The organism is Actinomadura napierensis (assembly GCF_039529375.1).
Classification (GTDB): domain Bacteria; phylum Actinomycetota; class Actinomycetes; order Streptosporangiales; family Streptosporangiaceae; genus Spirillospora; species Spirillospora napierensis.
The window spans coordinates 1-57083 of the sequence record NZ_BAAAMR010000058.1 but is presented as its reverse complement, the minus strand read 5'-3'; the positions used below and the strand labels follow the sequence as shown (position 1 = coordinate 57083).

The window sequence follows — 57083 nt, the reverse complement described above, 5'->3', positions numbered from 1 at the left end:
CGTCGGCCCCTCCCCACGATGGATGCTCCCAGCACCCTAGGCCGCACCTCCGACAGCGCCTCGGCGCCGTGGGTGGGTGGGGAGGGCTTCCGTTCGGTGGAAGGCGGGGTGTCGGGGGTGCGGGCGAACGGCGAGTGTCGGGACGACGCCGAACGCAAGGGGGGCACGTGACCGAGCAGAGCGCCGTCGAGACGGAGGTCGTCGTCCAGGACAGGGCGGACCTCGCGGAGGGCGTCGTGGGGTTGACCCTGCGCGCCGCGGACGGTGGCGCGCTGCCGTCCTGGCGGCCCGGGGCGCACGTCGACCTGCTGTTGCCGGACGGTCTCGAGCGGCAGTACTCGCTGTGCGGCGACCCGGCCGACGAGCGGACGTGGCGGCTCGGCGTGCTCAAGGAGGGGCCGGGCTCGACGTTCGTCCATGAGCGGGTGCACCTCGGCGACCGGCTGGTGGCACGCGGCCCCCGCAACCACTTCGCCTTGGAGGACGCGCCCGGCTACCTGTTCCTGGCCGGGGGCATCGGCATCACGCCGATCCTGCCGATGGTGGCCGCCGCGCACGCGGCGGGCGCGGACTGGCGGCTCCTGTACGGCGGGCGGCGGCGGACGGCGATGGCCTTCCTGGGCGATCTGTCCCTTTACGGGGACCGGGTCGACGTGCGGCCGCAGGACGAGTTCGGGCTGCTCGACCTCGACGCCGCACTTCCGGGGCTCGCGCCGGGGACCCTCGTCTACTGCTGCGGGCCCGAGCCGATGCTCGCCGCTGTCGAGGAGCGGTGTGCCCCGGGAGCGCTGCGCACCGAGCGGTTCGCGGCCAAGCCCGTCACCGGGCCGGACGAGGCGTTCGAGGTCGAGTTGACGCTCAGCGGCCGGACGCTGAAGGTCGGATCCGGGCGATCGATCCTGGAGACGGTCGAGGAGGCGGGCGTCGCCGTCCTGTCCTCGTGCCGCGAGGGCACCTGCGGCACCTGCGAGACCGCCGTCCTCGGCGGCGAGCCCGACCACCGCGACTCGGTCCTCACCGAGGCCGAGCGCGCGGACGGCGGATTCATGATGATCTGCGTCTCCCGTGCCCGCGGCCCCCGCCTGACCCTGGAGCTGTGAGCCGGTCGGCCGGCGCCGGGCTTTCCGGCGCCGGCCGGGCGCTCGCCGGTTCAAGGGGAGGCTGGGGAGGGAGGCTCCAGCCGGAGTAGGTCGCGGAGCGCGGCGGTGGACAGCGTGAGCTGTCGCCTTCGGCTTCCGGCGCTGACGGACAGGGGCGCGGGTCAGGCGGGTTGTTTCGTGGTGTCGAAGGCGCGGCGGAGGGCGTCCAGGCGGTCGGCGGCCATGCGGCGGGAGACGGCGGCGTCGTGGATCAGGGCCGAGCCGTGGAAGGTGCCCGGGTAGTGGTGCACCTCGGTGCCGACGCCCGACTGGACGAGCCGGAGCGCGTAGGCGAGGCCCTCGTCGCGGAGCGGGTCGAACTCGCAGGTGGTGACGTAGGCGGGCGGCAGGCCGGTGAGGTCCTCGGCGCGGGCGGGCGCCGCGTAGGGGGAGACCCCGGCGGTGCCGCGGACGCCTTCGCCGAGGTAGTAGTCCCAGCTCAGCTCGGCGTTCGGGCGGTTCCAGATGGGGGTGTCGGTGTAGGCGCGCATCGAGGGGGTGTCGAGCCGGTCGTCGAGTTCGGGGATGCCGAGGAGCTGGAAGCACAGCGCGGGGCCGCCCCGGTCGCGGGCCAGCAGCGCGGTCGCGGCGGACAGGCCGCCGCCGGCGCTCTCCCCGCCGACCGCCAGCCGGTCGGGGTCGATGCCGAGGTCCGCGGCGTTGGCGGCGGCCCAGGTCAGCGCGGTGTAGCAGTCCTCCAGGCCGGCCGGGAACGGGTGCTCGGGCGCGAGCCGGTACTCCACGGACAGCACCACCGCGCCGACCTCGGCGGCGACGGACAGGGCGTCGTCGTGGAAGGCGTCGACGCTGCCGAGGACGAACCCGCCGCCGTGGATGTAGACCAGGCCGGGCAGCGGGCCGGAGGCGGCGGACGGGGTGAAGATCCGCACCGGGACGGCCGTGCCGTCGCCGGGGACGGAGACGTCGCGGACCTCGACCGGGACGCGCGGCTCGTAGCGGGGCCCCGCGGCGAGGAGCTGCTCGTCGGCCTCGCGCATCCGCACGGGGTCGGTCAGCGTGATCTCGGGGATCATCGAGACCCAGGGGGCGAGCTCGGGGTCGAAGGCGTACGTCACTTTCCGGCTCCTCTCGGCGGCTGGCCTCCAGTTTCGCCGCCGCCGGGGGGCTTGCCCAGCCGCCATCCGCCGGGGAACGCGTCCCGGAACCCGCCGTTCGTCGGGTGTCGTACGATCCGTCCATGAAGGGGCTGCTCCTGCGGTTGTCGGGGCTGGACGCCGACGCGGAGAACGCCGTCCGGGTGATCGGTTTCTTCGACCGGCTGATCGCCGGACGCGCGAGCCCGCGCGCGCTGGTGCACGCCACCGCGACGCTCGCCGAATGCCCCGCCGGCCTCGCCGACCCGGCTCGCGGGATGTCGCTGCGCTCGGAGCCCGGCGCGGGCGCACAGAAGCGGGCCGTCCGGGAGTTCTCCGCGACCGGACGCGTGTGGCTGGAGCGGGCCGGTGCGCCGCTCCCGCTGGACGACATCGTGCTCGAACGGTTCGCGATCGCCGCCGCGGTCCTGCTGGAGCACGCGCGGGACGAGCCGGACGACGCCGCGCTGGTGGAGCTGGTGCTGTCGGCGGACGCCGCGGAGGTCGACCGGTCCCGCGCCCTGCGGACGCTGCGGTTCGAGCCGGCCGCCCCGCTGCACGTGCTGGCCATCGCCGGCACCGACGTGCCGGCGGTGCTCGCCGTCCTCGGCCCGGACGCTCGGGCCGCCTCGCCCGGACGCGTGCACGCCGTCCTGACCCGCGAGGCGCCGGACGAGCTGGAGCGGCGGCCGCCGCACGGGGCGCGGATCGGGGTGGGGCCCGCACTGCCCGGCATCGAGGCGCCGGAGGCGTGGCGGCGGGCGCGGGCCGCGCTGCGCTTCACCGCGCTCGGCGACGGGCTGCCGGCGGTAGTACGCCACGACCGGCTCGGCGGGCTCGCCGCGGTCGCCGCGCGGCTGCGTCCCGCGGACATCGCCGAGGTCGCGGACGTAACGGCGCTGGACCGGCTCGCCGCCGAACCGCACGGCGACGACGTCCTGGAGGTGCTGGGCGCGTTCTGCGCGACGGGATCGACCCGGAAGGCCGCCGCCCGCGTGCACCGGCACCACAGCACGATCGCCGCGCGGCTGGCACAGGCGGAGCGCCGCCTCGGGTTCTCCTTCCAGGCGCCCGGTGGCCGGTTGCGGCTGGAGCTGGCGCTGCTGCTGCGCCACCTGCGGGACGAACCCGCCTGAGTCCCGGTTAACCGATCTGTGTCCTGACTTTTCTTGCCATATTGATCACCCGTAGGCAGCCTCTGCTGGTATGAGAGACGCCCGCCTGACCGTCCTCGCCCCGGTTCGCCTGTCCCCGCCGCCGAGAGACGGGGGGTGTGCATGAGCTTCTCCGACTACCTGGCCGACCGGTGGCCGACGATCGCCCGGCAGATGGCCGAGCACGCCGAGGTGGTGCTGATCGCGGTCGGCATCGCGGCGGTGATCGGGATCGGTCTCGGCATCGCCGTGGAGGGCCGGCCGCGGGTGAGCCGGCTCGCGCTCGGCGTCACCGGCACGATGCTGACCGTCCCGTCGCTGGCGCTGTTCGGGCTGCTGATCCCGCTGTTCGGGCTGGGCCTCGCGCCGACGATCACCGCGCTGGTGCTGTACGCGGTGTTCCCGATCCTGCGCAACACGATCACCGGGCTGGAGTCGGTGCCGGGCGCGGTCGAGGAGGCCGCCCGCGGGATGGGGATGGGCCGGGCGAGCCGGATGCTGCGGATCCGGCTCCCGCTGGCCTGGCCGGTCGTGCTCACCGGCGTCCGGGTCGCCACGATCATGACGGTCGCGATCGCGGCGATCGCCGCCGCCGTCGCCGGTCCCGGCCTCGGTGAGCTGATCTTCGGCGGGCTGTCGCGGATCGGCGGCGCGAACGCGCTGAACGACACGCTCGCGGGCACGCTCGGCGTCGCGCTGCTGGCGCTCGCCCTGGACCTGATGTTCGCCGTCGTCGCGCGGCTGACCACACCGAGGGGCGTGCGATGAAGGAGATGATCAGGCTCGACGGGGTCACCAAGCGCTACCCGGGCCAGGCCGCGCCGGCCGTGGACGGCCTGACGCTGAGCGTCCGCGAAGGCGAGATCGTGGTGCTGCTCGGGCCGTCGGGCTGCGGCAAGACGACCACGCTGCGGCTCATCAACCGGCTGATCGAGCCGACCGAGGGGCGGATCCTCCTCGACGGCGAAGACGTCACCCGCGCCGACCCCGACCGCCTCCGCCGCCGCATCGGCTACGTCATCCAGCAGGTCGGGCTGTTCCCGCACATGACGATCGCCGCGAACATCGGGCTCATCCCGCGCACGCTCGGCTGGGACAAGAAGCGCGTCCGGGCCCGCGTCGACGAGCTGCTCGACATGGTCGGCCTCGACCCGGGGACGTTCCGGGGCCGCTACCCCAAGGAGCTGTCGGGCGGGCAGCAGCAGCGCGTCGGGGTGGCCCGCGCGCTCGCCGCCGACCCGCCCGCGATGCTCATGGACGAGCCGTTCGGCGCGATCGACCCCATCACCCGGGAGCGGCTGCAGGACGCCTTCCTGGAGCTGCAGGCGCGGATCGGCAAGACGATCGTGCTGGTCACGCACGACCTGACCGAGGCGCTCAAGCTCGGCGACCGGATCGCGCTGCTGGGCGAGCACGGCCGCCTGGTGCAGTACGACACGCCCGCGGCGATCCTCGGCGAGCCCGCCGACGAGTTCGTGGCGTCGTTCGTCGGGTCGGGCGCCGCGATGCGGCGGCTCCGGCTGGTCGAGGTCGGGTCCATCGAGCTGGTGCCGGTCGAGGCGGTCGGCGCCGTCTCCACGAGCGTGCGGGCGGACCAGAGCCTGTACGAGGCGCTCGACGCGATGCTGCGGCACGGGGACGAGGGCGCGGTCGTCCTGGACGAGGACGGCCGCCCCGCCGGGGCGGTCTCCTGGTCCACGATCGTCCGCGAAACCCCGCGAACAGGCGAAACCCCCCAAGCCGCCGCGATACCGGGAGCCGATGAGCCCCGGCGATCCGGCGAGGCATCAGGAACTGGCGGGGCCTCGGGCACCGACGCGCCCGCGGGAGCCGGCGAGGCATCGGCGGCTGGGGCGTCGCTGACGGAGGCGCCTAACGGGGAGGGCGGGCGGCGGTGAGCGTCACGACGATGCTCGACGAGCGGGCGGACGAGCCCGGCGGGCGCGGCGCGGCCCGCGCGGCGGGACGCTCGGCCGCCGGTGTGATCGCGACGCCGGTCGTCCTCGTCCTCGCGGTCGTCGCGCTCTTCGCCTACCTGCACGGGCGGCATCTGGACGCGATTGAGCGGCGGTCGGTCAACCGGGACGTGATCGTCCAGCGGTTCGTCGAGCACATCGAGCTGGTGGCGGTGTCGACGGCCCTCGTCCTCGCGATCGCGATCCCGCTCGGCGTGCTGCTGACCCGGCCGGGGATGCGCGTGTTGGCCGCGCCGTTCCTCGCGCTGGCGAACATCGGGCAGGCCGTCCCGTCCATCGGGGTGCTGGTGCTGCTCGCCGTCACGGTCGGCATCGGCTTCCAGAAGGCCGTGATCGCGCTCATCCTGGTGTCCGCGCTGCCCGTGCTGCGCAACACCATGGTCGGCCTGCAGGGCGTGGACCGCGCGCTGATCGACGCCGGGCGCGGCATCGGGCTGTCCCGGACGGCCGTGCTGCTGCGCGTGGAGCTGCCGCTGGCCGTGCCGGTGATCCTCGCCAGCGTCCGGGTCGCGGTCATCCTCAACGTGGGGAGCGCGACGCTGGCCGCGTTCACCAACGCCGGCGGCCTCGGCGACCTCATCAACACCGGCATCGCGCTGAACCGGACCCCGATCCTGCTCACCGGCAGCGTCCTGACCGCCGTCCTCGCGATGGCGGCGGACTGGCTCATCGGCATTGTCGAGCACTACCTGCGCCCGCACGGCATCTGAATCCCTCGAGGAGAGTCACCATGCGCCTGCTCCCCATCGTCGCCTCCGTCGCCGCCGTCGGCCTGACCGCCGGGTGCTTCAGCTCGTCCGGCACCGACGCCGACGCGGGCAGCCTCGCGAAGGGCAACTCGCTGAAGGGGGCCACCCTCACCGTCGGCGGCAAGGAGTTCACCGAGCAACTCGTCCTCTGCCAGATCACCGCACTGGCGCTGCGGTCGGCGGGCGCGACCGTCAAGGAGAAGTGCGGACTGCAGGGCAGCAACACCACGCGCGCCGCGCTGACGTCCGGCAGCATCGACATGTACTGGGAGTACACCGGCACCGCCTGGATCAACTATCTGAAGAACACCAAGCCGCTCAACAATGCCGGCGAGCAGTACCAGGCCGTCGCGCAGCAGGACCTCGGCAAGAACCACGTGAAGTGGCTGGCCGCCGCGCCCGCCAACAACACCTACGCCATCGCCGTCAAGACGACGACGATGCAGCAGCTCGGCATCAAGAGCCTCTCCGACTACGCCAAGCTCGCGCACACCGACCCTGCCAAGGCGTCCACGTGCGTTGCGAGCGAGTTCGCCGGGCGCAGCGACGGATGGCCCGGCCTGCAGAAGGCGTACGGGTTCACGGTGCCGAAGTCGTCGGTCGCGACCCTCGCCGAAGGCGCCATCTACGACGCCATCGGGAAGGGGAAGCCGTGCAACTTCGGTGAGGTCGCCACCACCGACGGCCGTATCAAGGCGCTCGGCCTCACCTCGATCCCCGACGACAAGAAGTTCTTCCCCGTATACAACCCCGCGCTGACGCTGCGCGATTCGGTCTACAAGGACCACCCGGCCATCGAGAAGATCCTGAATCCGGTCGCCGCGGTGCTCAGCGACTCCGTCCTGCAGACGCTCAACGGCGAGGTCGACATCAAGGGCAAGGAGCCCACGGACGTCGCCCAGACCTGGCTCCAGTCGAAGGGCTTCATCGGCAAGTAGGCCGCCGGGAGACTCTGCCAAGCGAAGGCCGGCCGGGCTGTCGGGGTTCGCCGTTCCGCGCGGGCGTCCCCCGGGCAGGACTCCAGGGTGGCCGAGTCAGCGGGACCGCAAGGGAGGCGCCTGGGATGAAACCGTTCGCGTCGTCGGCCGATCTGACGGACAAGGAGCGGAGCCTGGAGGTGCTCGCGGACGGGGTGTACGCGCTGACGGCGGAGGGGGATCCGAACGTCGGCGCGGTCGAGGGCGAGGATTTCGTCGTGTGCTTCGAGGCGCTGGCGACGCCGGTCGCGGCGCGCGAGTGGCTGTCGATCCTGCGCGAGCACACCGACAAGCCCGTCCGCTATCTGGTGTTGTCGCATTACCACGCGGTGCGGGTGCTGGGCGCGAGCGCGTTCGGCGCGGACGTGATCGTGGCGCACGAGAAGACGCGCGAGCTGGTCGCCGAGCGCGGGAGGCAGGACTGGGAGTCGGAGTTGGGGCGGATGCCGCGGCTGTTCAGGGAGCCGGAGTCGATCCCGGGCCTGACGTGGCCGACCGCGACGTTCAGCGACCGGTTCACCATCCAGCTGGGCGGCGACCGGGGCGAGCTGGTGCTGCGGTACTGCGGGCGCGGGCACACCGAGGGCGACATCGTGGCGTGGCTGCCGAGGCAGAAGGTGCTGTTCGCCGGTGATCTGGTGGAGGCGCAGGCGGCGCTGTACACCGGGGACGCCTTCCACCGCGAGTGGGCGTCGGGGACGCTGGACCGGGTGGCGGCGCTGCGCGCTGAGGCGCTGGTGGGCGGACGCGGCGGGGTGGCGGCCGGCCGGGAGGCGGTGGACGCGGCGATCGGGCAGACCCGGCACTTCCTGCGGGTGATGATCCGTGAGGTGACGGCCGTGCAGGGGCGCGTCGGGACGCTGAAGGAGGCGTTCGAGGCGGTCCACGCGGAGCTGGAGCCGGAGTACGGGCGGTGGCCGATCTTCGAGCACTGCCTGCCGTTCGACGTGTCCCGGCTGTGGGACGAGCTGTCCGGCATCGGGCGTCCCGCCATCTGGACCGCCGAGCGCGACCGGGCCGTCTGGGATGAGCTCCAGGGCTGACGCCGGACCCGCCGAGCCGGTCGTCGTGGCCGGCGCCGGGCCGGTGGGGCTGGTCGCCGCGCTGCTGCTGGCGCGGTCGGGCGTGCCCGCGACCGTCCTGGAGGCCGCGGACCGCTGCGAACCGATCGGGTCCAAGGCGATCTGCTTCCAGCGCGACGTCCTGGACGTGCTGGACCGTGCCGGCTGCGCGGAGCGGATGATCGCGCGCGGGGTCACCTGGACGACGGGCCGGACCTACTACCGCGGCACCGAACTGTTCGCGGTGACGTTCCCGGACTCGGGGCGCAGCGACGTCCCGCCGTGGATCAACATCTCGCAGGCCGAGGTCGAGCGGTACCTGCGCGAGCTGGCGGACGCCGAACCGCTGGTGGACGTCCGGTACGGGCACCGCGTCACCGGCCTCCACCAGGACGCCGACGGCGTCCAGGTCCGCGCGAACGGCCCGGACGGCGAGATCACCGTCGCCGGAAGCCACCTGGTCGGGGCGGACGGGCCGCACAGCGCGGTCCGCCGGCTGCTCGGCGTCCGGTTCCCCGGCCGCTCGTTCGACGACCGGTTCCTGATCTGCGACATCCGCGCCGACCTGCCGTTCCCGAACGAGCGCCGGTTCTACTTCGACCCCGAATGGAACCCCGGACGGCAGGTCCTGGTGCACCAGTGCCCCGACCGGACCTGGCGGATCGACTGGCAGATGCCCGCGGGCTACGACTTCGAGGCCGAGCGCGCCTCCGGGGCGCTGGACGACCGCATCCGGAAGATCACCGGGGACGCCCCCTACGAGATCGTGTGGGCGTCGGTGTACCGGTTCCACCAGCGGTGCGCCGAGACGTTCCACCGCGACCGGGTGCTCCTGGCGGGGGATGCGGCCCACCTGTACGCGCCGTTCGGGGCGCGCGGGCTGAACTCCGGCGTGCAGGACGCCGAGAACCTCGCCTGGAAGATCGCGTTCGTCCGCCGCGGCCACGGCTCCGAGCGCCTGCTCGCGAGCTACGACGCCGAACGGCGCGCGGCGGCGCACGAGAACCCGGCGGTGACGACCCGCACCATGGAGTTCCTCGTCCCGCAGACCCCCGAGGAGAGGGGCCAGCGGCTGACCACGCTGGAGGCCGCGCTCACCGATCCGGCCGCCCGCACCCTGATCGACTCGGGGAGGCTCGCCGAACCGTACTGGTACCTGGACTCGCCGCTGACCACCCCGTCCGGGCCGGTCGACGGGTTCCCGCGTGCCGCCGGGGCCGTCCGGCCGCCGCTGCCCGGCGTCCTCTGCCCCGACGGCCCCTGCGTCGTCGACGGACGCGAGACCCGGCTGCGCCGCCTGTTCGGCACCGGGTTCGTCGCCTTGGCCGCTGGCGGGGAGCGGTGCGCCCGGATCCGGGAGCCGGCGGCCGGCGTCCCCGTCGCGGTCCACGCCCTGGACGTGATCGACACCACCGGGGTCCTGCGCACGGCGCTGGACGCCGGTCCCGACACCGTCCACCTCGTCCGGCCGGACGGCCATCTCGCCGCCGTGCTGCCGTCCTTCGACCCGGGCGCGTTCGCCGCCGCGCTGCGCCGGGCCTGCGGCCGCGCCTGACCGCGCCCGCCCCACCACCTGGGACTGAACGGGAAAAAGGGATGGGAGTTTCACAGGCGCCGGGTCCATTCGGTAACCTCGGAACCGGGCCGAGAGGCGCTGCAACGGACGCGCGCGTCCGCCACGCTCGGCTCGCAGACCGGTACACGCAAGGGCGCCTCCCAACGACACGGGAGGTGGCTGGTGGGCAGGACCGAAGAGCTGCGCGGGCTTCTGGGCGAGCGGGTCGTGGTGCTCGACGGGGCGTGGGGCACGATGCTCCAGGGCGCCGGGCTCACCCCCGACGACTACCGCGGCGACCGCATCGGCGGCGACCACGAGAAGGACGTCACCGGCGACCCCGACCTGCTGAACCTCACCCGCCCGGACGTGATCCTGGACGTCCACCGGCAGTACCTGGACGCCGGCGCCGACATCACCACGACCAACACCTTCACCGCGACCAGCATCGGCCAGGCCGACTACGGGCTGGAGGGCCTGGTCCGCGAGATGAACGTGCAGGGCGCCCGCCTCGCCCGGCAGGCCGCCGACGCGTACGGGAACCGGTTCGTCGCCGGGTCCGTCGGCCCCCTCAACGTGACCCTGTCGCTGTCGCCCCGGGTCGAGGACCCGGCCTACCGCGCGGTCACGTTCGACCAGGTCAAGGCCTCCTACGCGGAGCAGATCGCGGGCCTGGCCGAGGGTGGCGTCGACCTGCTGCTGATCGAGACGATCTTCGACACCCTCAACGCGAAGGCCGCGATCGCCGCGGCCCGCGAGGTCGCCCCCGAACTGCCGCTGTGGATCTCCGTCACGATCGTCGACCTGTCCGGCCGGACGCTGTCCGGGCAGACCGTCGAGGCGTTCTGGCGGTCGATCGAGCACGCCGAGCCGCTGGTCGTCGGCGTGAACTGCTCGCTGGGCGCCGAGGAGATGCGCCCGCACGTGGAGGAGCTCGCGCGCATCGCCGGCACCTACACCGCCTGCCACCCCAACGCGGGGCTCCCGAACGCGTTCGGCGGCTACGACCAGACGCCGGACGAGATGGGCGTGAAGCTCGGCGACTTCGCCGCGTCCGGCATGGTCAACGCCGTCGGCGGCTGCTGCGGGACGGGCCCGGCGCACATCGCCCGCATCGCCGAGTCGGTCCGCGGCACGGCGCCGCGCGAGGTCGCCGCGCCCGGCAAGGCGACCCGCTACAGCGGCCTGGAGCCGTTCCAGATCGGCCGCGACACCGGCTTCGTCATGATCGGCGAGCGGACGAACGTCACCGGCTCCAAGCGGTTCCGCAAGCTGATCGAGGCGGGCGACCACCAGGCGGCCGTGGACGTGGCGCTGGAGCAGGTGCGCGGCGGCGCGAACCTCCTCGACGTCAACATGGACGCCGACCTGCTCGACAGCGAGCGGGAGATGACGACGTTCCTCAACCTGATCGCGACCGAGCCCGAGGTGGCCCGCATCCCGATCATGGTCGACAGCTCGCGGTGGAGCGTGCTGGAGGCCGGGCTGAAGACCGTCCAGGGCAAGGGCGTCGTCAACTCGATCAGCCTCAAGGAGGGCGAGGAGCCCTTCCTGGAGCAGGCCCGCCGGATCCGCGACTTCGGCGCCGGCGTCGTCGTCATGGCGTTCGACGAGCGGGGCCAGGCCGACACCGCCGACCGCAAGGTGGCGATCTGCGGCCGCGCCTACGACCTGCTCACGCAGAAGGCCGGGTTCGCGGCCGAGGACATCATCTTCGACCCGAACGTGCTCGCCGTCGCGACCGGCATCGCCGAGCACAACGGGTACGCCAGGGCGTTCATCGACGCGCTCCCGCGGATCAAGGAGCGCTGCCCCGGCGCGCGCACCAGCGGCGGCATCTCCAACCTGTCGTTCTCCTTCCGCGGCAACGACATCGTCCGCGAGGCGATGCACTCGGCGTTCCTGTTCCACGCGGTGAAGGCCGGGCTGGACATGGGCATCGTCAACGCTGGCCAGCTCGCCGTCTACGAGGACATCCCCGCCGAGCTGCTCGAACTCGTCGAGGACGTGCTGTTCGACCGGCGCCCGGACGCGACGGACCGGCTCGTGTCGTTCGCCGAGAACGTCAAGGGCAAGGGCACGCAGCGCGAGGTCGACCTGTCCTGGCGGGACGCGCCGGTGGAGCAGCGGCTGTCGCATGCCCTGGTCCACGGGATCGTCGACTTCATCGAGGAGGACACCGAGGAGGCCCGGCAGCAGCTCCCGCGTCCGCTGGACGTGATCGAGGGCCCGCTGATGGACGGGATGAAGATCGTCGGCGACCTGTTCGGCTCCGGCAAGATGTTCCTGCCGCAGGTGGTCAAGAGCGCCCGCGCGATGAAGCGCTCGGTCGCCTACCTGGAGCCGTTCATGGAGGCCGAGAAGGAGAAGGCGCTGGCCGAGGGCCGCGTCGAGGCCGAGCGCGGCCAGGGCAAGATCGTCCTGGCGACGGTCAAGGGCGACGTGCACGACATCGGCAAGAACATCGTCGGCGTCGTCCTCGGCTGCAACAACTACGACGTCATCGACCTCGGCGTGATGGTGCCCGCCGCGAAGATCCTCGACACCGCGATCGCGGAGGGCGCCGACGCCGTCGGGCTGTCCGGGCTGATCACCCCCTCGCTGGACGAGATGGTGTCGGTCGCGACCGAGATGCAGCGCCGCGGGATGAAGCTGCCGCTGCTGATCGGCGGCGCCACCACGTCCCGCCAGCACACCGCGGTGCGGATCGCGCCCGTCTACGACCAGACCACCGTGCATGTGCTGGACGCGTCCCGCGTCGTCGGCGTGGTGTCGAACCTGCTCGACCCCGAGCGCGCGAGCGCGCTGGCGATCTCCAACGCCGAGGAGCAGCAGCGGCTGCGCGAGCAGCACGAGCGCAAGCAGCGCGCCCCGATGCTGACGATCGGGAAGGCCCGCGCGAACCGGGAGGCGGTGTCCTTCGACGACCTCCCCGTCCCCGCCTTCACCGGGGTGCGCACCGTCGAGCCGGACCTGGACGAGCTGCGCGCGATGATCGACTGGCAGTTCTTCTTCCTCGCCTGGGAGCTGAAGGGCAAGTACCCGGCGATCCTCGACCAGCCGGTCGCGCGGGAGCTGTTCGACGACGGCAACGGCCTCCTCGACAAGATCATCGCGGACGGGCTGCTGCGCGCCCGCGGCGCCTACGCGTTCTGGCCCGCGCACTCCGAGGGCGACGACATCGTCCTCGACTCGGGCGAAACCCGCTTCCCGATGCTGCGGCAGCAGACCGCCAAGCCGGAGGGCCGGCCGAACCGGTCCCTGGCCGACTACATCGCCCCGGCCGGCGACCACCTCGGCGGGTTCGCGGTGACCGTGCTCGGCGCTGAGGACCTGGCCGCGCAGTTCGAGGCCGACAACGACGACTACCGGTCGATCATGGTGAAGGCGCTGGCGGACCGGCTCGCCGAGGCGTTCGCCGAGTACGTCCACCTGCAGGCGCGGCGCGACTGGTTCGAGCCGGACGCCGACCCGAAGCTGGAGGACCTGCACGCCGAGCGGTTCCGCGGCATCCGCCCCGCGCTCGGCTACCCGGCGAGCCCCGACCACAGCGAGAAGAAGGACCTGTTCGACCTGCTCGGCGCGGACCGGCTCGGCATGGGGCTGACCGAGTCGTACGCGATGACCCCCGCCGCCAGCGTCAGCGGGCTGATCTTCGCCCACCCGTCCGCGCGGTACTTCACCGTCGGGCGGATCGGCCGCGACCAGACCGAGGACTACGCGGCGCGGCGCGGGCTCGCCCTTCCCGAAATCGAGCGCTGGCTGCGCCCGAATCTCGCCTACGAAACGGAATGAGCTGCGCCGACGGCCGCGGCACTGTCCTGAACCGGCCACTTTTCCGGCCTGCGGGAGCGGCTTTTCTCCCGTAATTGAAAGGAATCCGGAAAGGCCCGCCGATTACCATGGCCGGCGTGTCGGTAGCGCTGGCCGCCCGGGCGGTCCCGAGGCGGTGGAGCACGCCGCGCTGGCTGTGGACGGTGCTCGCCGCGGCCGTCGGGCTGGCGGTGCTGTCCTGGCTCGCGGCGACGGCGGTGCTGGTGGGGAGCCGGTCGGCGGTGTCGTCGGTGCAGGACGGCGGCGCCCCCGCCTACGTCAGCGCCCGCACCGCGCACGCCGCGCTGTCGGACGCCGACCGGGCCGCGTGGCAGAGCTTCCGCTCCGGCGCGGCGCAGCTCATCGGGCCCGGTCAGCAGTTCCGGGACGATCTGACGACGGCCAGCGACAATCTGGCGCATCTCGCCGAACTCGATTTCGGTGGCAACGCCGGGCGCGATCTGCTGCGCGCCGTGAACGCGCAGGTCGTCACCTACCAGGGGCTGGTCGAACAGGCCGACGCCACCTATCGGGAAGGGCTCGAAAAGCTCGGATACGCCTATCTCAGCTACGCCTCCGACATGCTGCACGGCGACGGCGGGCTGCTGTCGCGGATCGACGAGATCGCCCAGCGGGACCTGAACGGCATCTCCGGCGAGCGCCATTCCGTCTGGACCGGCGGCGGCCTCGTGGCCGGTGCCGCCGCGATCGGCGTGGCCCTGCTCGCCGTGCTCGGCTACGCGCAGGTGTCGATGGCGCGGCGGTTCCGGCGGCTGGTCAACCCGCCGCTGGCCGCCGCGTGCGTCGTGCTGGCGGGGCTGATCGTCTGGACGTCCGCGACGTTCCTGCACGTCGACCACGCCTTCGCCGGCGCGTCCGACTCGGGGCTGCCCGCCTTCGACCGGACGATGCGGGCGCAGATCCACAGCGCCGACGCCGGGGCCGGGGCGCTCCGCGCGGGGCGTGCCGCCCCGCAGGACGGCGGCCTGGACATCGTCGCGTCCGACAAGGCGCAGCGCCCCCTGGAGGCGAAACTGTCCGACGCCACCGACACGCGGGGCCTGGACGCCGGGCTGCCGCTGCTCTCCCTGGCGGTGGCGGTCCTCGCCGCGCTCGGCGTGTGGCTCCGCCTCCGCGAGTACAGGAGTTGACCGTGCGACTGCTGGCAGCGCTCCTCCTGCTCTGCGCGTTCACCACCGTGTCCTGCGGCGGAGCCGGGTCCGGCGACAGCGTCACGGTGCTCGGCTCGTGGACGGGCGCCGAGGGCGAGGCGTTCCGGGCGATGCTGTCCGGCTTCGAGAAGAGCAGCGGCATCCACGTCGACTACACCGGGACCCGCGACGCGCGCGCCGTCCTCGCCAGCGAGCTGCACGACGGCACGCCGCCCGACACCGCCGTCCTCGCCAACCCCGGCGACCTGCGCACCTACGCCGCCGCTGGCGAGCTGAAGCCGGTCGCCGGCACCGCGGAGGGCATCGGCGGCGACCTGACGAGCGCCACCGGCCCGGGCGGTGCCCGCCGCCCCTACGGCATCGTCGTCAAGGCGGCCGTGAAGGGCCTGATCTGGTACGACCCGCGCACCCTGCCCGCGCAGACGCGCGGGCGGCTGGCGCAGCCGATCGGGTCGTTCGACGACCTGGCGAAGATCGCGTCCGGTGCCGCGTCCAAGCCCTGGTGCCTCGGGCTCGCCGACACCTCCAACTCCGGCTGGCCGGGCACCGACTGGATCGAGGACGTCCTGCTGCACGAGTCCGGCCCGGCCGTCTACGACCAGTGGGTGGCGGGAACGCTCGCGTGGACCTCCGACCCGGTCCGCAAGGCCTGGCAGAAGTTCGGCTCGATCGTCGCCGGCACCCGCTCCGGCACGGACGCCGTCCTGCTCACCGGATACGGCAAGGCCGGCGCGCCGATGTTCACCAGCCCGCCCGGCTGCCTGTTCGACCACGCGGGATCGTTCATCACCTCCTTCTACGGCCAGAACCCCGGCCGGCCGCAGGCGGGACGCGACTACGACTTCCTGCCGTTCCCGGGCGGGCAGGCGGTGGAGATCGGCGGCGACCTGCTCGGCATGTTCCGCGACACCCCGGCCGCCCGCAAGCTCGTCGCGTACCTGACCACGGCCAAGGCGCAGGAGACGTGGATCGAGCGGCCGGGAAGCGGCGCGTTCTCGCTCAACCGGTCGGTCCCGCCGAAGGACTACCCCGATCCGCTGTCCCGGCGGATCGCGCAGACGCTGGCGAGCGCGACGACGGTGCGCTTCGACGGCTCGGACTCGATGCCGACGGTGATGGCCGCGGCGTTCGACCACGCCGTCCTGGAGTACGTCGCCGACCCGACCCCGCGGCGCCTCGACACGATCCTCGCCTCGCTCGACAAGGTCCGCCGCACGACCCGCTTCGCGAGCTGACGGGCGGGATCACCCGCTGGCGTCGGCCTCCACCAGGGCCAGGGCGAGGCGGCCGAAGCGGTCGGCGACCTCGGCGGCGGCGAGCGGGCCGTCCTCGCGGAACCACACCGACACGCCCGTCGCCATCGTGAGGATGCCGCGCACGGCCTCGGCGGGATAGGGCGTGCCGAACGCGCCGGACGCCACGCCGTCGTCGACGACCCGGTGGAACAACCGCTCGTGCCGGTCGCGCTTGGCGATGAGCAGCGCCCGCTCGCGCTCCTCGATGCTGTGCATCTCGCCGACGCCGAGCACGGCCTCGCGGCGCAGCTCGGTGTGCACGAGGACGTGCTCGCGGACGAGCCGGCGCAGCCGCCGGGCGGGGCCCGGCGGGCCGTCGTCCAGGACGGCCGCGCACCGCTCGATGAGGTGGTCGATGGTCCGGTGCATGATCGCCACGAGCAGGTCGTGCTTGGAGCCGAAGTAGTGGTAGAGCACGGCCGGGCTCATCCCGGCGCGGTCGGCGATGTCGCGGACCGACGTGCCGTTGTAGCCCTTCTCCGACATCGTCTCGACGGCGGCCGCGATGAGGATGCGGGTCCCCGGGGTGTCGGTCGGCAGCGACAGCGCGTCGCTCGACGTGGGCGTGACGTCGGCGGTCGTGCGGTGGGCCGGGGTCCCGCGCCCCCGGGACGCGCGCTGCGGCGCGGCGCCTGCGTCGTCGGCCACGAAGATCCTCCTCTGGATTCCGCCTGCATTCCAACGTACATTCGTTCAATGCCATCCCAGCCGGCTACCGGGAGTGTGACACCGTGACCGCACCCGTCCCCGATCCGCTGGCGGCGCTGACCGCCGCGCACCCGTCCAAGACCGCGCTCATCGAGGGGGACCGGCGGCTGAGCTACGCCGCGTTCAACGCGCTGGTCAACCGCTACGCCAACGTGCTGGTGAGCCTCGGTGTCCGGGCCGGCACCAAGGTCACCTGGTGCGGGCGCAACAGTACCGAGGTCGTCGCGCTGATCGCCGCGCTGCGCAAGGCCGGCGCGGTCGGCGTCCCGCTGAACTACCGGCTGAGCCCGGAGGAGGCGTCCTACGTCGTCGCGAACGCCGACAGCGCGGTGGTGCTGTTCGACGTCGAGCAGGCGCCGCAGCTGGAGCTCGCGGCACGCGAGGTCGAGGGCGTCGGGAGCTGGCTGGCGTTCCGGCGCGGGACCGGGCAGGTGCCGGACTGGGCGTCCGACCTGGACGCGGGCGCCGCGGCGAGCCCGGACACCGAACCGCCGGCCGCCGGCGACGACCCGGCCGCCGGCACCGCGATGTTCTACACGTCCGGGACGACCGGCAAGCCGAAGGGCGTGGTGCGCGGGCAACCCGACCCGGAGATCGTCATCGGCCTGGTCACCGAGATCGGCTACCAGCCCGGCGACGTCTACCTGACGACCGGGCCGCTGTACCACTCCGGCCCGATGAGCTTCATGCTGATCGTCCAGCAGATGGGCGGGACCGTCGTGGTGATGCGCGACTTCGACCCCGAGCGCTGGCTGGAGCTGGTCGAGGAGCACAAGGTGACCGCCACGTTCTCCGCGCCGACCCCGATCCGGCGCGTGCTGGACCTGCCGGACGAGGTGATCGCCGCCCGCGACCTGTCGTCGCTGCGGCGGTTCATCGCCAACGCGGCGCCGTGGCCCTTCGAGCTGAAGCGCCGTTATGTCGAGAAGATCGGTGACGGGTCGCTCTTCGAGGTGTACGGGTCGACGGAGCTGGGCGTGGACACGATCCTGCGGCCCGAGGACCAGATGCGGAAGCCGGGGAGCTGCGGCCGTCCCGCCCCCGGCATCGACATCGCGCTGTTCGACGACAAGGGCGAGCGCGTCGAGGAGCCGCACGTGCCCGGCGACCTGTACGTGCGCAGCAAGGCGACGTTCGACGCCTACTACAAGGCGGACCGCAAGTTCGAGGACGCCAGGCTCGGCGAGTGGCTGACGGTCGGCGACATCGCCTACCGCGACGAGGAGGGCTTCTACTACATCTGCGACCGCCGCACCGACATGATCATCTCGGGCGGGGTGAACATCTACCCGGCCGAGATCGAGGCCGTGCTGACCGCGCACCCCGCGATCGCGGACGCCGCCGTCTTCGGTGTCCCGTCGCAGGAGTGGGGCGAGTCCGTGCACGCCGCGATCGTGCCGCACCCGGGCTCCGAGGCCTCCGACGCGGACCTGGACGTGTTCTGCCGCGAGCACCTCGCGTCCTACAAGGTGCCGCGCGGGTACGACCGGATCGCCGAGGTGCCGCGCAACCCGTCGGGCAAGGCGCTCAAGCGGCAGCTGCGCGACCCGTACTGGGCGTCGCAGGAAACCAAGATCGGCTGAGCGGCGGCGGCTTCCCCGGAAGCCGCCCCCGGTGCCAAGCTGGCCTGAGCAAGCGTTAGGGAGGGTGAGTGGACTTCGAGCTGCCTGCGGAGCTGACCCGGCTCCTGGCCGATCTCGACGCGTTCATCGACCGGGAGATCGCGCCGCTGCAGGCGCAGGACGACAACGAGCGGTTCTTCGACCACCGCCGCGAGTACGCGCGCACCGACTTCGAGAACGGCGGGGTGCCGCGGCCCGAGTGGGAGGAGCTGCTCGGCGAGATGTTCCGGCGCGCCGACGCGGCCGGCTGGCTCCGCTACGGCCTGCCGGAGTCGCTCGGCGGCTCGGACGGCACGAACCTGGACATGGCGGTGATCCGCGAGCACCTCGCGCACCGGGGCCTCGGCCTGCACAACGACCTGCAGAACGAGTCGTCGGTCGTGGGGAACTTCCCGTTCGCGCACATGCTCCTGGAGTTCGGGACGGACGAGCAGAAGGAGGAGTTCATGCAGCCGATGCTCGCCCGCGAGAAGCGCATCGGCTTCGGGCTCACCGAACCGGACCACGGCAGCGACGCGACGTGGATGGAGACCACCGCCGTGCGCGACGGCGGCGACTGGGTCCTCAACGGCGCCAAGCGCTTCAACTCCGGCATGCACTCGGCGACCCACGACGTGGTGTTCGCCCGCACCTCCGGCAAGCCGGGCGACGCGCGGGGCATCACCGCGTTCTTCGTCCCCACCGACGCCCCCGGGTTCTCGGTCGACTTCCACTGGTGGACGCTGAACATGCCCACCGACCACGCCGAGGTGACCATCCGCGACGTGCGGGTCCCGGATTCGGCGGTGTTCGGCGCCGAGGGGGAGGGGCTCGCGGTCGCGCAGACGTTCGTGCACGAGAACCGGATCCGGCAGGCGGCGTCCGGGGTCGGCGCGGGGCAGTACTGCATCGACCGCAGCGTCGCGTACGCGCGGGAGCGGGTGACGTTCGGGCAGCCGCTGGCCACCCGGCAGGCGATCCAGTGGCCGCTGGTGGAGCTGCAGACCGAGGCGGAGATGCTGCGCGGGCTCGTCCGCAAGACGGCCTGGGAGCTGGACCGGCTCCCGCACCTGGAGATCAGCGACAAGGTGTCGATGTGCAACTACCGCGCGAACCGGTTCGTGTGCGAGGCGGCGGACCGGGCGATGCAGGTGCACGGCGGCCTCGGCTACACCCGGCACACCCCGTTCGAGCACATCTACCGGCACCACCGCCGCTACCGGATCACCGAGGGCGCCGAGGAGGTCCAGATGCGCAAGGTCGCCGGCTACCTGTTCGGCTTCGCCGGCCCGAACCGGATCCGTACCGGCGAGGGGAAGGGCTGAGGCCGATGCGGGACGGGCGCGCGGCCGTCCCCGGCCCGCCGGGGATCGACGCCGACCGGGTCGGGGAGTGGCTGGCCTCCCACGTCGAGCGGCTGACCGGGCCGGTCGCGTTCGGACTCGTGTCGGGCGGGCGGTCGAACCTCACCTACCGGGTCACCGACGCCGCCGGCGCCGGCTACGCGCTGCGCCGGCCGCCGATGGGAGGCGTCCTCGAGACCGCGCACGACATGGGCCGGGAATGGCGGTTCATCTCGGCGATGGCCGGGACGGACGTCCCCGTCGCGCAGCCACTGGCCTTCTGTGACGACGCCGCCGTCACCGGCGCGCCCTTCTACGTGATGGGGTTCGTGGACGGGATCGTCCTCGCCGACCGCGACGCCGCCGAAAGGCTGAGCCCCGAGGCGAAGAAGAACGCGTGCGAGAGCCTCGTCCGGGTCCTCGTCGCGTTGCACGCCATCGACCCGCACGAGGCCGGCCTAGGTGACATGGTGCGCCGCACCGGGTTCGCCGAGCGGCAGCTGCGGCGCTGGCGGCACCAGGCGCACGAGTCGGGCGCCGCGTACCTGCCGCTGCTGGACGAGGTGCACGACCTGCTCGCCGCGCGCATCCCGCCGCAGGGCACCGGGATCGTGCACGGCGACTACCGGGCGGGGAACCTCGCGTTCGGCCCGGACGGGACGGTCCTGGCGGTGTTCGACTGGGAGCTGGCGACGTCCGGCGACGCCCTTGCCGACCTCGGCTACCTGCTGTCGACGTGGCAGGAGCCGGACGACCCGGCCGGCGCCGCGCCGCGCGGCCCGACGACCGTGCCGGGCTTCGCCTCCCGCGAGGCGCTCGCCGAGCGGTACGCGCGATTGTCCGGACGCGACGTGTCCGACCTGCCGTACTGGGTGGCGTTCGCGCAGTGGCGGTCGTCGTGCATCGGCGCCGGCGTCCAGGCCCGCTACCTGGCCGGGCACATGGCCGACGACGGCTACCTGGCGGAGGCCCGCGAGCGGGCGTCCCTGGGCGTCGAGCTGGCCGAGAAGGCCCGCGCGGGCCTGCGCGCGCAGGAGATTCGATGAGCGGAGGCAGCGAGATGACAGAGGACTACCGCGCGCGGGTGCGCGCATGGCTGGCCGGCAACGCCCCCGGCCCGGTCGCCGGCCTGCCGCCCGCCGAGCAGCTGAGCGAGGCCAAGCGGTTCCAGGCGGCGCTGTACGCGGCGGGGTTCGCCGGCATCGCCTGGCCGGAGGAGGCGGGCGGGCAGGGCCTCGGCACGGCCGAGCAGCAGGTCTTCGCCGAGGAGGCCGCCGCGTACGAGCTGCCCACCTACCCCTTCATCGTCAACATGGGCATGTGCGGGCCGACCCTGGTCGACCTCGGCACGCCCGAGCAGAAGCGCCGCCACCTGCCGAAGCTGCTGAGCGGCGAGGAGATCTGGTGCCAGCTGTTCTCCGAGCCGGGCGCCGGCTCGGACGTGGCGAGCCTGCAGGCGAGGGCCGTCCGCGACGAGGACGGCTGGGTGGTGAACGGGCAGAAGGTGTGGACGACCAACGCCCAGTGGGCCGACTTCGGCGCCCTGCTCGCCCGCACCGACCCCGACGTGCCGAAGCACGCGGGCCTCACGATGTTCATCGTGGACATGCACGCGCCGGGCGTGACCGTCCGGCCGCTGAAGGACATGTCCGGCAAGGCGCCGTTCAACGAGGTCTACCTCGACGACGTGCGGATCCCCGCGGACGCCGTCATCGGGGAGGTCGGCCGGGGCTGGCAGGCGGCGATCACCATGCTCGGGCACGAGCGGGTGTCGATCGGCTCGGCCCGCCCATCCCGGGGCAGCGCGCTGGGCTTCGAGGCGGTGCTCGGCCTGGCCCGCCGGCAGGGCGTCACCGACGTCCCGGCGCACCGCGAGCGGCTCGCCGGGCTGTACGCGCACGAGCGCGCCCTGGAGCTGTTCAACGCGCGGATGCGGCAGGAGATCCAGGCGGGTCATCCGCCGGGCGCGCGGGGCTCGGTCGCCAAGCTCGCCGGCGCCCTCCAGCTGCGCCGTGCGATCGAGGCCGCCGGGGAGCTGGCCGGCGCCGGCGCGATCGCGTGGGAGCCCGGCGACCGGCACGGCGACGACCTCGCGCTCGGCATCAACTCCGCGCCCGCGTCGAGCATCGCGGGCGGCACCAACGAGGTGCAGCGCAGCATCATCGGCGAGCGGATCCTCGGGCTGCCGAAGGAGCCGCAGGTGGACCGGGACGTCCCGTTCCGCGAACTGAAGGTCGGCACGCAGCGGACGGAGGACGCCCGATGAGGCTCGTACTGGACCCCGAGCAGGAGGAGCTGCGGGCGACCGTCCGCAAGGTCCTCGCCGACCGGGCGCCGGGCGCGGCGGTCCGCGACGCGATGGACTCCGCGGACGGGTTCGACCGCGCGCTGTGGCGCACCCTCGGCGACCTCGGCGTCCTCGGCCTGGTCGTGCCGGAGGCGTTCGGCGGCGCGGGCGCGGGCAACGTGGAGCGCGCCGTGGTCCTGGAGGAGCTCGGCGCCGCCCTGACACCGTCGCCGTTCCTGGCCTCGGCGGTGCTCGCCACCGACGTGCTGCTCGCCCTCGACGACGTCGGCGCCGGCGGCGACCGCCTGCCGAGGCTGGCCGCCGGCGACCTGATCGGGACGGTCGCCGCCGCGGAGGACGGCATCTGGGACCTCGCGGGCGGCGCCACCACGGCGGCCGAGCGCGACGGCCGCTGGGAGCTGACCGGCACCAAGGGCCCGGTCCTCGCGGGCGACTCCGCCGACCTGGTCCTGGTCTACGCGCGGACCTCCGGCGGGCCCGGCTGGTTCGCGGTGGAGGGCGGCGCGTCCGGTGTCACCCGGACGACCCTGACCGGCCTCGACCCGACCCGGCGGCTCGCCAGGATCACCTTCGCCGGCACTTCCGCCCACCGGCTGGTCTGCGCCGACCCCGGCGCCGCGCTGGAGACCGTCACCGGGCGCGCCGCCGTCGCGCTCGCCGCCGAGCAGGTCGGCGGGATGCGGCGGGCGATGGAGCTGACCGTCGACTACGCGAAGGCGCGGGTGCAGTTCGGCCGCCCCATCGGCTCCTACCAGGCCGTCAAGCATGGCTGCGCCGACATGTACAGCGCCTGGGAGCTCGCCCAGTCCGTCCTGCGCTACGCCGCCTGGACCGCCGACCACGACGTGGCCGAACTGCCGACCGCCGCCGCGCTCGCGCAGACCTACATCGGACCCGCCTACTTCCGGACGGCGACGGACATGGTCCAGTTCCACGGAGGCGTCGGCTACACCTGGGAGCACGACGCGCATCTCTACTACAAGCGCGCCAAGAGTTCCGAGCTGCTGTTCGGCCCTCCGAGCGCGCACCGCGCCCGCCTCGCCGACCAGCTCCAGATCTAACGCCCTTCGAGGACGGCGCGGGCGGCGTTGTGGCCGGGGATGCCGCTCACGCCGCCGCCGCGGCGGGCGCCCGCGCCGCACAGCAACAGGCGCGGGTGGGCCGTCTCGACTCCCCAGCGGTCTGCGATCTCCTCCGCGTAGGGCCAGGCGAGATCGCGGTGGAAGATGTGGCCGCCGGGCAGGCCCGCGTCGCGTTCGAGGTCGACGGGCGTCTTCACCTCCAGGCACGGCGCGCCGTCCGGTGCGCGGAGCAGGCAGTCCTCGATCGGCTCGGCGAGCACGGAATCGAACGAGGCGAGCGTCGCGCGCAGCGCCTCGTCGCGCGCCCGCGCGGGATCGGAGCGGAACAGCCGGGCGGGCATGTGCAGGCCGAACAGCGTCAGGGTGTGAGCCCCGGACCGGCGCAGATCCGCGCCCAGGATCGACGGGTCCGTCAGGGAGTGGCAGTACACCTCCGCCGGTGGGAGGTCCGGGATCGTCCCGGCCGCCGCCTGCGCGTGGGCGGCGGCGAGCTGGTCGCGCCCCTCGTTGATGTGGAAGGTGCCGCCGAACGCCTCCTCGGGACGGACCGACGGGTCGCGCAGCCGGGGCAGCCGGGCGAGGACCATGTTCACCTTCAGCTGCGAGCCCTCCGGCGGATCGTGCGGGGTCTCGCCGAGGAGCCGGGACAGCACCGCCGGGGGCAGCGCGGCGAGGATCCGGCGCCCGGTGACCGTGTGCTCGGCGCCGTCCTCGCCGCGGAAGGTCACCTCCCCGGAGGACGGGTCGATCGCGAGCACGTCCATGCCGGTGCGCAGCTCCGCGCCCGCCGCCCGCGCCGTGGCGGCGAGCGCCTCCGTCACCGCGCCCATCCCGCCGACCGGCACGTTCCACTCGCCGGTGCCGTTCCCGATCACGTGGTACAGCAGGCAGCGGTTCGCGAGCAGGGACGGGTCCGCCGGATCGGCGAACGTGCCGATCAGCGCGTCGGTCAGCACGATCCCGCGCACCACGTCGTGGTGGAACAGATCGTCCACCGCCACGCCGATCGGACGCCCGAAGAACAGCCGCCACGCCTCCTCGGAGCCGACCGCCGCGCGCGTGGCGCCGCGGTCGCGCAGCGGCTCCAGCAAGGTCGGCGCGACCCGCTGCGCGACGTGCCCGGCCAGGCCGTAGAACCGCCGCCATGCGGTGAGGTCGCGGTCGTCGCCGGTGACGGACGCGAACGACGCGGCGGTGCGGGCGTCGTCGGCGTTGTCGACCAGCACGCCCGTACCTCCGGACGGCGTGTACGACGCGAACCGGCGCCGCCGCAGCTCGACCGGCAGGCCCAGATCCCGCATGATCTTCGTCGGCAGCAGGCTGACCAGGTAGGAGTACCGCGAGACCCGCGCCTCCACGCCGGGGAAGGGCCGCGCCGAGACGGCCAGCCCCCCGAGGCCGGGGAGCCGTTCCAGCACCAGCACCCGGCGGCCGGCCCGCGCGAGATAGGCGGCGGCGACCAGCCCGTTGTGGCCGCCGCCGGCGATGACGACGTCGTAGGCGGTCATACGCGGCGCTGGTCCTGGCCGGTGTCGGCGGGATCCGCCGACATGGACAGCAGAGTGAGGGCGTCGTGGTCGGGCGTGCCGGGCGGGGCCTGGTAGACCGCGAGGCGCACGCCGGTGTCGCTGACCCGCAGCACCTCGTAGTCGAGGGTCATGTCCCCGGCGACAGGGTGGCGGAAGGACTTCTTCTCGCTGCGCCGGTCCCGCACGTCGTAGCGGTTCCAGAGGCGGGCGAACTCCGCGCTCCGCGCGATGAGCTCGTCCACCAGGGGGTCGAGACCCGGTGCCTGCGGGTCGGCGGCCAGGACGCCGCGCAGGTTCGCGACGCACCGGCGGGCCGAATGGTCCCAGTCGGGGAAAAGGCCGCGGGCCGCCGGATGCAGGAACACGTACCGGATGGTGTTGCGGCGGTCCTCCGGCCAGTCGGTGAGGCCCGCGAACAGCGCGAACGCCTCCGGGTTGCCCGCCAGGACGTCGCTGGTGGCGGTCAGCGCGTACGCGGGGCACGGGCGGAGGTTGTCCAGCAGCAGCCGGATCGCGGGACGGACGGCCGGGGCGTCGCGGCGCCGTGCCGGGAACGTGCGGTGCGCCGCGTGGTTGGCGAGCGCGTACAGGTGGGCGTGCTCCTCCTCGTCCAGCCTCAGCGCGCGGGCGAGGGCGTCGAGCACGGCGTTGCTCGGGTTGGTCTCCTTGCCCTGTTCCAGCCGGATGTAGTAGTCGATGCTCACCCCGGACAGCGCGGCCAGCTCCTCGCGCCGCAGCCCGGGGATGCGGCGGAGGCCCGTCCCCTCGGGGAGCCCGACGTCGGACGGCCGCAGCCGCCCGCGGCGGGCCCGCAGGAAGCCGCCGAGCCCGTTCGACCTGTCCACCCGTCGAGTCTCGCAGGCGCCGCGGCGGCGTGGGTAGCCCCGTCACTGCCAGGAACAGCGCGCCCTGACGCGGCGCCGCGCCGCTGCGGGAGCCTCGTGGCATCACCGATTCGAGGAGAATGCGATGACCTACGGAGCGTCCTCGACCGCCGCTGACGTGGTCGCCGGCCACGACCTGACCGGCAAGGAGGCGATCGTGACCGGCGGAGCGTCCGGCCTCGGCGCCGAGACCGCCCGCGCCCTGGCCGCGGCGGGCGCGCGCGTCGTGCTGGCAGGCAGGAATCCCGACAACGGGGAGCGGACTGCGGAGCTGCTGCGCAAGGAGACGGGCAACGAGCTGGTCGTGTTCCGGCCGCTCGACCTCGGCTCGCTGCAGTCCGTCAGGCAGTGCACGGAACGGCACGTGGCGACCGGCCGGCCGCTGCACATCCTGGTCGCCAACGCCGGGATCATGGCGACGCCGCTGACCCGCACCGCCGACGGGTTCGAGTCGCAGTTCGGCACCAACCACCTCGGCCACTTCGCGTTCACGACGGGCCTGCTGCCCGCGCTGTGCGCGGCGGGCACGGCGCGGGTGGTGTCGCTGTCGTCGCGCGCGCACCGCCGGAGCGACATCGACTTCGACGACCCCAACTTCGAGCGCCGCCCGTACGACCCGTGGATCGCCTACGGGCAGTCGAAGACGGCCAACGCCCTGTTCGCGGTCGGCCTGACCGCGCGCTTCGCGGGGGAGGGCATCACCTGCAACGCCGTGATGCCGGGCGGCATCATGACGGGGCTGCAACGCCACATGACGCTGGACCGGCTGCAGGAGATGGGCTGGGCGGACGAGTTCGGGAACCCGGTCCAACCGCCCGGTTGGAAGACGCCTGCGCAGGGCGCGGCCACCTCCGTCTGGGCGGCGGTCGCACCGGAGCTGGAAGGCGTGGGAGGCCGGTACCTCGACGATTGCGCGATCGCCGAGCCGTGGACCGGGGACGGCGACCCGCCGAGCGGCCACTACCTGCCCTACGCGCTGGACCCCGAGCACGCCGACCGGCTCTGGACGCTCTCGGAGCGCCTCGTCGCGCCCTGACCCGCCGTCCGCCTCTAGAAGAGGGTCGGGGGCTCGGCCGGGAGGGGGTCGGGGAGCGGTTCGAGTTCGGGGACGAGGGCCCGCACGTCGTCGTGGAAGCGGCGCGCCAGGGGCAGTGCCTCGGCGTTGTCGGGGGTGTGGACGAACACCGTCGGCGAGCGTCCCTCCCGCAGCCAGCCGGCGACCTTCTCCGCCCACGGCCGCCAGCCTTCCACCGTGCGGTCGGTGTCGTCCCGGCCGAGATAGCGGACGACCGGGCGGTCGGTGAGGGCGGGCGCCCGGCGCGGGACGCGCGGCTTCTTCGTCCACGCGTCCCGCTCGGCGTCGCTGGTCGGCGGGCTCCGGAACAGGACGGTGGTGTCGAACGGCACCCACTCCGCCCCGACCTGGCCGAGGACGCGTTCGAGGTCGCGCGCGCAGCGCGGGTCCTCGAAGAACGCGCGGTGCCGGACCTCGGCGGCGTACCGGTGGGCGGGCGGCAGGCGGCGCAGGAACGCCGCGAGCGCGCCGAGGTCGTTCGGGCCGAACGAGCCCGGCAGCTGCACCCAGAGGGCGTGGACGCGCGGGCCGAGCGGCTCGACCGCCGCCAGGAACGACCGCAGGTCCTCGCCGGCGTCCGCGAGCCGGCGCTCATGCGTGATCGTCTTCGGCAGCTTGAGCAGGAAGCGGAAGTCCGGAGCGGTCTGCTGCGCCCACGACCCCACGGTCGCGGGCGTGGGGGTCGCGTAGAACGTCGTGTTGCCCTCGACCGCGTTGCACCACGTCGCGTACGCGCGCAGACGCTCGCCCGCAGAGAGCGGATGAGGCAGGAAACGGCCCTGCCACGGCGTGTGCGCCCACATCGCGCATCCCACATGAAGCCGCATGGACGCGACGCTATCGGAGGCCGGGTGGGCGCCGTCCCGCGCTCCCGGGAGATCGTTCGTCTCGGGCGGAGTGAGAGGGCTGACGACTATAGGGTGCTCGCACAGGGCACGAGCGGAAGGCGGTGGCCGGTGAGCGGTCCCGAGCAGGCGCCGGCGGGGGTCGACACCACCGTCCCCAGCATCGCGCGCATGTACGACTACTACCTGATGGGCAAGGACAACTATCAGGTCGACCGGGACGCGGCGGAGAAGGTCATCGCGGCCAGCAGGGAGAGCGGCGCGGACATCCGGGTCGCGGCCCGCGCGAACCGAGGCTTCCTCGGCCGGGCCGTGCAGGCCGCCGCCGAGGCCGGCGTCCGCCAGTTCATCGACGTCGGCGCGGGGCTGCCCACGCAGGAGAACGTGCATCAGGTGGCACTGCGCTCCGCGCCCGACGCGCGCGTGGTGTACGTCGACAACGACCCCATGGTCCTGGTGCACGCCCGCGCGCTTCTCGCCGGGAATCCGGCCGCCGGAGTCGTCGACGGGGACCTGCGGGACCCGGACAGCGTCCTGGAGCACCCCGACATCGCGTCCCGGATCGACTTCGCAGAACCGGTCGCCGTCGTCTTCTGCGCCGTGCTGCAGTTCGTGCCGGACGACACCGAGGCCGCGGCGATCGTCGGCGCGTTCCGGGAGCGCTGCACCGCGGGCAGCCACCTCATCGTGTCCCACCCCTTCCCCGGCGAGCGGCCGGGAGAGGCGTTCGAGGAGATCGGGCAGGTCTACACCAGGACGCCGTCCGGGTCGTTCACCCTGCGCGGCCGCGCGTCGATCGGGAACCTGCTCACCGGCACCGAGCTCCTGGAGCCCGGGCTGGTCCCGGTGCAGAGCTGGCGGCGGGACGAGACACCGCCCGATTTCACCGTCCCCTCGTACCTGGGCGGCGTCGGCCGCATCGCCTGACCGTCCGGCCCGCGTCCCGCCGGACGCCCGGTGTTCGCGGGAGGGTGCCGCGGCGCTTACGTTCCGATAACCCTCCGCCTCCTACGATCCGGCCAGTGGCCTCATGCGTCCGCCGGTCGGGCCGCCGGTCTTCGGGCCGGGGCGAGGAGGTGGGCCGATTGCTGCCGGATCCGGACGTGACCGTCGTCGTGGTGGCCCGCGACGACCCGCGCCGGCTCGCCCGCGCGGTCCGCTCGGCGCTGGAGCAGTCGCTGCCCGGCGTCGAGGTGGTGATCGTCGGCGAGGCCGGCGGCGGCCCGGCGGCGCGGGCGGTGCCGCGGCTGGTCGCGGGCGCCTCGGACCGGGTGCGGGCGTTCGCCCTGCCGGAGCGGTCGGGCGGCGACGGCCGGGCCCGCAACCTCGGCCTGCGCTACGCCCGCGGCAGGTACGTGATGTTCCTGGACGGCGGCGACACCCTCGACCCGCACGCCTGCAAGACCATGGTGACCGCCGCCGCGCAGGCGGGCGCCGACCTGGTGGCGGGACGCTGCGTCCGGGTGTCCCGCGACGGGGAGCGGACCCGGTTCCCACGGCTGCACCAGGAGCGGCGGCTGCACTGCGGGATCCTGGACGCGCCGGAGCTGCTGGACGACGCGGTGGCCGCCGGCAAGTGCTATCGGCGCGCCTTCCTGGACCGCGAGGGCCTGCGGTTCCTCGATCGGCTGCGCCACGCGGACCTGCTGTTCACCGCCCGCGCCTACGCCGCCGCCAAGGCGATCGTGGTCGTCCCCGACCGCGCCTACAACCGCTTCGCCGGCCCCGGCCCCCTCCCGTGCACCGATCTCGGCGACTTCGCCGACCGGCTGGAGATCCTGCGGCGGACCGGCGCGATGCTGCGCGCCCGGGGCGCGGAGCCGCTCGCGCGGCGCGTGGAGGCGCGGTTCGTCGGCCGTGTGCTGCCGCGCTGCCTGCGCGAGCTGCGCTGCCGCGAACCGGGACACCGGGAGGCGTTCGTCGAGCTGGCCCGGTCCTACCTCGCGGAACTGGACGAGACGCTCGTCGAGGAGGCCGGCCGCATCCCGGCGATCGCCGCGCTGATGGTCCTGGAGGGACGCGCCGACGCGGCGATGGCCGCCGCCGACTACGCGCCGCGCGGGGCCGGGAAGCCCGTGCTGGCGATCGAGCCCGTGGAGCGGGACGGCCGGGTCTACTGGCCGGGCGCCCACCTGAGCACCCCGCTGGGGCGCCGCGTCCTCGATATCACCGACCTGGGCATCGCCACCGCCCCGCTCGGCGCGCTGCGGCTCGGCGGCCGGGTCACCCGGATGTGCCGCGCCGGGCGGGCGCTGCGGGTGTCCGGGACCGTCGTCAATCCACTCGGCCGGATCGGCCCCGGCACCGAACTGGGCGGCGTGCTGGAGATCCGCGACCGGCACCGCGAGGGCCGGGTGTTCGAGGTGCCCGCGACCGTCCGGCTGCGGGACGGCGAGATCACCTGGGAGGCGGTGTTCGTCCCGGAGACCGCGATCCGCCCGACCGGGCTCGCCGACCGGTCATGGGGCCTGTGGCTGCGGCTGGACGCGGGCGCGAGCACCGTCGAGGTGCGGCTGACCTCGGACGGGACCGCGCACCGCGGGCTGGTCCTGCCCGTCCGGCCCCGGCTGACGCGCCTCGCGGGCGACCGGCTGGAGGCCTACGTCGCCGAGACCGGCGAACTCGCGCTGCGCATCGCCGCCGGCGGATGGCCCGCGCGGGCGGCGCTTCCCGCGCTGCGCCGGGCGGCCCGGTCCCGGCTGGGCGGCGCGGCCGGCGGGCGGACCGGGCGGGAGGATCCGGCCGGGGATCCCGTTTCCGGCCCGCCGGCCCGGCCCGCCGTGCGATGATCATGCGGTGCGACACGGTCGCGGCCTCCATCTACGAGCGTGTAGATTTCGGGGACGCCGGACCGGGCGCGGGCCCGGTCCCTGGAAACGGGGGATCCCATGATCGATGCCTTCGGCGCACTGCCCGCGGCGGTGAACCCGCTGGACGCGGGATCCCTGCTGGCGGCCTTCGGCGCCATCGGCATCGCCGTGGTGATGTTCGCCGAGACCGGGCTCCTGATCGGCTTCTTCCTGCCGGGCGACTCGCTGCTGTTCACCGCGGGCCTGCTGTGCACGGCGAGCTCGCACGGCGACACCCGGCTGTCGCTGCCGGCGGTGCTGGCCGCCGCGGCCTTCGGCGCCTTGGCCGGCGCGCAGACGGGCTTCGTCATCGGGCGGCGCGGCGGGCGCGCGCTGCTCGCCCGCAGCCGCAACCGGCACCTGCTGGAAGGGGTGCAGCGCGCGGAGGAGTTCCTCGCCCGGTACGGGCACGGCAAGGCCATCGTGCTGGCCCGGTTCGTCCCCGTCGTCCGGACCGTCCTGAACCCGCTGGCCGGCGCCCTGGACGTGCCGACGCGGGTGTTCACCCTCTGGCAGATCGTCGGCGGGCTGGTGTGGAGCCTCGGCCTGGTGCTGGGCGGCTACCTGCTCGGGTCCTCGATCCCGGACGTGGACAAGTACCTGCTGCCCGCCGTCGCGGTGATCGTCGCGCTGTCCCTCATCCCCGTCGCCCTCGAACTGCTGAAGGCGCGCCGCCGGAGCACGGGCTCCCACGGCCGGACGCCCGGCCCGTCCGACCAGCACGAGCAGCCCAACCAGTACGGCCAGCCCAACCAGTACGGCCAGCCGGGTCAGCCCAACCAGTATGGGCAGCCGGGGCAGCCGGGCCAGTACGGGCAACCCGGCCAGCCAGGGCAGTACGGCCAGCCGGGTCAGCCCGGGCAGCCGGGAGCGGGGCCGCAGGGGCCGCCGCGGCGGCCGGCGGGCTCGCGCGGCGCCCACCGGCGGGCGCGCTGACCATGCGGCGCGTCGTGCCGGAGTCCGCCGAGGGGGCGGGTCCCGCGGGGGGACGCCGATGAGCGGCGGGCGCAGGGCGGCGGGCGCCCTGGAGTCGGAGATCATGAACGTGCTGCAGCGGGCGGCGGAGCCGCTGACCCCCGCCGGCGTGCGGCAGTGCCTCGGCGGCGACCTCGCCTACACCACCGTCGTGACGATCCTGACCCGCATGCACGACAAGGGCCTGCTGGTGCGCGGCAAGTCCGGTCGCGCCTACCGGTACGCGCCGGTGAGCGACGAGCCGGGCCTGGTCGCGCGGCGCATGCACCAGGCCATGGACGGCCGGCCCGACCGCGCCGCCGTCCTCGCGCGGTTCGTGGAGAGCCTGTCCGACAAGGACGAGCGGCTCGTCCGCACGCTGCTCGAAGGCGGGTGAGCGGCGATGGACCCGGACGGCCTGCTGCCCCTGCTGCTGCCCGCCGCGATGGCCCTCGCCGCGCGCCCGCTCTCGGGGCGGCTCCCGCCGCGCACCGCGACCTGGCTGCTCACCGCGACGGCCGTCGTGCTGGCGCTGGCCAGCACCGCGTCGCTGGCCGAGCTGGCGCTGGGCGGGACGCTGCGGCTGCCCGTGATCGCGGCGCTCGGCCACCTGTCCGAGCACGTCCTGCACCGCGACCCGGAGACCAGCCCGGTCGTGGCGACGGTGGCGGGCCCGGCGCTCGCGGCGAGCCTGGCGGCGGCGGGCTGGGCCGCCGTGCGCCAAGCCCGGAGCCTGCTGGCGGGCGCGCGGGCGGCCCGCGCGCTGCCCGGCCGGGGGATCGTCGCGGTGGTCGATGATGACGCGGCGGACGCGTTCGCGCTCCCCGGCCGGCCCGGCCGCGTCGTCGTGTCCACCGGGATGCTGTCGATCCTGGACGAGGCCGAGCGGCGCGTCCTGCTCGCGCACGAGCGCGCCCACCTGTCCGGGCGCCATCACCTCTTCCGCGCGCTGGTGAACGTCGCGGCCGCCGCCAACCCGCTGTTGCTGCCGCTGCGCGGCGCGGTGACGTTCACGACCGAGCGCTGGGCGGACGAGCGGGCCGCCGCCGGAACCGACCGGGAGCGGGTCGCCCGCGCGATCGGCAAGGCCGCCCTCGCGCACAATCGGCGGCCGGGGCTCGGGCATGCCGCGGCCCTCGGCATCGGCCCGGGCCGCGTGTTCGGCCGCCGCCGTCCGGGCCCGGTGCCGCGCCGGGTCGCGGCCCTGCTCGCGCCCCCGCCGCCGCACCGCCGCTGGCTCGTCGCGGCCACTGTCGCCCTGGTCGCCGCGTCCGTCTGGGCGGCCAACGACGGCGCCCTCGACCTGCACCAGGTCATCGAGCACGCCCAGACCCGCTGACACGAGCCGGCTGTCCGCATCCCGCGTCCCGCCGGGCACCGCCACCGCATCCGCCATCGTGCCTCCGTGCGCCGTCGACCGATCGGCACGATCAAGACCCTCTGATCCAGCGGCCGCACCGAAAGACAGACCACGGCGAGTGCTGGCGGGGACACCACAACGGCGCCCCGCCCGCTGCGCCGCCCGCCGCACGGTCCGCCACAGCGCCTTACGCCGGCTCATGCCGCTGCCTCTGCACCGGTGTGTCGGATGCTCGGGGGCCGGGGGCATGGTCAGTGGGGGTTAGGAGGTCGGCTATGGCGGTGATGCCTGCGTGGACGGCGCGTTCGCCGGTGTTGCCGAAGCCGAGTACGAGTTGCAGCGGGGAGTCGGCGCCGTCCGCGCGGCACATGCTCATGCCGTGCAGGCCGACGGCGCGGGCGCGGGCCGCGTCGATCACGGCGGCCTCGCCGCCGGGGACGTCCAGGTGCGCGACGGCGTGGAAGCCGGCGTCCAGGCCCGTCACCCGGACGCCGGGGGCGTGCTCGGCGAGCGCGGCGACCAGCGCGGCCCGGCGCGCCGCGTACACCGCCCGCATCCGGCGCAGGTGCCGGTCGTAGCGGCCGGACTCGATGAGCCGGGCGAGGGCGAGCTGGTCGAGCGCCGGGGAGCCGCGGTCGTTGAGCAGCTTGTGCTCGACGATCGTCGCGGCCAGCGAAGGCGGGGCGAGCAGCCAGCCGATGCGCAGCGCGGGCGCCAGCGACTTGCTCACGGTGCCGATGGAGACGACCCGGTCCGCGGCGAGGCCCTGGAGCGCGCCGACCGGCTCGCGGTCGTAGCGGAACTCGGCGTCGTAGTCGTCCTCGATGATGACGGCGTCCCGCTCGGCCGCCCACGCGATCAGCTCCAGCCGCCGGTGCGGGGCCATGACCACGCCGGTCGGCCACTGGTGCGCCGGCGTGACGACGACGGCGCGGGCCCCGGTGGCGGCGAGCGCCCGCACGTCCACGCCGTGCTCGTCGACGGGCACCGGGACCGCGTCCAGCCCGGCCCAGGCGGCGGCGCCGCTGGTGGAGCGGGGGCCGCCCGGGTCCTCATAGGCGACCGTCCGCACCCCGGCGCGGGCCAGCGCGCTCAGCGCCAGCAGCAGCCCCTGGGCGTGGCCGGAGCAGACGACGATCCGGTCCGGCTCGGCGGCCGCGGCCCGGACGCGCCGCAGGTACCCGGCCAGCACCTCGCGCAGGCCCGCCTCGCCCGCCGGGTCGCCGTAGTCCAGCGAGGCGGTGGGGATCGTCCGGCCCGCCTCGCGGACCGCCCACAGCCAGTCGCCCATCGGGAAGGAGCCGAGGTCCGGCACCCCGGGACGGAAGTCGGCGATCAGCCGGGAGGGCGGGGGAGCGGGCCGCGGCGGTGCGGGCGGGACGGCGGGCGCCGCCCCGGCCGCGACGCGGGTGGCAGAGCCGACCCGGGTGACGAGGTACCCCTCCGCCTGGAGTTGGGCGTAGCAGTCCTGGACCAGGCCGCGCGAGAGCCCCAGCGCGCGGGCCAGTTCCCGCGAGGACGGCAACCGCTCGCCGACCCCCAGCCTGCCGCTCCGGATCGCGTCCCTGACCTGGCGTTCCAGCTGGCCGCGCAGCGGTTCGGCCGACGCCCGGTCCAGCGTCAGCAGCAGATCGGGCGACAAACCGGACCACTCCAGCGGCATGGAAATGGAGCTTATCGGCGATCCGCCCGATCCCTAGCGTGATCGGTATGACGACGACGTACCGCACCGAAGCCCCCGCGATCCCTCTTCCCGCCGCGAGACCGCCGCTGGTGACCCGTCCGCTGCTGCTGCGGTTCGTCTCCATGCTCGGCTCGTCGATCAGCTTCTATCTGCTGCTGTCGGTCGTGCCGCTCTACGCGCAGGGGACGGGCGGAGGCGGCGGCGCGGCGGGCCTGGCGACCGGCGCGCTGATGTTCGCCACCGTGTGCGGCGAACTCGGCACCCCGCGGCTGGTGAGCCGGTACGGATACCGCGTCGCGCTGGGCGGCGGGCTGGTGCTGCTCGGCGCGCCCGCCCTCGTGCTGACCGCGTCGTCGGACATGGCGTGGGTCGTGCTGGTCTGCCTGCTGCGCGGCCTCGGGTTCGCGGTGACGGTGGTCGCCGGCGGCGCCCTCACCGCCGCGCTCATCCCGGACGAGCGGCGCGGCGAGGGCCTGGCGCTCGTCGGCATCGTCGCGGGCGCCCCCGCGCTGGGCGCGCTGCCGCTCGGCGTCTGGTCCGCGCAGCACTTCGGGTACACGCCGGTCGCCGTCGTCGCGGGCCTCGCCGCCCTCGTCGCGGTGGCCTCGGTGCCGGGCCTGCCGGACGGCGAGCGCGGCGCCGGGCGGGCCGTCGGCGTCCTGGCCGGTCTGCGGACGCCGGCGCTGTCGCGTCCCGCCCTCGTCTTCGGCGCGTCCGCGCTGGTGGCCGGGATCATCGTGACGTTCCTGCCGCTGGCGGTCGCGTCCGCGTCCACCGGCGTCGTCGCGATCGCGCTCTTCCTGCAGCCGCTGGCCTCGACCATCGCCCGCGTGGTGGCGGGCCGGCACGGCGACCGGCACGGGCAGGCCGGCCTGGTACCGCCCGGCCTGGTGCTGTCGGCGGCCGGCGTCCTGCTCACCGCGCTCACCCATGACGACCTCGCCGTGATCGCCGGGGTGACGGTGTTCGGCGTCGGGTTCGGGCTGCTGCAGAACGCCACGCTCGCCCTCATGTACGCCCGGGTGCCGCGCTCGTCCTACGGCACGGTCAGCGCACTGTGGAACTTCGCCTACGACGCCGGGATGGGCATCGGCGCCCTCGGCTTCGGGCTCGTCGCCGCGCAGACGGGCTACCCGTGGGCGTTCGCCCTCACCGCGGCGCTGCTGATGGCGGCGCTCCCCGTCGCCCTGCGCGACCTGCGCACCTCCCGCCGGGCCGCGTGCCCGTCCGAATGAGGAATATTGTATTAAGTATCTCAAACGGAGATCCTGAGGAGGACCGGGCGATGACGGAGACGCTGCGGATCGAGGACGACGGCGCGGTGCGGACGCTGGTCTTCGCCCGCCCCCACGCGGCCAACGCCTTCGACGAGGAGCTGTACCACGCGACCGCGCGGGCGCTGCGGGACGCCGCGTCCGACGACGGCGTCTCGGTCGTCCTGCTGACGGGGGAGGGCCGCACCTTCACCGCCGGGACCGACATCAAGGAGATGGCCGACATCGCCCGCGACCACGCCGCCGGGCGCTCGGACCAGGACATGGGCAGCGGGTTCGTCGCGCTCGTGGACGCGCTCACCGCGTTCACCAAGCCGCTCATGGCGGCGGTGAACGGCTCGGGCGTCGGGCTGGGGATCACCATGCTGGGCCACTGCGACGTGGTGCTCATCGCCGAGCACGCGCGGCTGATGGCGCCGTTCGCGACGATGGGCGTCGTGCCCGAGGCCGCCGGGAGCTACCTGCTGCCCGCGCGCATGGGCCACCAGCCGGCCGCGCTCGCGCTGTTCACCGGCGGCTGGGTCACCGCCGAGGAGGCCGTGCGCTGCGGCCTGGCGCTGCGCGCGTGCCCGGCGGAGACGCTGCTGGAGACGTCGCGCGGGATCGCCCGGGAGATCGCGTCCAAACCGCTGGCGTCGCTGGTGGCGACCAAGGAACTGCTGGTCGCCTCCCGGAGGGACGAGGTCCGGCGCGCCCGCGAGCGCGAGGACGCCGCGTTCGCGCGGCTGCTGGGCGACGCGGGCGCGGGCGACCGCATCGCCGCCCAGCTCGGCTGAGCCGCCGGGCGCGTCCGATCACTCCTCGGCGGGCAGGCCGCGCAGCGCCGCGTCGCCGAACAGCGGCTCGAACACCGAGGAGTAGTCGGGCCCCCGGCGCAGGTGGTGGCCGCCGTCCACGTTGATGATCTGCCCGGTGATCCACGAGGAGTCCGGGCCCGCCAGGAACCCGACGGCGGCGGCGATGTCCTCCGGCTCGCCGACCCGCGCGATCGGCATGCAGGACAGGTAGTCCTCCAGCACGGGGCCGGTGTCGGCGATGCCCGCCACCAGCTCCGTGCGGGTCAGCCCCGGCCGGACCCCGTTCACCCGGATGCCCGCGCCGCCCAGCTCGTCGGCCGCCAGCTGGACGAGATGGTCCACGGCCGCCTTCGACACCCCGTACGCGCCGAACCAGCGGTGCGTGTTGGACGAGGCGATCGAGGAGATCGCGACGATCGATCCGCCGCCCGCGCCCGCCATCACGCGCGCCGCGTGCCGGATCGTCAGCATGGTGCCGGTGGCGTTCAGCTCCATCGTCGCGCGCCAGGCGTCGAGGTCGAGCTGCGCGATCGGCCCGATCGAGCTGGATCCGCCGGCGCAGGCCACGACCGCCCGCAGCGGCCCGCGCAGCGCCGCCGCCCGCACGGCCTCCTCGACCTGCGCGTCGTCGGTGACGTCCGCGACGACGTACTCGATGCCGTTGCCGGCCTTGGCGGCGGCCTCGCGCAGCCGGTCCTCGGTGCGCCCGCAGATGGTGACGGCGGCGCCCTGCTCCGCCAGCCGGACGGCGCACGCGAGCCCGATGCCGCTGCCGCCGCCGGTCACCAGCGCCGTCGTCCCGTCGAGGTTTCCCATGTCGTCTCCTTGGGGGATCAGCGGTCGACGGCGGTGGTGCCGCCGTCCACCGTCAGGTGCGTGCCGGTGATGAACGAGGCCTCGTCGCTCATGAGGAAACGGACCGCCGCGGCGACCTCCTCGGGACGGCCGAGCCGCCCGACCGGGGCCTTGGCCTCGAACAGGGGCCGCATCTCCGCCGGAACGTCCCTGCTGAGCAGCGGGGTGTCGATGTACCCGGGGCAGACGGCGTTGACGCGGACGCCGTCGCCGGCGAGCAGGTGCGCGAGCGACCGCGTCAGGCCGAGCAGCCCCGCCTTCGACGCGCAGTAGGACGGGATGAACAGGCTCCCGAGGAACGCCTCGATCGAGGAGATCCCGACGATCGCCGAGCCCTCCTGCGCGCGCAGGTCGTCCAGCAGCGCCTGGGACAGCAGCGCGTGCGCCCGCAGGTTGACGTGCTGGACGGCGTCCCAGCGGGCCTCGTCGAGGTCGCCGACCGCGGCGGGCCCGGAAATCCCCGCGGCGTGCACCAGGCCGCCGATCGGGCCGAGCGCGGCGCGGCTGCGCTCGATCGCGTCCGGGAACGCGGCCGCGCCGGTCACGTCGATGACGACGGGGAGGGCCGCCGTCCCGGTGTCCGCGGTGATCGCTTCGGCGACGCCGGCGGGGTCGGTGCGGTCCCACAGGGCGACCGGGCGGCCGACCTCGGCGAGGGCGCGGGCGCAGGCGGCGCCGATGCCCGAGGCCGCGCCGGTCACGACGACGGCGGTGGTGGGGGAGGCGGGCACCGCCATGGGCAGCTCCGAATACTTGATACTTGATGCAAGTCGGGTTTGAGATTAGCGTGCTTCCGATCCCGCCGACAGTGGCCGGCGGGCCGACCCCGGAGGGTGCGGTGCGTGAACTGCGCGGGAGGGCGGCGGCCGTCACCGGCGCCGGAAGCGGCATCGGGCGCGCGCTCGCCGGCCGGCTGGCGCGCGAGGGCGTGCACCTGGCACTCGCGGACATCGACGCCGAGGCCCTCGCGGAGACCGAGCGCGCCCTCGGCCCCGGCACCACGGTCGTCACGCAGGTCACCGACGTCGGCGACGAGGAGTCCGTGCGGGCGTTCGCCGACCGCGCGTTCGCCGCGCTCGGCGAGGTGCGCCTGCTGTTCAACAACGCGGGCGTCTACATGGGCGGACGCACGTGGACGCGTCCCGCCGCCGACTTCGAATGGACGCTGCGGGTCAACCTCTGGGGCATCCTGCACGGCGTCCGCGCGTTCGTCCCCCGCATGATCGAGCAGGGCGGCGAGGGCCACATCGTCAACACCTGCTCGGTCGCCGGCCTGTTCGTCGGCCCCGGCGCCGCGCCCTACACGGTCTCCAAGTGGGCGGCGTTCGCCGCGACCCTCAGCCTCGCCCAGGAACTGGCGCTGGAGAACTCGCCGCTGCGCGTCTCCGCCCTGTGCCCCGGTGGTGTTCAGACGCGCATCCACGAATCCGAACGGGGCCGTCCGGCCGGCCTGGCGACCGAGCCGGGCGAGGACTCCGCGTTCATGGGCGAGATGATCGCGCAGACCGTCGCGGACGGCATACCCGTGGACAAGGTGGTCGAGGACGTGCTGAGCGCCGTCCGCGAGGAGCGCTTCCTCGTCCTCACCCATCCCGAGTACGAACCGGGCCTCGCCGAGCAGGCGGACGCGCTCGCCACCGGGCGCCTGCCGGGCATGCCCGACTTCGAATGGAAGGGATGACGATGTCGCCGACGAGCAGCGCCGCGCCCAAGGGCATGGACTCGCCGATCGTGCCGAAGATCCTCAAGGTCATGTCACGCCTCAACATCGCGGCCTACCGGGCGACCGGCGGCCGTGTCGGCGGGACGTGGCGGGTGGGCAGCGCCTTCCGCAAGGGCGTCCCGATCTGCCTGCTCACCACCAAGGGACGCAAGACCGGGAAGCCGCGCACCCAGCCGCTGCTGTTCATGCCGGACGGCGACCGCGTCATCATCGTCGCGTCCCAGGGCGGCCTGCCCAAGGATCCCCTCTGGTACCTGAACCTGTGCGCCGACCCGCGGGTGACCGTCCAGGTGCGGCGGGACGCCCGCCGCATGCTCGCCCGCACCGCCACACCCGAAGAACGCGCCGCGCTCTGGCCCCGCCTCGTCGCCGTCTACGCCGACTTCGACAAGTACCAGTCCTGGACGGAGCGCGAGATCCCGGTCGTGATCTGCGAGCCCGCCTGACCACGGAGGCGGCGCTCATACGAGCCCGGACGCTCATACGAGCCCGAGCGTGCCGAGGTCGCGGATCGCGGCGCAGGAACGCGCCGTCATGGTCAGGAACATCCGGTCGCCGCGTTCGGTGCGCGCCCCGTACGCGCATCCAAGGACGGTGATCAGCGGCCCTTGGAGGGCGGCGAACCGGTAGTCGTCGAAGCACTCGTCCAGGTCGTAGCCGTCCACCCCGTAGCCGGTCAGCGCCGCGTGGTAGGCACCGACCAGCGAACGCTCGTGCGTGGCCCGGTCGCCGGGTTCCAGGCCGGTGCCGAGGAAGAAGGCCAGGTCGCGCAGCGGGTGCCCGAGGCTGAGCGTCTGCCAGTCCACCGCCGTCACGCCGCGCTCGGGAGCGGGCGGGAAGATGAGGTTGTCCAGCCGGTAGTCGCCGTGGACGAGGCCGAAGCGCTCGGGACGGCCCGTCACCCACGCGGCGATCGCCTCGGCGGTCTCGCGGAGCGTCCGGACGTCCCGGTCGTCGAGTTCCCCGGCGAACCTCTCGGTGAACGTCTCGACGGCCGGCGCGAAGACCTCGCTCAGCGTGGCCGCGTCGTCCTCGCCCACCGCGCTCAGCCACGGCAGGTCCAGCAGTGTCGGGTCGCACCAGCGCGGGCCGTGCAGCCCCGCCAGGTTCGTGACCGCGTCGGCGGCCTGCTGCGGGGTGCAGCCGGCGATCTGGTCGCCCTGCGTCGCCGGATGCAGGTCCTCCAGCAGCAGGACGAACGTGGTGTTGTCCTCCGACAGGGCGCTGTAGTGGCAGCGAGGCGTCCGCACCGCCACCGTCGGGGCAATGTCCTGGTAGAAGGACACCTCGGCGCGGTACGCGGGCCCGAGGAACGCGCGGGACGCCTCATCCTCGGCGGCCAGCTTCGCGACCAGGCGGCGCGGCACGCCTTCGGCGCCCTCCAGCCGGAGGCGGTAGCACGCGCCGATCTGCCCCGAGCCGACCTTCTCCCACTGCACGCCGGTCACCGGCGCCTGGAAGATCTCGCTGAGCGCGTCCGGAGTGAGCCCGGACGGGCCGTCGATGACGGTCACGGGCTCAGCTCCGCCCGGGGTTGCGCTGGGCGCCGCGGGCGAGCCCCGCGGGCCTGACCTCCCGGTAGGCGGCCACGACGGGCTCGACCTCGGCCGGCGTGACGCCGTGCAGGATCACCCCGTCTGCGCCCGCGTCGAACTGGTCGAGGACGCGCCGCGCGCAGGCCGCCGCGCTTCCGGTCGCGGACGCGGCCAGCCATTCGTCCGGGATGAGCGTCGCGACGTGCTCGAGCTGCTCGGCCGTGCCGATCGCGTCGAACGCGCCGGGGAAGCCGGTGACGAGGTCGTCCGCGCGGAAGCGGGCGAGCGGCGCCGGGTCCCATCCGTTGACGCGGACCAGCAGGTCGCCGTACCCCTGCAGATAGGTGGCGAACCGGCCGACGAGCTTGCGCAGCCGCTGCTCCTCGTCCAGGTGGTCGCCGACCGTGGCGAGGACCGACCAGACCCGGACGCCCGCCGGGTCCCGTCCGGCCTTCTCGGCGCCCCGCCGCACCGCCCGCACCGAACGGCTCAGCGTCTCGTCGGTGAAGAAGGTGTGCAGGACGACGCCGTCCGCCACCGACCCGGCGAACTCCAGCGTCTTCTCGCCCATCACGGTCAGCAGGATCGGGATGTCCTCGTCGAACGAGGCGTCCTGGTTCAGGTAGGGGAAGTCGCCGGCGGGCCCGTGGTGGTCGATGACCGCCTCGCCGCGCCACAGCCGCCGCATGATGCCGATGAAGTCCTCCAGCTGCGCGGACGTGACGCGCGGCAGGCCCATCACGTCGAACAGCAGGTCGAACCCGCGGCCGAGGCCGAGCGCGAAGCGCCCTCCGGTGAGCCGGTGCATCGTCGCCGCGAACGTCGCGGTGACGAGCGGGTGGCGCGTGTTGTGGTTGGTGGCGGCGGTGGCGATGCCGAGGCGCTCGCTCACCGCGCCCGCCGCGCCCGACAGGGTGGCGGCGTCCTTGGTGGCGAAGCGCTCGGACAGGAACACCGAGCCGAGGCCGAGGCGCTCGCCGTCGCGCACCTGGCCGACCAGGTCGCGGGGCGAGGACGCGTGCCCGGCCAGCCCGTAGAAGCCCAGTTCCGGCAGGTCGTCCGCGGCCGCCACGTCAGGCGCCCAGCCGGGCGGACGGGGTGAACCGCACCTTGAACGACTCGTAGCCCGAGACGAAGTTGGCGGACCGGTGGGCCGGCTCGGCGTCGTCGATCGGCTCGATGTCGGGCAGCCGGGCCATCAGCCGCTCGAACATCACCTTGAGCTCCAGCCGGGCGAGGCTGTTGCCGAGGCAGAAGTGCGGGCCGTTGCCGAACGCGATGTGGTCGTTGGGGGCGCGCTCCACGTCGAACCGGAACGGGTCCTCGAACACCTCCTCGTCCCGGTTGGCGGACGGGTAGAGCAGCAGCACCTTGTCGCCCTCGCGTATCGTGCGCCCACGCAGCTCGACGTCGCGGGTCGCGGTCCGGTTCATGTTCTTGATGGGGGAGACCCAGCGCAGCATCTCCTCGACCGCCGTCGGGATCTTCCCGGGATCGTCGATCAGCTTCCGCCGCTGGTCCGGGTGCAGGCACAGCTGGTACATGCCGCCCGAGACGACGTGCCGGGTCGTCTCGTCGCCGCCGATGAGGATCAGCAGCGACTCCTGGAGCAGCGAGTCGAGGTCGAGGTGGTCGCCGTCGATGTCGGCGTGCACCAGGATGCTGAGCAGGTCGTCGCCCGGGTCGGAGCGGCGCCGCTCGACGGCCCGGGTCGCGTACTCGTTGAACCCGTTGAAGGCGTCCGCGGCCTTGACCATCAGCTCCACGTCGTCGCCGCCGGTCAGCGCGCACAGCATGTCGTCCGACCAGGCCAGCAGCGTCTGGCGGTCCTGCGGCGCGAAGCCGAGCGCGTCCCCGATCACGATCAGCGGCAGCTGCGCGGCGATGTCGTGGACGAAGTCGCACTCGCCGTGCTCGCACACCGCGTCGATGATCTCGTCGCAGATCCGCCGCAGGTAGGCCTCCTGCTCGGCGACCCGGCGCGGGGTGAAGCCGGCGCTGACCAGCTTGCGGCGCATCTTGTGCTCCGGGTCGTCCATGTCGATCATCATCGGCATGGCCGCGTTGTCGGGCCGGATCCCGTGCGCGCTGGAGAACGCCTCCGGGGCGCGGGACACCGCCTTGACGTCGGCGTGCTTGGAGATGCCCCACACGCCGCCGTTCCCGTCCCGGTAGACGGGGTCGTTCTCGCGGATCCAGCGCAGTTCCTCGTGGGGGTCGCGGCCCCAGAACTCGCCGCTGACCAGGTTGATCGACTCGTTCATCGTGCTCTCTCCACCAGTGCGCGGGAGGCTGGACGGGCCGGCTCGGCGCGCGGCCCGCGCCCGAGGAAATCGGATGAGACTGCCGTCTCATAATTTCGTAGACTTGATGTTATATACAAGGGGTGAGCCGATCCCCGCGGCCCGACGGGAAGTGATCCATGCCCACCCCCCTCACTCTGGCGTGGCACGGCGACGAGCTGCTCGACGACGGCATGCGCGAGCTGCTGTGCGGTCCCGGCGCGATGTTCGAGCGCCGCGTCGAGGACGTGCTCGGCGTGCCGGCGGAGGTGTTCGCGCAGCGCGCGCCGCACGTTCCCGCCCTGCTCGCCGGCGCCGCCGAGCACACCCCCGACCTCACCTACCTCGCCTTCGCCGACCCCTCTGCCCACGCCGTCACGTTCGCCGAGGCGCATCGGCTCGCCGTCGCGTACGCCCGCGTCCTGTCCGCCCGGTACGGCATCGCGAAGGGCGACCGCGTGGCGGTGTCCGCGCCGAACGGGCTGGAGCACGTCCTGCTGTGGTGGGGGACACTCTCCCTCGGCGCGGTCATGGTCGGGCTGAACGGCTGGTGGACGCCGGGCGAGCTCGACCACGGCATCGGCCTGACCGGGCCGTCGGTGCTGTTCGGCTCGGGGAAGCCGCTGGTGCGCCTGGCGGAGACCCGCGCCGCCGCCGACGGCGTCCCGGTCGTCTCGCTGGACGAGCTGCACGCCGCCGCCGCCGCGCAGGCGGAGGAGCCCGCCACCTCGCCCGGCGCCGTAATCGACGAGGACGATCCCGCGGCGATCATGTTCACCAGCGGGACGACCGGACGCCCGAAGGGCGCGACGATGTCGCACCGCAACTTCGTCCACTTCGGGCTGTTCGGCGGGCTCGGCGGCGCCGTCGACACGCTCACCGGCCCGCCGGGCCGGCGGCAGGTCCCGGACGGCGCGCAGCGCGCCTCGGTCTTCGCCAACCCGCTCTTCCACATCTCGGGCGCCTGCTTCGCGCTCGCGAACGCGCCGCTGTACGGCATCAAGCTCGTGCTGCCGCCACCTGGGCGCTGGGACGAGGAGGCCGCGCTGAGGCTGACCCACGACCACGGGCTGACGCAGTGGACCGGCGTCCCCACCCACTTCTGGCGGATGCTGACCCACCCGAGGTTCGCCGAGTACGACACCTCGCGGGTCACCACGATCGGCAGCGGCGGCGCCACCTTCGCGCCGGAACTGCTGCGGCTGTTCGAGGAGAAGATGCCCGGCGTCGGCATCACCAACGGCTATGGGATGACCGAGACGACCGGGACCGGCACCTTCCTCAACGGCCGCGAGATGGAGGGCCATCCCGCCTCGGTCGGCGCCGCCGCGCCCACCGTCCGGGTGCAGGTCCGCGACGAGGACGGGAATCCGCTGCCCGAGGGGGAGGTCGGACGCGTCCACATCAACGGCGCGGGCGTGTTCCTCGGCTACTGGGGCGACGAGAAGGCGACGGCCGAGGCGCTCACACCGGACCGCTGGTACCGGTCGAGCGACTTCGGCCGGATCGTCGACGGCGTCCTGTACCTGGAGAGCCGGATGCGCGACCTCATCATCCGGGGCGGCGAGAACGTCTACCCGATCGAGATCGAGTACCGGCTCGTGGAGCATCCGGACATCGCCGACGCCTGCGTCATCGGCGTCCCGCACACCGTCCTGGGCCAGGAGGTCAAGGCGGTCGTGGTGCCCCGCGACGGCGCGCGCCCCACCGCGCAGGCGGTACGGGACTGGGTGGCCGCGGGGCTCGCGCCCTTCAAGGTGCCCGCGCACGTCGAGTTCCGCGACGCGCTGCCCTACAACGAGACCGGCAAGGTGATCAAGCGGCTCCTGGAGGAGGCGCCGGCCGCCGGGCGCGACCATGCGATGTGATATCGGCTACAATATATTCTTTGTGCGCCGCGCGCGGAGGTGCGCCGCCCCGGCGGACGTGCCGGACCCGCGGCCGCCGGACACGGGGAGTGCGCGCTGCTAGCTTTGCGTTGCGTGCCGGGCGGCGTCGGGCCGCCCGCCGAGCCTGGGGGTGAGACCGATCCCGCGGAGCCAGGAACCCGAGCTGCGGGGCGCCGGCATGACGGACGCGGCCGACGCGCTGCCGGGGCAGAGCCTGTCCCGGCTGACCAGCGGCGAGCAGGTCCGGCTCTACCTGCGCCGGCTGATCTTCGACGGCGTGCTGCGGCAGGGGCAGCGGGTCCCGCAGGACGCGGTGGCCCGCGCGCTCGGGGTGTCGCGGATCCCCGTCCGCGAGGCGCTGATCGCGCTGGAGCGGGAGGGCTGGATCACGATCATCGCCCACCGCGGGGCGTTCGTGAACGCGCTCGACGAGTCGTCGGTCCGTGACCACTACGAGCTGTACGGGCTGTTCTACGGCTTCGGGGCCCGGCGGGCGGTGGAGCGGCAGGGCGCGGAGCTGGGCGCGCGGCTGGCGGTGCTGCAGAAGGAGATCGCCGCGGCCGGCGATCCGGAGGCGCTGCAAGAACTGACGGCGCGCTTCCACGGCCTCGTCGTGGAGGCCGCGCAGTCGCCGCGGCTGCGCAACATGCTGAAGCAGATGACCGGCATCATCCCCGGCAACGTCTTCGAGCTGGTGCCCGGCGTGCAGGCCGTGGAGAAGCGCGGCACCGCCGCGATCGTCCGCGCCATGAAGAAGGCCGACGCGCAGGCCGCGGAGCGGGAGTACGTCACGATGCTGCGCAACCAGGGCGACCTGTGCGTCAAGCTGTTCCGCGGCCGGGGCATGTTCGAGCAGCCGGACGCGGAGGCGGCGCCCGCCTCGCCGTAAGAACGTCCCGGCGCCTCCCGCCGGGAGGCCGAGCCGTGGCGGGCGCGGCCCGGCCGCCGGCCCGGCGGCATGAGCAACGATGGTTGAGGTGCATGTGACGAACACGTCCGAATCCCCGCATCCCGCGCTGGTGGGCCGCGAAGAGGAGTCCGCGGCGCTCATGGACGCCATCCGGCGCCTCATCGCGGTCGCCACGGCGACGACGGCGCCCGCGGACGCGACGCTGGCGGCGGCGCGCGAGCTGGAGTCCGTCGCGGACGCCTTGGAGCGGCACGTCCCCGACCCGCCGCTGCCCAAGACCATGTTGCACATCGAGGACGGCGCCCGCGCCGACCTCGCCGGGCGCATGGCCTACGACGTCGTCATCGGCCGGCACAACCCGATGGCGCTCCCGCTGGAGGTGGCGTTCGAGCCGCCGAAGGCGCTGCTGCGCGGCACGTTCACCCGCCCGTACGAGGGGCCGCCCGGCTGCGTCCACGGCGCGGTGCTCGCGGGCGCGTTCGACATCGTGTGCGCGGCGGCGAACTTTATCGCCGGGGTCGCGGGCCCGACGGCCCGGCTGGAGATCGTCTACCGCCGCCCGACCCTGCTCGGGGAGCCGTGCGTGTTCGAGGGCGAGGTCGAGGCGCGCGAGGGCAGGCGGGTGCGGACGGTCGGGCGGCTCCTGCAGCGCGGCCGGGTGACGGTCGAGGCGACGGGCGACTTCGTCCACCTGGACCGGGAGGACATCGCGCGCATGGCCGCCCAGATGGAGTGACGCCGGGCCGCGCGGCCCGCCGAGCCGGCGCCCCCCGTCCGCCGAGCCGGCGCTTGGACGGCGATCCGCCGGGTAGGACAAGTGCCCTGAAAGCCTGGTTAAAGGGGGCATTGTGACTCTGGTGGGAAGCGTTGTTCGCGAGACGGCGCCGCCGCTTCCGGCGCCCCGTGGGGCGTTGTCGGAAGCGGTGACGGCGGTGCTGCCGCGTTCACCCGGAAGCGGCGTCCGCGTGGCGCCGGACGCCGTGTCCGGCGCCGATCCGTTCGGGGAGGACCTGCAACTCGCGCTTTACTCCTGCTACGAGCTGCACTATCGCGGGTTCGAGGGCGTCGACGCCGAGTGGGAGTGGGACCCGGACCTGCTGCGCCTTCGCGGCGAGATGGAACGCGCCTTCCTGCACGCGCTCCGGGACGGGACCGCCCCGGGCGACGATGTGACCGGCGTCCTGGACGAACTGCTGGTGGAGCCCGTCGACGGGCAGGGCGTCTCCCACTACCTACGCGACCACGGCGAGTGGTGGCAGATGCGCGAGTACCTGGCGCACCGTTCGATCTACCACCTCAAGGAGGCCGATCCGCACGCCTGGGTGATCCCGCGGCTGCGCGGCCACGCCAAGGCGGCCCTGGTCGCGGTGGAGTTCGACGAGTTCGGCGGCGGACGCGGCGACCGCGTCCACGCCCGGCTGTTCGCGGACCTGCTGGAGGACGTCGACCTCGACCCCTCGTACGGCGCCTACCTGGACCGCGTGCCCGCCGAGATGCTGGCGACCGTGAACATGATGTCGCTGTTCGGGCTGCACCGCGGCCTGCGCGGGGCAATGGTCGGGCATTTCGCCGCCGCCGAGATCACCACCGCGCCCAGCGCCCGGCGGCTGGCCGGCGCCCTGGAGCGGCTGGAGGCGGGCCCGGCCGCGCTGCTCTTTTACACCGAGCACATCGAGGCCGACGCCGTGCACGAGCAGGTGCTGCGGCACGAGGTCATCGGCGACCTCCTGCAAGGCGAGCCCGAGCTGGCCGCGGACGTGGTCTTCGGAGTGCGGGCCACCGAGCTGCTGGAGGACCGGTTCGGAACGTTCGTCCTGGAACGCTGGCGGTCGGGCCGGCCGTCCCTCGACGGCCGTCTCTAGCGCGCGGCCCCTAGGAGGCGGCTAGGAGGCGGCGCCCTCCGGCCCGTCCGGGCGCGGTTTCGCGCCCGGACGCCGCCGGGAGCGGTGGCTCGTGTCGCAGAACGGATAGCGGTGGCTCCGTCGGCAGGCGCACAGCGCGACCTGGAAGCGATCGCACGTCACCGTGGTGCCGTCGTCCAGGACGACCTCGACCGGGCCCTCGACCAGCATCGGGCCGCCGGGCACCATCCGCACCCGCCGCGCCTCCCGCTCGTCGGGGCGGGAGGCGCGGCGGGTGCGCGGCGTGCCGGCGGGATCGGGCGTCATCGGTGGTCACCGGCCTTCCCTGCTCTTCCGCGGTGTCTCACGCGACCTGGGTGACGTCGTCGGGGCGCTCGTCCGCGCTCGCGAGGTCGGCGCGGATCACCACCAGCTCCTCATGGCGCTGCCCGGCCCGCACCAGCCCGCGCGATTCCAGTTCGGCGGCCCGGCCGAGCATCACCGGCCCGAAGGGCTCCTGGCGGCGGGCCACGACCGACGCCCGCATCCCCGCTCGTTCGAGCAGGTCGAAGGTGGCCGCGACCCCGTTGAGCGCGGAGTGCAGCACCAGCAGGGTCCCGCCCGGGGCCAGGTGGTCCGGGGCCTCGGTGCAGATCCGGTTCAGCAGGGCCCGGCCGTCCGGCCCGGCCTCCCACGCGCGGGCCGAGCCGCGCGCCGACGCCGGGTCCGTCGTCCCGCACACGTACGGCGGGTTGGCGATGACCAGGTCGAACCGCTCGCCCGCGACGGGCCCGAACAGGTCGCCCCGCACCGCGCGTACCGGCAGGCCGCGCAACCGGGCGTTGAGCCGCGCGGTGAGCACGGCGCGCGCCGACACGTCCACCGCGACGACGCGCGAGGCGCCGCGGCGCGCGGCGGCCATCGCCACCGCGCCGGTCCCGGTGCCGAGTTCCAGGACGCGGGCGCCGCGCGTCACGGGAAGGCGGCGCAGCACGTCGGCCAGCAACCGGGTGTCCCCCTGTGGCCGGTACACGCCCGGCGGCCTCAACAGCAACATGCTGCTTCCTATGCCGCAGGAGACTTGTCGGAAACATGGCAAAAGGCCCGCTTTGCTGGTCAGTGGGCTTGCGCCGGCGCTGCCGCCGAGCGCTGCCTGAGACCTCGACATGGCCGTTGACCAGGCAAGATGCGGCGGGCGGCGGAGCGGGGGAAGGCGGCGAGAGGTTTTCCCGGGCCGGCAGGGGGCAGGTGCGCGCCAACGCCGCCCCGGAAGTCCGCACACCACCGGCCACGGATGAGGAAGGTTCGTCCCCAATGGCGTTCAACCCGCTCGAACACCGCGGAATCCCGCTGGACGACCAGCTGCGCAACTGGGCGCAGTTGGACGTCGCCCCCGTCGATCCCGACGAGTCCGATCCCTACACCAAGTGCCGCATCATCACGATGAACGGCATCGAGGTGGAGGCGATCATGTTCAGCCACCACTTCGCCCGGGTCTGCCCGGACCTGGAGGTCAAGCGGCAGCTGGCCCAGGTCCGCTACATCGAGCACCAGCAGCAGAAGACGGTCAACTGGCTGCTGCCCGGCCAGGCGTCGGTGCTGGAGACCACGATCAGCTACGAGCAGGTCGCCACCGACCTGACCGGCTGGGTCGCCCGCCAGGAACCCGACCCCTATCTCAGGCAGGCCTACGAGTTCGGGCTGCTGGAGGACTTCGACCACCTGTACCGGTACGCCAACCTGTACGAGATCATCGAGCACCGCAAGGCCGAGAAGATCATCGACGGGCTGACCGAGGTCATGCCGGGACGCCCCGGCCACCTGCAGCACCGCGACCCGTTCGACAACGTCCGCGAGCCCTACGACAGGGCCGCCGCGGCGCCGCTGTCCAAGCTGCACGCGCTGACGATCATGTCGGCCGAGCAGCAGACGATGAACTTCTACATGAACGTCGGCCCCATGTACATGGAGCCGATCGCCCGGCAGCTCTACCAGGAGATCGGGCTGGTGGAGGAGGAGCACGTCACCCACTACGAGTCCCTGGTCGACCCGGGCGAGACGTGGTGGGAGCGGCTCGTCAACCACGAGTACAACGAGTGCTACCTGTACTACTCCTTCATGCAGACCGAGACGGACCCGCGCATCAAGGGCATCTGGGAACTGCACCTGAACATGGAGCTGGAGCACCTGCGGATCGCCTGCGACCTGATGCGCCGGCACGACGGCCGCGACCCCGAGAGCGTCGTGGCGCCCGCGCTGCCCGAGCCGGTCACCTTCGAGCCGAACAAGCAACTCGTCCGGGAGCTGCTCGCCACGCAGATCGACTGCACCACCCTGGGCACCGGCTACGTCCAGGAGGCGCACGAGCGGTTCGAGCGGATGCAGGACCGGATCAACGCCGAGCGGCCCCCGCAGGAGCAGGTCATCGACGACCACCGCGCCAAGTTCGGCGACGAGTACCGGCTCGAGACCGAAGGCCCCCACCCCGTCGAGCGGCTGCGCGACAAGCCCGCCCGGTGACGACCCGACCGAAGGAGAGGACGGCAGTGAGCGCCACAACGACGCCGGTGGAGTCCACCGGCGATGTCATCGATCTGCTGCGGGCGCAGCACGGGCGGATCCGCGACCTGTTCGACCTGGTCATGCACTCGGACGGGCGGGAGCGCAAGGAGGCCTTCCAGGCGCTCGTGCGGCTGCTGGCGGTGCACGAGACGGCCGAGGAGGAGATCGTCCATCCGGCCGCCCGGCGGCTGCCCGGCGGCGACGGGATCGTCGACGACCGGCTGAGCGAGGAGCGCGAGGCCAAGGAGCTGCTGTCGGAGCTGGACGGCATGGACACCGACGACCCGCGGTTCCTGAAGTCGCTCGACAAGCTCCGCATGGACGTGCTCACCCACGCCCGCGCCGAGGAGCGCTACGAGTTCGACCGGCTCCGCGACCAGTTCAGCCCGACGCAGCTCAAGGGGTTCGCCGCCGCCGTCCGCGCAGCGGAGGCGACCGCGCCCACCCATCCGCACCCGGGGGTGGAGTCGGCGTCCAAGAACCTGCTCGCCGGCCCCATGGTCGCGGTGGTGGACCGCGTCCGGGACATGATCCGCGACGCCCGCGGCAAGGACTGACGCGCCCGGCGCCCGGGACCGGCTCGCGGTCGGCTCCGGGCACCGCAGGCCCGGGCGCCACGTGTGCTTTGGAGGGATGGATGAAGCGCGCCATCGTGGTGGTGATGGTCACGGCCGGCGCCGTCGCCGGCGTCGTCCGCCGCCTGCGTTCCCGCTCGGCCTCGCACGGGGCGGAGTCCGGCCGCTGGCTGGTCGCCACCGTCAACCGCCCGCCCGGGGAGTTCGACCGCGGCGGGGTCCCGGACCCGCTGGCCCGGCTCGGCGACCACGTCGAGATCCGGACCGCCGAGGCGCCCGGAGGCAAGGGCACCGAGCTGGCCGCGCGGCTGCGCGAGGCGAACGGCACCGGGACCCTGGCGCGGCTGACCGGGCGCGACCCCCGGCAGCAGGTGCGGCAGGCGCTGCGGGAGGCGAAGTCGCTGGCCGAGACCGGCGAGGTCATGCGGCCGGACGCGCCCCCGACCACCCGGCCCACGGTGGGCGGGCGGCTGATGGGCCTGGCCACCCGGCGCGCCGGCGGGGAGGGACGGCTGTGAAGGCACTGTGCTGGGAGGGCGTCGACGAGCTGGCGGTGCGCGACGTCCCCGAACCGGAGATCCGCAACGGCCAGGACGTCATCGTCAAGGTCACGGCGAGCACCACGTGCGGGTCCGACCTGCATCTGATCGGCGGCTACATCCCCGCGATGCGGGCCGGCGACGTCATCGGGCACGAGTTCCTCGGCGAGGTCGTCGAGACCGGCCCGGACGTCCGCCGCCACAAGGTCGGCGACCGCGTCGTGGTGTGCTCCTTCGTCGGCTGCGGACGCTGCTGGTACTGCGCCAACGACATGTGGTCGCTGTGCGACAACTCCAACACCAACTCCGGCATCACGCAGGCCATGTGGGGTTACGAGCCGGGCGCGGCCCGGACGTGTGCATCGAGGCGGTCGGGATGGAGGCCCACACCACCGGCCCGGAGAACGCCTACGACCGGGTCAAGCAGCGGCTGCGGGCGCAGACCGACCGGCCCGCCGCGGTGCGCGAGGCCGTCTACGCGTGCCGCAAGGGAGTTACCGGGCCACCCACGAGATGCCCCTCGACGACGCGCCCCGCGCCTACGACCTTTTCAAACACAAGAACGACGGCTGCGTCCGGGCGGTGATCCGCCCGGAGGGCTGAGCCGTCCGCGGGGAGGAGGAGAGATGGCCGACGTGTTCACGGTGCTGGGCCACGACCACACCGAGGTCAAGCGGATGCTGGACGAGCTGGAGGCCGGCCCCACCAGGGCGACCGGCGCCGGCGAGGACGCGCTCGCGGCGCGCGGCAGGAAGGTGCAGCGGCTCATCACCGAGGAGTCCAAGCACGAGGCGGTGGAGGAGGAGTACTTCTGGCCGGCCGTCCGGCGGCTGGTCCGGGGCGGGGACCGGCTGGCCGACCACGCCGTGGCGCAGGAGCAGGCCGCCAAGCAGGTGCTGGACGACCTCATCGCCGCGCAGCCCTGGCAGGATCGCTTCGAGGAGCTGCTGGCGGACTTCATCGCCGACGCCCGCGAGCACATCGCCTTCGAGGAGGAGCAGGTGTGGCCGCGCCTGCGCGAGCTCATCACCGCCGAGCGGGCGAAGGAGCTCGGCCGCAAGGTGGAGGCGGGCAAGCGGCTCGCGCCGACCCGTCCGCACCCCAACACCCCGCCCAGGCCCGCCGTCCTGAAGGCGGCGGGGCCGATGGTCGGGGTGGCGGACCGGATGCTCGACAGGGTGACCGGCCGCGACCGGGACTGAGGCGCCGCCGCCGGCCGGGTCGTCACCGGCCCTGGGCGGTCACTGCCGGCCGGGAGGCGGGGGCGTCGCGATCTCCGCCTCCTCCGGCGGCTCCAGCGGCGGGTAGCGCAGGTCGAACGCCGGACGCAGCGACCGGATCCGCGGCATCGAGGTGAAGTTGTGCCGGGGCGGCGGGCAGGACGTGGCCCATTCCAGCGAGCCGCCGTAGCCCCACGGGTCGTCCACGCCGACGGGCTCGCCGCGCCGGTGCGTCCGGTAGACGTTCCACAGGAACGCGAAGGTGGAGGCGCCCAGGATGAACGAGCCGATCGACGACACGAAGTTCAGCGTCGCGAACTGGTCGGGGTAGTCGGCGATGCGGCGCGGCATGCCTTCGGCGCCCAGCCAGTGCTGGACGAGGAAAGTGGTGTGGAAGCCGACGAACAGCGACCAGAAGTGGATCTTCCCCCAGGTCTCGTTCAGCTTCTTGCCGGTCATCTTCGGCCACCAGAAGTAGAACCCGCCGAACATCGCGAACACCACCGTGCCGAACAGCACGTAGTGCATGTGCCCCACGACGAAGAACGAGTCGGTGAGGTGGAAGTCCATGGCCGGCGACGCCAGGATCACCCCGGTGAGGCCGCCGAACAGGAACGTCACCAGGAACCCGATCGCCCACAGCATCGGGGTCTCGAGCGAGATCTCGCCCTTCCACATGGTGCCGACCCAGTTGAAGAACTTGATGCCGGTCGGCACCGCGATCATGAACGAGGTGATCGAGAAGAAGGGCAGCAGGACCTGGCCGGTGGCGAACATGTGGTGGGCCCAGACGGTCATGGACAGCCCGGTGATGCTGATGGTGGCGGCGACCATGCCGAGGTACCCGAAGAGCGGCTTGCGCGCGAACACCGGGATGATCTCGGTGACGATGCCGAAGAACGGCAGCGCCACGATGTAGACCTCGGGATGGCCGAAGAACCAGAACAGGTGCTGCCACAGCAGCGCCCCGCCGTTCGCGCCGTCGTAGACGTGGGCGCCGAGCCTGCGGTCGGCCTCCAGCGCGAACAGGGCGGAGGCCAGCACCGGGAACGCGATGATGACCATCAGGCTGGTGAGCAGCACGTTCCAGGTGAAGATCGGCATCCGGAACATCAGCATGCCGGGGGCCCGCATCGTGATGATGGTGGTGATCAGGTTGACCCCGGTCAGCGTCGTCCCGACCCCCGACACGATCAGGCCCATGACCCACAGGTCCTTGCCCTGGCCGGGCGAGAACGTCGCGGACGTCAGCGGCGAGTAGGCGAACCACCCGTAGTCGGCGGCTCCGTTCGGCATGAGGAATCCGGCCAGCAGCATCAGGGAGCCGAACGCGAACAGGTAGTAGGTCAGGGCGTTCAGCCGCGGGAAGGCCACGTCGGGCGCGCCGATCTGCAGCGGCACGATCACGTTGGCGAACCCGAGGAACGTCGGGGTCGCGAAGAGCAGCAGCATGATGGTGCCGTGCATGGTGAAGAGCTGGTTGTACTGCAGCTCGTTCATCACCTGCAGGCCGGGCCGCAGGAGCTCCGCCCGCATCAGCATGGCCATCAGCCCGGCGACCAGGAACAGCGCGAACGATGTGGACAGGTACAGGTACCCGACCATCTTGTGGTCGGTCGTCGCCACGACCTTGCCGATCCTCGCCCCGAGGCCGTGCCGCGCCAGCGACTCCTCGGCGCTGGTGTCGGCTGCCTCCTCGACCGCCGTCATCCGGGCCCCCTCCCGCTCCCCGTGCCTACCGGGGCACTAGCCGGAGAAAGCCCACGTCAAACGCTCGACGCGTCCTGATCATCGTCATGCGCCCGGTCGGGGCCGGGCGGGGGAGGGCGGTGCCGCCGCCGGCCCGGCCGGTACAGTCGCGACCAAGATCAGGACATGCCGCGCGAGCCGGGCGGCCGGCCGGGCCGCGCGCACGACCGGAGGGGAGGACGCCGTGGAGCTTTCCGGTGTCGGCGTATGGAGCCAGCATCTGCGCTACGGGGACGCCGCCGAGGCGGCCGAGGCCGCCGCGGAACTGGAGGAGCTGGGCTTCCGCGCCCTGTGGATCCCCGACATCGGGGGGCCGGTCTTCGACGCCGTCGGGAATCTCCTCGGAGCCACCCGGCAGGCCGTCGTCGCGACCGGCATCCTGAACCTGTGGATGCACGCGCCCGAGGACGCCGCCGCGTCCTTCGCCTCGCTGTCGGCCGAGCACGGCGACCGCTTCCTGATGGGCATCGGGGTGAGCCACGCTCCGCTGGTGGACGCCTCGGAGCCCGGCCGGTACCGCAGGCCGCTCGCGGCGATGGGCGCCTTCCTCGACGGCCTGGACGGGGCGGACCGGCCCGTGCCCCGGGAGAACCGGGTGCTCGCCGCGCTCGGCCCCAAGATGCTGGAGACGGCGGCGAAGCGCGCGCGGGGCGTCCACCCCTATCTCGTCCCGCCCGAGCACACCCGGCTGGCCCGCGAGGCGGTGGGGGACGGACCGCTCGTGCTCCCGGAGCAGACGGTGATCCTCTGCTCGACGCGGGACGAGGCGCGGGCGATCGGGACGGGCTGGCTGGGCTCCTATCTCGGCCTGCCGAACTACGCGGGCAACCTGCTGCGCCTCGGCTTCACGCAGGAGGACGTCGACTCGGTGAGCGACCGGCTGTTCGACGCGCTGATCGCCTGGGGCGACGAGGAGGCGATCAAGCGGCGGGTGGACGAGCACCGCGCCGCCGGCGCCGACCACGTCTGCGTGCAGGTGCTCACAGCCGACCAGAACGCCTTCCCCCGGGAGGAGTGGCGCCGCCTCGGCCCCGCGCTGCGGTAGGCCGGCCGCTCTTGGTGCGGGGCCGGTCGCCTGTCAGGCTGGTGAGCATGCGGATACTCGTCGTCGGCGCCGGGATCATCGGTGCCGCGCTGGCCGACCGGCTCGCCCGCCCGGTGGACGGCGGGCGGCCCGGCGCGGGCGACACGGTGACGGTCGTCGAGGAGCGGTGGCCCGGCGCCGGGACGTCCGGCACCAGCTACGCCTGGCTCAACGCCAACGACCCGGCCGACCCGGTCTACCACCGCTTCCGGACGGCGGCGCTGCGCGCCTGGCGGGACCTGGCCGCCGGGTTCGGTGACCCGTCCTGGTACCGGCAGGCGGGCAACCTCGTGTGGGCGACGGCGGACGAGGCGAAGGCCCGGCTGTCCGCCCGGGTCGACGGCCTGGCCGGCCTCGGGTACGCCGCCCATCTGATCGACCGGGAGGAGTCGCGCGCGCTGGAGCCGGCCCTGAGCGCACCGCGCGACGCGCTGTTCGCGCACTTCCCGGATGAGGGCCACGTGCACGGCGGCCCTGCCGCGCAGGCCCTTGCCCTGCGCGCGCAGCAGTCCGGTGCCGACATCGTCACCGGGCACCGCGCGGTGCGGCTCAACCTGCGCGGCGACCGCGTGACCGGGGTGCGGCTGGACGACGGCCGCGACCTGGACGCCGACCTCACGATCTGCGCCGCGGGCCGGCACGCCCCCGCGCTGCTGGCCACCGCCGGGATCACGCTGCCGCTGGTCGACCCGGCCGCGCCCGGCTCGGCCGCGCCGTGCCTCGTCGCCACCACGACCCCGGCGCCGGGCGCCCTCAACGGTGTCGTCCACGCCCCCGAGCTGTCGGCCCGGCCGGCGGAGAACGAGGCGCTGGTCCTGGAGTGCGACGACATCGACGCCGGCGTCGACGAGTCGGTCCCGGCGGAGCAGATCCGGGCCGCCGGCGACGAGCTCCTCGCCCGCGCCCGGACGCTTCTCCCTGCCCTGACCGCGCGGGTCGCCGAGGTGCGGCGGTGCGTCCGACCGCTGCCCGCCGACGGGTACCCGCTGGTCGGCCCGCAGCGCCCCGGCCTCTACACCGCCGTCACCCACAGTGGCATCACCCTCGGCCCCCGCCTGGCCGAGCTGGTCGACCAGGAGATCCACGGCCGCCCCGCCGAGGCGCTCGCGCCCTACCGGCCCGGCCGCCACGGCTAGCCGCGGCCCCTTCCCTCACGTGTGCGCGATCAGGACGGCGGGGTCCTCCACGCAGTCGGCCACGTAGCGCAGGAATCCGCCGGCGGTGCCGCCGTCGCAGACCCGGTGGTCGAAGGTGAGGGACAGCTGGGCGATCTTGCGCGGGACGACGGCGCCGCCGTGCACCCAGGGCCGGTCGATGACGCGTCCGACACCGAGGAGCGCGGCTTCGGGGTGGTTGATGATGGGGGTGGAGCCGTCGACGCCGAAGACGCCGTAGTTGTTGAAGGTGAAGGTGCCGCCGGTCAGCGATTCGGGCGGCAGCTTCCCGGCCCGCGCCAGCCCGGTGAGCCGGGCGAGTTCCGCGGCGAGCCCCTCGGTCGTCAGCGACTGCGCGTCCCGGACGACCGGCACGACGAGACCGCGGTCGGTCTGCGCCGCGAACCCGAGGTTGACGCGCCCGTGCCGGACGATCTCGCCGCGCTCGGTGTCGACCGAGGAGTTCAGCTCGGGGAACCGTTGCAGGCCGGACACGCAGATGCGGGCCAGCAGCGCGAGCAGCCCGATGCCGAGGTCGGGGCGGCTCTCGCGCAGCGCGTCCTTCGTCTCGATGAGGCCGGTGGCGTCGACGTCCACCCACGTCGTGGCGTCGGGGATCTCGCGGCGGCTGCGGGCCATCTTGTCGGCGACGGCCCGGCGCAGCCCGCGCAGCGGGACGCGTTCGTCCGCCGGCCCGGGCGGCGGCGCGGCGGCCGGTTCGCCGCGGGTCCCGGCGGCGATGGCCTGCTCGACGTCGCGGCGGAGGACGACGCCGCGCGGCCCGGTGGGGGTGACGGCGGCGACGTCGATCCCGTGCTCGGCGGCGATCCTGCGGACGAGCGGCGAGATCACCCGAGGTGCCTGCGCGGGGGGCGCCGGAACCGGGC

51 protein-coding genes and 1 riboswitch are annotated in these 57083 nt (G+C 73.7%); of the genes, 36 read left to right on the top strand and 15 right to left on the bottom strand.

Annotated features, from left to right (window positions below):
• Positions 1-167 precede the first annotated feature (167 nt).
• Positions 168-1100: a PDR/VanB family oxidoreductase gene (locus tag ABD296_RS28655; RefSeq protein ID WP_344273791.1), complete on the top strand. Its 933-nt coding sequence runs from the start codon at positions 168-170 to the stop codon at positions 1098-1100.
• A 161-nt stretch (positions 1101-1261) separates the two neighbouring features.
• On the opposite strand, the gene ABD296_RS28650 is transcribed toward ABD296_RS28655, so the two are convergent.
• Positions 1262-2215 (bottom strand): alpha/beta hydrolase, encoded by a 954-nt coding sequence (locus ABD296_RS28650; protein ID WP_344273788.1) that lies wholly within the window; start codon positions 2213-2215, stop codon positions 1262-1264.
• 122 nt (positions 2216-2337) lie between these two features.
• On the opposite strand from ABD296_RS28650, the gene ABD296_RS28645 reads away from it, so the two are divergent.
• From ABD296_RS28645 to ABD296_RS28600, 10 genes are all read left to right on the top strand, one after another.
• A complete protein-coding gene (locus ABD296_RS28645) occupies positions 2338-3369 on the top strand; it encodes a helix-turn-helix domain-containing protein (protein WP_344273785.1) in 1032 nt (343 codons plus the stop codon).
• A 141-nt stretch (positions 3370-3510) separates the two neighbouring features.
• Complete coding sequence (locus ABD296_RS28640; RefSeq protein WP_344273782.1) at positions 3511-4155, top strand: ABC transporter permease; 645 nt, start codon at positions 3511-3513, stop codon at positions 4153-4155.
• Positions 4152-5285: an ABC transporter ATP-binding protein gene (locus tag ABD296_RS28635; RefSeq protein WP_344273779.1), complete on the top strand. Its 1134-nt coding sequence runs from the start codon at positions 4152-4154 to the stop codon at positions 5283-5285. The genes ABD296_RS28640 and ABD296_RS28635 overlap by 4 nt, the downstream gene beginning before the upstream one ends.
• A complete protein-coding gene (locus tag ABD296_RS28630; protein ID WP_344273777.1) occupies positions 5282-6073 on the top strand; it encodes an ABC transporter permease in 792 nt (263 codons plus the stop codon). The genes ABD296_RS28635 and ABD296_RS28630 overlap by 4 nt, the downstream gene beginning before the upstream one ends.
• A 20-nt stretch (positions 6074-6093) precedes the next feature.
• Positions 6094-7050 carry a glycine betaine ABC transporter substrate-binding protein gene (locus ABD296_RS28625; protein ID WP_344273774.1) on the top strand — a complete coding sequence of 319 codons (957 nt, stop codon included), beginning with the start codon at positions 6094-6096 and terminating at the stop codon, positions 7048-7050.
• 125 nt (positions 7051-7175) lie between these two features.
• A complete protein-coding gene (locus tag ABD296_RS28620) occupies positions 7176-8132 on the top strand; it encodes an MBL fold metallo-hydrolase (RefSeq protein ID WP_344273771.1) in 957 nt (318 codons plus the stop codon).
• Positions 8116-9705, top strand: a complete 1590-nt coding sequence (locus ABD296_RS28615) for an FAD-dependent monooxygenase (protein ID WP_344273768.1) — start codon at positions 8116-8118, stop codon at positions 9703-9705. The genes ABD296_RS28620 and ABD296_RS28615 overlap by 17 nt, the downstream gene beginning before the upstream one ends.
• Before the next feature lie 85 nt (positions 9706-9790).
• Positions 9791-9872: riboswitch (S-adenosyl-L-homocysteine riboswitch) on the top strand.
• A 16-nt stretch (positions 9873-9888) separates the two neighbouring features.
• Positions 9889-13500, top strand: coding sequence for a methionine synthase (metH, locus tag ABD296_RS28610; protein ID WP_344273765.1), 3612 nt, complete (start codon positions 9889-9891; stop codon positions 13498-13500).
• Positions 13501-13616: 116 nt separating this feature from the next.
• On the top strand, positions 13617-14669 hold the full coding sequence (locus ABD296_RS28605; protein ID WP_344273762.1) for a hypothetical protein: 1053 nt from the start codon (positions 13617-13619) through the stop codon (positions 14667-14669).
• 2 nt (positions 14670-14671) lie between these two features.
• The gene (locus tag ABD296_RS28600) at positions 14672-15925 is read left to right on the top strand and encodes an ABC transporter substrate-binding protein (protein ID WP_344273760.1); all 1254 of its coding nucleotides are present in this window, start codon (positions 14672-14674) and stop codon (positions 15923-15925) included.
• A gap of 9 nt (positions 15926-15934) precedes the next feature.
• Here the strand turns inward: ABD296_RS28600 and ABD296_RS28595 are convergent, their stop codons facing one another.
• Positions 15935-16633 carry a TetR/AcrR family transcriptional regulator gene (locus tag ABD296_RS28595; RefSeq protein ID WP_344273757.1) on the bottom strand — a complete coding sequence of 233 codons (699 nt, stop codon included), beginning with the start codon at positions 16631-16633 and terminating at the stop codon, positions 15935-15937.
• Between the two features lie 83 nt (positions 16634-16716).
• On the opposite strand from ABD296_RS28595, the gene ABD296_RS28590 reads away from it, so the two are divergent.
• From ABD296_RS28590 to ABD296_RS28570, 5 genes are all read left to right on the top strand, one after another.
• On the top strand, positions 16717-18276 hold the full coding sequence (locus tag ABD296_RS28590; protein WP_344273754.1) for an AMP-binding protein: 1560 nt from the start codon (positions 16717-16719) through the stop codon (positions 18274-18276).
• 68 nt (positions 18277-18344) lie between these two features.
• Positions 18345-19619, top strand: a complete 1275-nt coding sequence (locus ABD296_RS28585) for an acyl-CoA dehydrogenase family protein (RefSeq protein ID WP_344273751.1) — start codon at positions 18345-18347, stop codon at positions 19617-19619.
• 5 nt (positions 19620-19624) lie between these two features.
• Positions 19625-20683, top strand: coding sequence for a phosphotransferase family protein (locus ABD296_RS28580; protein ID WP_344273749.1), 1059 nt, complete (start codon positions 19625-19627; stop codon positions 20681-20683).
• On the top strand, positions 20680-21903 hold the full coding sequence (locus ABD296_RS28575) for an acyl-CoA dehydrogenase family protein (RefSeq protein WP_344273746.1): 1224 nt from the start codon (positions 20680-20682) through the stop codon (positions 21901-21903). Before ABD296_RS28580 ends, ABD296_RS28575 begins: the two co-directional genes overlap by 4 nt.
• Positions 21900-23006 (top strand): acyl-CoA dehydrogenase family protein, encoded by a 1107-nt coding sequence (locus ABD296_RS28570; protein WP_344273743.1) that lies wholly within the window; start codon positions 21900-21902, stop codon positions 23004-23006. The genes ABD296_RS28575 and ABD296_RS28570 overlap by 4 nt, the downstream gene beginning before the upstream one ends.
• On the opposite strand, the gene ABD296_RS28565 is transcribed toward ABD296_RS28570, so the two are convergent.
• Together ABD296_RS28565 and ABD296_RS28560 are read right to left on the bottom strand one after the other, a co-directional pair.
• The gene (locus tag ABD296_RS28565) at positions 23003-24535 is read right to left on the bottom strand and encodes a phytoene desaturase family protein (RefSeq protein WP_344273740.1); all 1533 of its coding nucleotides are present in this window, start codon (positions 24533-24535) and stop codon (positions 23003-23005) included. The two genes, ABD296_RS28570 and ABD296_RS28565, sit on opposite strands and share 4 nt — an antisense overlap.
• Positions 24532-25401 carry a helix-turn-helix transcriptional regulator gene (locus tag ABD296_RS28560; RefSeq protein WP_344273737.1) on the bottom strand — a complete coding sequence of 290 codons (870 nt, stop codon included), beginning with the start codon at positions 25399-25401 and terminating at the stop codon, positions 24532-24534. The genes ABD296_RS28565 and ABD296_RS28560 overlap by 4 nt, the downstream gene beginning before the upstream one ends.
• Positions 25402-25525: 124 nt before the next feature.
• Here ABD296_RS28560 and ABD296_RS28555 point away from each other — a divergent pair, with 124 nt between their 5' ends.
• The gene (locus tag ABD296_RS28555) at positions 25526-26476 is read left to right on the top strand and encodes an oxidoreductase (RefSeq protein WP_344273734.1); all 951 of its coding nucleotides are present in this window, start codon (positions 25526-25528) and stop codon (positions 26474-26476) included.
• Between the two features lie 14 nt (positions 26477-26490).
• Here the strand turns inward: ABD296_RS28555 and ABD296_RS28550 are convergent, their stop codons facing one another.
• Positions 26491-27342 carry a DUF72 domain-containing protein gene (locus ABD296_RS28550; RefSeq protein WP_344273731.1) on the bottom strand — a complete coding sequence of 284 codons (852 nt, stop codon included), beginning with the start codon at positions 27340-27342 and terminating at the stop codon, positions 26491-26493.
• A 129-nt stretch (positions 27343-27471) separates the two neighbouring features.
• On the opposite strand from ABD296_RS28550, the gene ABD296_RS28545 reads away from it, so the two are divergent.
• The 5 genes from ABD296_RS28545 (at position 27472) to ABD296_RS28525 (ending at position 32502) form a co-directional block, all read left to right on the top strand.
• The gene (locus ABD296_RS28545) at positions 27472-28287 is read left to right on the top strand and encodes an SAM-dependent methyltransferase (RefSeq protein WP_344273728.1); all 816 of its coding nucleotides are present in this window, start codon (positions 27472-27474) and stop codon (positions 28285-28287) included.
• A gap of 158 nt (positions 28288-28445) precedes the next feature.
• Positions 28446-30149, top strand: coding sequence for a glycosyltransferase family 2 protein (locus ABD296_RS28540; RefSeq protein ID WP_344273725.1), 1704 nt, complete (start codon positions 28446-28448; stop codon positions 30147-30149).
• A gap of 99 nt (positions 30150-30248) precedes the next feature.
• Entirely contained in the window at positions 30249-31145 is an 897-nt protein-coding gene (locus ABD296_RS28535; protein ID WP_344273722.1) for a DedA family protein, read from the top strand.
• Between the two features lie 58 nt (positions 31146-31203).
• Positions 31204-31560, top strand: a complete 357-nt coding sequence (locus ABD296_RS28530) for a BlaI/MecI/CopY family transcriptional regulator (protein WP_344273720.1) — start codon at positions 31204-31206, stop codon at positions 31558-31560.
• Between the two features lie 6 nt (positions 31561-31566).
• A complete protein-coding gene (locus tag ABD296_RS28525) occupies positions 31567-32502 on the top strand; it encodes a M56 family metallopeptidase (protein ID WP_344273717.1) in 936 nt (311 codons plus the stop codon).
• A 208-nt stretch (positions 32503-32710) separates the two neighbouring features.
• Here ABD296_RS28525 and pdxR read toward each other — a convergent pair whose 3' ends face one another.
• Positions 32711-34186, bottom strand: a complete 1476-nt coding sequence (pdxR, locus tag ABD296_RS28520; protein ID WP_344273714.1) for a MocR-like pyridoxine biosynthesis transcription factor PdxR — start codon at positions 34184-34186, stop codon at positions 32711-32713.
• A gap of 47 nt (positions 34187-34233) precedes the next feature.
• Here pdxR and ABD296_RS28515 point away from each other — a divergent pair, with 47 nt between their 5' ends.
• Both ABD296_RS28515 and ABD296_RS28510 read left to right on the top strand, forming a co-directional pair.
• Positions 34234-35442 carry an MFS transporter gene (locus ABD296_RS28515; protein ID WP_344273711.1) on the top strand — a complete coding sequence of 403 codons (1209 nt, stop codon included), beginning with the start codon at positions 34234-34236 and terminating at the stop codon, positions 35440-35442.
• Positions 35443-35492: 50 nt separating this feature from the next.
• Positions 35493-36257 carry an enoyl-CoA hydratase/isomerase family protein gene (locus ABD296_RS28510; RefSeq protein ID WP_344273707.1) on the top strand — a complete coding sequence of 255 codons (765 nt, stop codon included), beginning with the start codon at positions 35493-35495 and terminating at the stop codon, positions 36255-36257.
• A gap of 18 nt (positions 36258-36275) precedes the next feature.
• On the opposite strand, the gene ABD296_RS28505 is transcribed toward ABD296_RS28510, so the two are convergent.
• Positions 36276-37094, bottom strand: a complete 819-nt coding sequence (locus tag ABD296_RS28505; RefSeq protein ID WP_344273704.1) for an SDR family oxidoreductase — start codon at positions 37092-37094, stop codon at positions 36276-36278.
• Positions 37095-37111: 17 nt separating this feature from the next.
• A complete protein-coding gene (locus ABD296_RS28500) occupies positions 37112-37870 on the bottom strand; it encodes an SDR family NAD(P)-dependent oxidoreductase (protein ID WP_344273701.1) in 759 nt (252 codons plus the stop codon).
• A gap of 101 nt (positions 37871-37971) precedes the next feature.
• On the opposite strand from ABD296_RS28500, the gene ABD296_RS28495 reads away from it, so the two are divergent.
• Together ABD296_RS28495 and ABD296_RS28490 are read left to right on the top strand one after the other, a co-directional pair.
• A complete protein-coding gene (locus tag ABD296_RS28495; protein ID WP_344273698.1) occupies positions 37972-38814 on the top strand; it encodes an SDR family NAD(P)-dependent oxidoreductase in 843 nt (280 codons plus the stop codon).
• Positions 38811-39302 (top strand): nitroreductase family deazaflavin-dependent oxidoreductase, encoded by a 492-nt coding sequence (locus tag ABD296_RS28490; RefSeq protein ID WP_344273696.1) that lies wholly within the window; start codon positions 38811-38813, stop codon positions 39300-39302. Before ABD296_RS28495 ends, ABD296_RS28490 begins: the two co-directional genes overlap by 4 nt.
• 33 nt (positions 39303-39335) lie before the next feature.
• Here ABD296_RS28490 and ABD296_RS28485 read toward each other — a convergent pair whose 3' ends face one another.
• The 3 genes from ABD296_RS28485 to ABD296_RS28475 are packed head-to-tail and all read right to left on the bottom strand — an operon-like array spanning position 39336 to position 42655.
• Positions 39336-40370, bottom strand: a complete 1035-nt coding sequence (locus ABD296_RS28485) for a phosphotransferase family protein (RefSeq protein ID WP_344273693.1) — start codon at positions 40368-40370, stop codon at positions 39336-39338.
• 4 nt (positions 40371-40374) lie between these two features.
• Entirely contained in the window at positions 40375-41463 is a 1089-nt protein-coding gene (locus ABD296_RS28480) for a TIGR03857 family LLM class F420-dependent oxidoreductase (RefSeq protein WP_344273690.1), read from the bottom strand.
• A 1-nt stretch (position 41464) separates the two neighbouring features.
• Entirely contained in the window at positions 41465-42655 is a 1191-nt protein-coding gene (locus ABD296_RS28475; protein ID WP_344273686.1) for a cytochrome P450, read from the bottom strand.
• Positions 42656-42813: 158 nt separating this feature from the next.
• Between ABD296_RS28475 and ABD296_RS28470 the strand changes: the two genes are divergently transcribed.
• From ABD296_RS28470 to ABD296_RS28455, 4 genes are all read left to right on the top strand, one after another.
• Positions 42814-44541, top strand: a complete 1728-nt coding sequence (locus tag ABD296_RS28470) for a class I adenylate-forming enzyme family protein (protein ID WP_344273683.1) — start codon at positions 42814-42816, stop codon at positions 44539-44541.
• A gap of 199 nt (positions 44542-44740) precedes the next feature.
• Positions 44741-45451: a GntR family transcriptional regulator gene (locus tag ABD296_RS28465; protein WP_344273680.1), complete on the top strand. Its 711-nt coding sequence runs from the start codon at positions 44741-44743 to the stop codon at positions 45449-45451.
• A 79-nt stretch (positions 45452-45530) separates the two neighbouring features.
• A complete protein-coding gene (locus tag ABD296_RS28460; protein WP_344273677.1) occupies positions 45531-46208 on the top strand; it encodes a PaaI family thioesterase in 678 nt (225 codons plus the stop codon).
• Between the two features lie 121 nt (positions 46209-46329).
• Positions 46330-47334 carry an iron-containing redox enzyme family protein gene (locus tag ABD296_RS28455; RefSeq protein WP_344273674.1) on the top strand — a complete coding sequence of 335 codons (1005 nt, stop codon included), beginning with the start codon at positions 46330-46332 and terminating at the stop codon, positions 47332-47334.
• Positions 47335-47355: 21 nt separating this feature from the next.
• On the opposite strand, the gene ABD296_RS28450 is transcribed toward ABD296_RS28455, so the two are convergent.
• A complete protein-coding gene (locus ABD296_RS28450) occupies positions 47356-47640 on the bottom strand; it encodes a CDGSH iron-sulfur domain-containing protein (protein ID WP_344273671.1) in 285 nt (94 codons plus the stop codon).
• A gap of 37 nt (positions 47641-47677) precedes the next feature.
• Positions 47678-48370, bottom strand: a complete 693-nt coding sequence (locus ABD296_RS28445; RefSeq protein ID WP_344273668.1) for a HemK2/MTQ2 family protein methyltransferase — start codon at positions 48368-48370, stop codon at positions 47678-47680.
• A 257-nt stretch (positions 48371-48627) separates the two neighbouring features.
• Between ABD296_RS28445 and ABD296_RS28440 the strand changes: the two genes are divergently transcribed.
• The 4 genes from ABD296_RS28440 (at position 48628) to ABD296_RS28425 (ending at position 52191) form a co-directional block, all read left to right on the top strand.
• The gene (locus tag ABD296_RS28440; RefSeq protein ID WP_344273666.1) at positions 48628-49833 is read left to right on the top strand and encodes a hypothetical protein; all 1206 of its coding nucleotides are present in this window, start codon (positions 48628-48630) and stop codon (positions 49831-49833) included.
• A 26-nt stretch (positions 49834-49859) separates the two neighbouring features.
• Positions 49860-50432 carry a hemerythrin domain-containing protein gene (locus ABD296_RS28435; protein ID WP_344273664.1) on the top strand — a complete coding sequence of 191 codons (573 nt, stop codon included), beginning with the start codon at positions 49860-49862 and terminating at the stop codon, positions 50430-50432.
• 80 nt (positions 50433-50512) lie between these two features.
• Positions 50513-50968, top strand: a complete 456-nt coding sequence (locus ABD296_RS28430) for a hypothetical protein (RefSeq protein WP_344273661.1) — start codon at positions 50513-50515, stop codon at positions 50966-50968.
• Positions 50965-52191: an alcohol dehydrogenase catalytic domain-containing protein gene (locus ABD296_RS28425; RefSeq protein WP_344273657.1), complete on the top strand. Its 1227-nt coding sequence runs from the start codon at positions 50965-50967 to the stop codon at positions 52189-52191. The genes ABD296_RS28430 and ABD296_RS28425 overlap by 4 nt, the downstream gene beginning before the upstream one ends.
• Positions 52192-52230: 39 nt before the next feature.
• Here the strand turns inward: ABD296_RS28425 and ctaD are convergent, their stop codons facing one another.
• Positions 52231-53919: an aa3-type cytochrome oxidase subunit I gene (ctaD, locus tag ABD296_RS28420; RefSeq protein WP_344273654.1), complete on the bottom strand. Its 1689-nt coding sequence runs from the start codon at positions 53917-53919 to the stop codon at positions 52231-52233.
• A gap of 223 nt (positions 53920-54142) precedes the next feature.
• On the opposite strand from ctaD, the gene ABD296_RS28415 reads away from it, so the two are divergent.
• Both ABD296_RS28415 and ABD296_RS28410 read left to right on the top strand, forming a co-directional pair.
• The gene (locus ABD296_RS28415) at positions 54143-55003 is read left to right on the top strand and encodes an LLM class F420-dependent oxidoreductase (RefSeq protein ID WP_344273651.1); all 861 of its coding nucleotides are present in this window, start codon (positions 54143-54145) and stop codon (positions 55001-55003) included.
• A gap of 47 nt (positions 55004-55050) precedes the next feature.
• A complete protein-coding gene (locus ABD296_RS28410; protein ID WP_344273648.1) occupies positions 55051-56178 on the top strand; it encodes an NAD(P)/FAD-dependent oxidoreductase in 1128 nt (375 codons plus the stop codon).
• 15 nt (positions 56179-56193) lie between these two features.
• Here the strand turns inward: ABD296_RS28410 and ABD296_RS28405 are convergent.
• On the bottom strand, positions 56194-57083 hold an 890-nt coding region (locus ABD296_RS28405), incomplete at its 5' end, for a dihydrolipoamide acetyltransferase family protein (RefSeq protein ID WP_344273645.1).

Coding starts and splice junctions, on each gene's coding strand:
- ABD296_RS28645 (WP_344273785.1), top strand. CDS start 2,338: ATGAAGGGGCTGCTCCTGCGGTTGTCGGGGCTGGACGCCGACGCGGAG.
- ABD296_RS28640 (WP_344273782.1), top strand. CDS start 3,511: ATGAGCTTCTCCGACTACCTGGCCGACCGGTGGCCGACGATCGCCCGG.
- ABD296_RS28635 (WP_344273779.1), top strand. CDS start 4,152: ATGAAGGAGATGATCAGGCTCGACGGGGTCACCAAGCGCTACCCGGGC.
- ABD296_RS28625 (WP_344273774.1), top strand. CDS start 6,094: ATGCGCCTGCTCCCCATCGTCGCCTCCGTCGCCGCCGTCGGCCTGACC.
- ABD296_RS28620 (WP_344273771.1), top strand. CDS start 7,176: ATGAAACCGTTCGCGTCGTCGGCCGATCTGACGGACAAGGAGCGGAGC.
- ABD296_RS28615 (WP_344273768.1), top strand. CDS start 8,116: ATGAGCTCCAGGGCTGACGCCGGACCCGCCGAGCCGGTCGTCGTGGCC.
- ABD296_RS28580 (WP_344273749.1), top strand. CDS start 19,625: ATGCGGGACGGGCGCGCGGCCGTCCCCGGCCCGCCGGGGATCGACGCC.
- ABD296_RS28575 (WP_344273746.1), top strand. CDS start 20,680: ATGAGCGGAGGCAGCGAGATGACAGAGGACTACCGCGCGCGGGTGCGC.
- ABD296_RS28570 (WP_344273743.1), top strand. CDS start 21,900: ATGAGGCTCGTACTGGACCCCGAGCAGGAGGAGCTGCGGGCGACCGTC.
- ABD296_RS28565 (WP_344273740.1), bottom strand. CDS start 24,535: ATGACCGCCTACGACGTCGTCATCGCCGGCGGCGGCCACAACGGGCTG.
- ABD296_RS28555 (WP_344273734.1), top strand. CDS start 25,526: ATGACCTACGGAGCGTCCTCGACCGCCGCTGACGTGGTCGCCGGCCAC.
- ABD296_RS28550 (WP_344273731.1), bottom strand. CDS start 27,342: ATGCGGCTTCATGTGGGATGCGCGATGTGGGCGCACACGCCGTGGCAG.
- ABD296_RS28535 (WP_344273722.1), top strand. CDS start 30,249: ATGATCGATGCCTTCGGCGCACTGCCCGCGGCGGTGAACCCGCTGGAC.
- ABD296_RS28530 (WP_344273720.1), top strand. CDS start 31,204: ATGAGCGGCGGGCGCAGGGCGGCGGGCGCCCTGGAGTCGGAGATCATG.
- ABD296_RS28525 (WP_344273717.1), top strand. CDS start 31,567: ATGGACCCGGACGGCCTGCTGCCCCTGCTGCTGCCCGCCGCGATGGCC.
- pdxR (WP_344273714.1), bottom strand. CDS start 34,186: ATGCCGCTGGAGTGGTCCGGTTTGTCGCCCGATCTGCTGCTGACGCTG.
- ABD296_RS28515 (WP_344273711.1), top strand. CDS start 34,234: ATGACGACGACGTACCGCACCGAAGCCCCCGCGATCCCTCTTCCCGCC.
- ABD296_RS28510 (WP_344273707.1), top strand. CDS start 35,493: ATGACGGAGACGCTGCGGATCGAGGACGACGGCGCGGTGCGGACGCTG.
- ABD296_RS28505 (WP_344273704.1), bottom strand. CDS start 37,094: ATGGGAAACCTCGACGGGACGACGGCGCTGGTGACCGGCGGCGGCAGC.
- ABD296_RS28500 (WP_344273701.1), bottom strand. CDS start 37,870: ATGGCGGTGCCCGCCTCCCCCACCACCGCCGTCGTCGTGACCGGCGCG.
- ABD296_RS28490 (WP_344273696.1), top strand. CDS start 38,811: ATGACGATGTCGCCGACGAGCAGCGCCGCGCCCAAGGGCATGGACTCG.
- ABD296_RS28475 (WP_344273686.1), bottom strand. CDS start 42,655: ATGAACGAGTCGATCAACCTGGTCAGCGGCGAGTTCTGGGGCCGCGAC.
- ABD296_RS28470 (WP_344273683.1), top strand. CDS start 42,814: ATGCCCACCCCCCTCACTCTGGCGTGGCACGGCGACGAGCTGCTCGAC.
- ABD296_RS28465 (WP_344273680.1), top strand. CDS start 44,741: ATGACGGACGCGGCCGACGCGCTGCCGGGGCAGAGCCTGTCCCGGCTG.
- ABD296_RS28460 (WP_344273677.1), top strand. CDS start 45,531: ATGGTTGAGGTGCATGTGACGAACACGTCCGAATCCCCGCATCCCGCG.
- ABD296_RS28450 (WP_344273671.1), bottom strand. CDS start 47,640: ATGACGCCCGATCCCGCCGGCACGCCGCGCACCCGCCGCGCCTCCCGC.
- ABD296_RS28445 (WP_344273668.1), bottom strand. CDS start 48,370: ATGTTGCTGTTGAGGCCGCCGGGCGTGTACCGGCCACAGGGGGACACC.
- ABD296_RS28440 (WP_344273666.1), top strand. CDS start 48,628: ATGGCGTTCAACCCGCTCGAACACCGCGGAATCCCGCTGGACGACCAG.
- ABD296_RS28430 (WP_344273661.1), top strand. CDS start 50,513: ATGAAGCGCGCCATCGTGGTGGTGATGGTCACGGCCGGCGCCGTCGCC.
- ctaD (WP_344273654.1), bottom strand. CDS start 53,919: ATGACGGCGGTCGAGGAGGCAGCCGACACCAGCGCCGAGGAGTCGCTG.
- ABD296_RS28410 (WP_344273648.1), top strand. CDS start 55,051: ATGCGGATACTCGTCGTCGGCGCCGGGATCATCGGTGCCGCGCTGGCC.